This window comes from Streptomyces sp. NPDC057617, from assembly GCF_042800555.1.
Classification (GTDB): Bacteria; Actinomycetota; Actinomycetes; order Streptomycetales; family Streptomycetaceae; genus Streptomyces.
Genome location: NZ_JBHVGV010000012.1, coordinates 250,786 through 307,650 on the forward strand (window position 1 = coordinate 250,786; position 56,865 = coordinate 307,650).

Annotated in this window: 48 protein-coding genes and 1 pseudogene; 29 read left to right on the forward strand and 20 right to left on the reverse strand. The window is 71.0% G+C overall.

Annotation, left to right across the window (positions count from 1 at the left end; genetic code table 11):
* Window positions 1-5,237, reverse strand: a 5,237-nt coding sequence (locus tag ACFU9P_RS27510) for a beta-ketoacyl synthase N-terminal-like domain-containing protein (RefSeq protein WP_384085727.1), incomplete at its 3' end; no start/stop codon positions are given.
* 925 nt (window positions 5,238-6,162) lie between these two features.
* Here ACFU9P_RS27510 and ACFU9P_RS27515 point away from each other — a divergent pair.
* Window positions 6,163-7,998, forward strand: coding sequence for a glycoside hydrolase family 15 protein (locus tag ACFU9P_RS27515; RefSeq protein ID WP_384085848.1), 1,836 nt, complete (start codon window positions 6,163-6,165; stop codon window positions 7,996-7,998).
* Window positions 7,999-8,052: 54 nt separating this feature from the next.
* On the forward strand, window positions 8,053-8,787 hold the full coding sequence (locus tag ACFU9P_RS27520; RefSeq protein ID WP_376383642.1) for a VOC family protein: 735 nt from the start codon (window positions 8,053-8,055) through the stop codon (window positions 8,785-8,787).
* Between the two features lies 1 nt (window position 8,788).
* On the opposite strand, the gene ACFU9P_RS27525 is transcribed toward ACFU9P_RS27520, so the two are convergent.
* On the reverse strand, window positions 8,789-9,946 hold the full coding sequence (locus ACFU9P_RS27525; RefSeq protein WP_384085730.1) for a DUF475 domain-containing protein: 1,158 nt from the start codon (window positions 9,944-9,946) through the stop codon (window positions 8,789-8,791).
* A 160-nt stretch (window positions 9,947-10,106) separates the two neighbouring features.
* Between ACFU9P_RS27525 and sthA the strand changes: the two genes are divergently transcribed.
* The 6 genes from sthA (at window position 10,107) to ACFU9P_RS27555 (ending at window position 16,180) form a co-directional block, all read left to right on the forward strand.
* Window positions 10,107-11,510: a Si-specific NAD(P)(+) transhydrogenase gene (gene sthA / locus ACFU9P_RS27530; protein WP_384085733.1), complete on the forward strand. Its 1,404-nt coding sequence runs from the start codon at window positions 10,107-10,109 to the stop codon at window positions 11,508-11,510.
* A 323-nt stretch (window positions 11,511-11,833) separates the two neighbouring features.
* Entirely contained in the window at window positions 11,834-13,483 is a 1,650-nt protein-coding gene (locus ACFU9P_RS27535; protein ID WP_384085735.1) for an ATP-binding protein, read from the forward strand.
* A gap of 7 nt (window positions 13,484-13,490) precedes the next feature.
* Complete coding sequence (locus ACFU9P_RS27540; protein WP_376383580.1) at window positions 13,491-13,901, forward strand: roadblock/LC7 domain-containing protein; 411 nt, start codon at window positions 13,491-13,493, stop codon at window positions 13,899-13,901.
* On the forward strand, window positions 13,898-14,269 hold the full coding sequence (locus ACFU9P_RS27545) for a DUF742 domain-containing protein (protein WP_376383582.1): 372 nt from the start codon (window positions 13,898-13,900) through the stop codon (window positions 14,267-14,269). The genes ACFU9P_RS27540 and ACFU9P_RS27545 overlap by 4 nt, the downstream gene beginning before the upstream one ends.
* Window positions 14,247-14,855 (forward strand): ATP/GTP-binding protein, encoded by a 609-nt coding sequence (locus tag ACFU9P_RS27550; RefSeq protein ID WP_384085739.1) that lies wholly within the window; start codon window positions 14,247-14,249, stop codon window positions 14,853-14,855. Before ACFU9P_RS27545 ends, ACFU9P_RS27550 begins: the two co-directional genes overlap by 23 nt.
* Window positions 14,753-16,180: a cytochrome P450 gene (locus ACFU9P_RS27555; RefSeq protein ID WP_384085742.1), complete on the forward strand. Its 1,428-nt coding sequence runs from the start codon at window positions 14,753-14,755 to the stop codon at window positions 16,178-16,180. The genes ACFU9P_RS27550 and ACFU9P_RS27555 overlap by 103 nt, the downstream gene beginning before the upstream one ends.
* A gap of 28 nt (window positions 16,181-16,208) precedes the next feature.
* Here the strand turns inward: ACFU9P_RS27555 and ACFU9P_RS27560 are convergent, their stop codons facing one another.
* From ACFU9P_RS27560 to ACFU9P_RS27585, 6 genes are all read right to left on the reverse strand, one after another.
* Window positions 16,209-16,970 (reverse strand): amino acid ABC transporter ATP-binding protein, encoded by a 762-nt coding sequence (locus tag ACFU9P_RS27560; protein ID WP_384085745.1) that lies wholly within the window; start codon window positions 16,968-16,970, stop codon window positions 16,209-16,211.
* The gene (locus tag ACFU9P_RS27565) at window positions 16,967-17,863 is read right to left on the reverse strand and encodes an amino acid ABC transporter permease (RefSeq protein WP_376383636.1); all 897 of its coding nucleotides are present in this window, start codon (window positions 17,861-17,863) and stop codon (window positions 16,967-16,969) included. The genes ACFU9P_RS27560 and ACFU9P_RS27565 overlap by 4 nt, the downstream gene beginning before the upstream one ends.
* 17 nt (window positions 17,864-17,880) lie before the next feature.
* On the reverse strand, window positions 17,881-18,774 hold the full coding sequence (locus ACFU9P_RS27570; protein ID WP_384085748.1) for an ABC transporter substrate-binding protein: 894 nt from the start codon (window positions 18,772-18,774) through the stop codon (window positions 17,881-17,883).
* A gap of 352 nt (window positions 18,775-19,126) precedes the next feature.
* A complete protein-coding gene (locus ACFU9P_RS27575) occupies window positions 19,127-19,984 on the reverse strand; it encodes a hypothetical protein (protein WP_376383592.1) in 858 nt (285 codons plus the stop codon).
* Between the two features lie 92 nt (window positions 19,985-20,076).
* On the reverse strand, window positions 20,077-20,394 hold the full coding sequence (locus ACFU9P_RS27580; RefSeq protein ID WP_376383594.1) for a PadR family transcriptional regulator: 318 nt from the start codon (window positions 20,392-20,394) through the stop codon (window positions 20,077-20,079).
* Between the two features lie 116 nt (window positions 20,395-20,510).
* Window positions 20,511-21,206, reverse strand: coding sequence for an HAD family hydrolase (locus ACFU9P_RS27585; RefSeq protein ID WP_376383596.1), 696 nt, complete (start codon window positions 21,204-21,206; stop codon window positions 20,511-20,513).
* 98 nt (window positions 21,207-21,304) lie between these two features.
* On the opposite strand from ACFU9P_RS27585, the gene ACFU9P_RS27590 reads away from it, so the two are divergent.
* The 4 genes from ACFU9P_RS27590 (at window position 21,305) to ACFU9P_RS27605 (ending at window position 24,603) form a co-directional block, all read left to right on the forward strand.
* Entirely contained in the window at window positions 21,305-22,522 is a 1,218-nt protein-coding gene (locus tag ACFU9P_RS27590) for a helix-turn-helix domain-containing protein (protein ID WP_376383639.1), read from the forward strand.
* Between the two features lie 536 nt (window positions 22,523-23,058).
* A complete protein-coding gene (locus ACFU9P_RS27595) occupies window positions 23,059-23,469 on the forward strand; it encodes a DUF6415 family natural product biosynthesis protein (RefSeq protein ID WP_384085753.1) in 411 nt (136 codons plus the stop codon).
* Complete coding sequence (locus tag ACFU9P_RS27600; protein WP_376383600.1) at window positions 23,462-23,914, forward strand: ATP-binding protein; 453 nt, start codon at window positions 23,462-23,464, stop codon at window positions 23,912-23,914. The genes ACFU9P_RS27595 and ACFU9P_RS27600 overlap by 8 nt, the downstream gene beginning before the upstream one ends.
* The gene (locus ACFU9P_RS27605; protein WP_384085757.1) at window positions 23,911-24,603 is read left to right on the forward strand and encodes a hypothetical protein; all 693 of its coding nucleotides are present in this window, start codon (window positions 23,911-23,913) and stop codon (window positions 24,601-24,603) included. The genes ACFU9P_RS27600 and ACFU9P_RS27605 overlap by 4 nt, the downstream gene beginning before the upstream one ends.
* Before the next feature lie 128 nt (window positions 24,604-24,731).
* Here the strand turns inward: ACFU9P_RS27605 and ACFU9P_RS27610 are convergent.
* Window positions 24,732-24,893 (reverse strand): annotated as a pseudogene (locus tag ACFU9P_RS27610) (Si-specific NAD(P)(+) transhydrogenase); the annotation flags it as partial.
* A gap of 178 nt (window positions 24,894-25,071) precedes the next feature.
* Between ACFU9P_RS27610 and ACFU9P_RS27615 the strand changes: the two are divergent.
* The 3 genes from ACFU9P_RS27615 to ACFU9P_RS27625 all read left to right on the forward strand — a co-directional run bounded on the left by ACFU9P_RS27615 (window position 25,072) and on the right by ACFU9P_RS27625 (window position 27,982).
* On the forward strand, window positions 25,072-26,082 hold the full coding sequence (locus ACFU9P_RS27615) for an alpha/beta hydrolase (RefSeq protein WP_384085760.1): 1,011 nt from the start codon (window positions 25,072-25,074) through the stop codon (window positions 26,080-26,082).
* A gap of 67 nt (window positions 26,083-26,149) precedes the next feature.
* A complete protein-coding gene (locus tag ACFU9P_RS27620) occupies window positions 26,150-27,169 on the forward strand; it encodes a helix-turn-helix domain-containing protein (RefSeq protein ID WP_384085763.1) in 1,020 nt (339 codons plus the stop codon).
* 36 nt (window positions 27,170-27,205) lie between these two features.
* On the forward strand, window positions 27,206-27,982 hold the full coding sequence (locus tag ACFU9P_RS27625) for a class I SAM-dependent methyltransferase (protein ID WP_384085766.1): 777 nt from the start codon (window positions 27,206-27,208) through the stop codon (window positions 27,980-27,982).
* Between the two features lie 13 nt (window positions 27,983-27,995).
* On the opposite strand, the gene ACFU9P_RS27630 is transcribed toward ACFU9P_RS27625, so the two are convergent.
* Window positions 27,996-28,490 carry a DUF5954 family protein gene (locus tag ACFU9P_RS27630; RefSeq protein ID WP_384085770.1) on the reverse strand — a complete coding sequence of 165 codons (495 nt, stop codon included), beginning with the start codon at window positions 28,488-28,490 and terminating at the stop codon, window positions 27,996-27,998.
* Between the two features lie 210 nt (window positions 28,491-28,700).
* Between ACFU9P_RS27630 and ACFU9P_RS27635 the strand changes: the two genes are divergently transcribed.
* Window positions 28,701-29,585, forward strand: a complete 885-nt coding sequence (locus ACFU9P_RS27635; RefSeq protein ID WP_384085772.1) for a class I SAM-dependent methyltransferase — start codon at window positions 28,701-28,703, stop codon at window positions 29,583-29,585.
* A 25-nt stretch (window positions 29,586-29,610) separates the two neighbouring features.
* Here ACFU9P_RS27635 and ACFU9P_RS27640 read toward each other — a convergent pair whose 3' ends face one another.
* From ACFU9P_RS27640 to ACFU9P_RS27655, 4 genes are all read right to left on the reverse strand, one after another.
* Window positions 29,611-30,612 carry a hypothetical protein gene (locus ACFU9P_RS27640; protein ID WP_376383564.1) on the reverse strand — a complete coding sequence of 334 codons (1,002 nt, stop codon included), beginning with the start codon at window positions 30,610-30,612 and terminating at the stop codon, window positions 29,611-29,613.
* A 114-nt stretch (window positions 30,613-30,726) separates the two neighbouring features.
* Window positions 30,727-31,989, reverse strand: coding sequence for a D-arabinono-1,4-lactone oxidase (locus ACFU9P_RS27645; RefSeq protein WP_384085853.1), 1,263 nt, complete (start codon window positions 31,987-31,989; stop codon window positions 30,727-30,729).
* 213 nt (window positions 31,990-32,202) lie between these two features.
* A complete protein-coding gene (locus ACFU9P_RS27650; protein WP_384085775.1) occupies window positions 32,203-32,772 on the reverse strand; it encodes an NUDIX hydrolase in 570 nt (189 codons plus the stop codon).
* A gap of 140 nt (window positions 32,773-32,912) precedes the next feature.
* Entirely contained in the window at window positions 32,913-33,728 is an 816-nt protein-coding gene (locus ACFU9P_RS27655; RefSeq protein WP_384085778.1) for an SAM-dependent methyltransferase, read from the reverse strand.
* Window positions 33,729-33,842: 114 nt separating this feature from the next.
* On the opposite strand from ACFU9P_RS27655, the gene ACFU9P_RS27660 reads away from it, so the two are divergent.
* The 5 genes from ACFU9P_RS27660 to ACFU9P_RS27680 all read left to right on the forward strand — a co-directional run bounded on the left by ACFU9P_RS27660 (window position 33,843) and on the right by ACFU9P_RS27680 (window position 39,413).
* Window positions 33,843-34,655, forward strand: coding sequence for a sulfite exporter TauE/SafE family protein (locus ACFU9P_RS27660; protein WP_384085781.1), 813 nt, complete (start codon window positions 33,843-33,845; stop codon window positions 34,653-34,655).
* Between the two features lie 71 nt (window positions 34,656-34,726).
* Entirely contained in the window at window positions 34,727-35,833 is a 1,107-nt protein-coding gene (locus tag ACFU9P_RS27665; protein ID WP_384085784.1) for an ABC transporter permease, read from the forward strand.
* 33 nt (window positions 35,834-35,866) lie between these two features.
* Window positions 35,867-37,558: a protein kinase gene (locus ACFU9P_RS27670; protein WP_384085787.1), complete on the forward strand. Its 1,692-nt coding sequence runs from the start codon at window positions 35,867-35,869 to the stop codon at window positions 37,556-37,558.
* A 174-nt stretch (window positions 37,559-37,732) separates the two neighbouring features.
* A complete protein-coding gene (locus ACFU9P_RS27675; protein ID WP_376383551.1) occupies window positions 37,733-38,248 on the forward strand; it encodes a DUF4232 domain-containing protein in 516 nt (171 codons plus the stop codon).
* 337 nt (window positions 38,249-38,585) lie between these two features.
* The gene (locus tag ACFU9P_RS27680) at window positions 38,586-39,413 is read left to right on the forward strand and encodes a VOC family protein (protein ID WP_384085791.1); all 828 of its coding nucleotides are present in this window, start codon (window positions 38,586-38,588) and stop codon (window positions 39,411-39,413) included.
* 84 nt (window positions 39,414-39,497) lie between these two features.
* On the opposite strand, the gene ACFU9P_RS27685 is transcribed toward ACFU9P_RS27680, so the two are convergent.
* Window positions 39,498-39,815, reverse strand: a complete 318-nt coding sequence (locus ACFU9P_RS27685; protein WP_376383547.1) for a UBP-type zinc finger domain-containing protein — start codon at window positions 39,813-39,815, stop codon at window positions 39,498-39,500.
* A 291-nt stretch (window positions 39,816-40,106) separates the two neighbouring features.
* Between ACFU9P_RS27685 and ACFU9P_RS27690 the strand changes: the two genes are divergently transcribed.
* The 3 genes from ACFU9P_RS27690 (at window position 40,107) to ACFU9P_RS27700 (ending at window position 43,522) form a co-directional block, all read left to right on the forward strand.
* Window positions 40,107-41,015 carry a hypothetical protein gene (locus ACFU9P_RS27690; protein WP_384085794.1) on the forward strand — a complete coding sequence of 303 codons (909 nt, stop codon included), beginning with the start codon at window positions 40,107-40,109 and terminating at the stop codon, window positions 41,013-41,015.
* A gap of 170 nt (window positions 41,016-41,185) precedes the next feature.
* Window positions 41,186-42,904: a PHP domain-containing protein gene (locus tag ACFU9P_RS27695; protein WP_376383543.1), complete on the forward strand. Its 1,719-nt coding sequence runs from the start codon at window positions 41,186-41,188 to the stop codon at window positions 42,902-42,904.
* A 162-nt stretch (window positions 42,905-43,066) separates the two neighbouring features.
* Window positions 43,067-43,522 (forward strand): hypothetical protein, encoded by a 456-nt coding sequence (locus ACFU9P_RS27700; protein WP_384085799.1) that lies wholly within the window; start codon window positions 43,067-43,069, stop codon window positions 43,520-43,522.
* A gap of 6 nt (window positions 43,523-43,528) precedes the next feature.
* On the opposite strand, the gene ACFU9P_RS27705 is transcribed toward ACFU9P_RS27700, so the two are convergent.
* The 4 genes from ACFU9P_RS27705 to ACFU9P_RS27720 form a co-directional block, all read right to left on the reverse strand.
* Window positions 43,529-44,428 carry an NAD-dependent epimerase/dehydratase family protein gene (locus ACFU9P_RS27705; RefSeq protein ID WP_384085802.1) on the reverse strand — a complete coding sequence of 300 codons (900 nt, stop codon included), beginning with the start codon at window positions 44,426-44,428 and terminating at the stop codon, window positions 43,529-43,531.
* A gap of 145 nt (window positions 44,429-44,573) precedes the next feature.
* Window positions 44,574-46,850, reverse strand: coding sequence for an RICIN domain-containing protein (locus ACFU9P_RS27710; RefSeq protein WP_384085805.1), 2,277 nt, complete (start codon window positions 46,848-46,850; stop codon window positions 44,574-44,576).
* Between the two features lie 16 nt (window positions 46,851-46,866).
* Complete coding sequence (locus ACFU9P_RS27715; protein WP_384085856.1) at window positions 46,867-48,264, reverse strand: ricin-type beta-trefoil lectin domain protein; 1,398 nt, start codon at window positions 48,262-48,264, stop codon at window positions 46,867-46,869.
* A complete protein-coding gene (locus ACFU9P_RS27720; protein WP_384085859.1) occupies window positions 48,264-49,463 on the reverse strand; it encodes a family 16 glycosylhydrolase in 1,200 nt (399 codons plus the stop codon). Before ACFU9P_RS27720 ends, ACFU9P_RS27715 begins: the two co-directional genes overlap by 1 nt.
* A 391-nt stretch (window positions 49,464-49,854) precedes the next feature.
* Here ACFU9P_RS27720 and ACFU9P_RS27725 point away from each other — a divergent pair, with 391 nt between their 5' ends.
* The 4 genes from ACFU9P_RS27725 to ACFU9P_RS27740 all read left to right on the forward strand — a co-directional run bounded on the left by ACFU9P_RS27725 (window position 49,855) and on the right by ACFU9P_RS27740 (window position 53,510).
* Window positions 49,855-50,691: an endonuclease I family protein gene (locus ACFU9P_RS27725; protein WP_376386740.1), complete on the forward strand. Its 837-nt coding sequence runs from the start codon at window positions 49,855-49,857 to the stop codon at window positions 50,689-50,691.
* 246 nt (window positions 50,692-50,937) lie between these two features.
* The gene (locus ACFU9P_RS27730; protein WP_217310407.1) at window positions 50,938-51,300 is read left to right on the forward strand and encodes a DUF1304 domain-containing protein; all 363 of its coding nucleotides are present in this window, start codon (window positions 50,938-50,940) and stop codon (window positions 51,298-51,300) included.
* Complete coding sequence (locus tag ACFU9P_RS27735; protein WP_384085809.1) at window positions 51,297-51,872, forward strand: TetR/AcrR family transcriptional regulator; 576 nt, start codon at window positions 51,297-51,299, stop codon at window positions 51,870-51,872. The genes ACFU9P_RS27730 and ACFU9P_RS27735 overlap by 4 nt, the downstream gene beginning before the upstream one ends.
* 225 nt (window positions 51,873-52,097) lie before the next feature.
* Window positions 52,098-53,510 (forward strand): PP2C family protein-serine/threonine phosphatase, encoded by a 1,413-nt coding sequence (locus ACFU9P_RS27740; protein ID WP_384085812.1) that lies wholly within the window; start codon window positions 52,098-52,100, stop codon window positions 53,508-53,510.
* Window positions 53,511-53,634: 124 nt separating this feature from the next.
* Here ACFU9P_RS27740 and ACFU9P_RS27745 read toward each other — a convergent pair whose 3' ends face one another.
* The gene (locus ACFU9P_RS27745) at window positions 53,635-55,137 is read right to left on the reverse strand and encodes a hypothetical protein (protein ID WP_384085815.1); all 1,503 of its coding nucleotides are present in this window, start codon (window positions 55,135-55,137) and stop codon (window positions 53,635-53,637) included.
* A 231-nt stretch (window positions 55,138-55,368) separates the two neighbouring features.
* On the opposite strand from ACFU9P_RS27745, the gene ACFU9P_RS27750 reads away from it, so the two are divergent.
* A complete protein-coding gene (locus ACFU9P_RS27750; RefSeq protein WP_384085818.1) occupies window positions 55,369-56,547 on the forward strand; it encodes an aminoglycoside phosphotransferase family protein in 1,179 nt (392 codons plus the stop codon).
* Window positions 56,548-56,865 lie beyond the last annotated feature (318 nt).

Here is a 56,865-nt window from a genome sequence, read left to right on the forward strand (position 1 = left end):
ATCTCAGCCCGCTTGATCGAATCCACACTCAGATCCGCCTCAAGATCGAGTTCGGGCTCGATCATCTCCACGGGGTAGCCGGTACGCTCCGCCACCACGGCCAGCACCGAGCCGAGGACGGACTCCCGGTCCATGGCGGGCGGTGCGGCCACCGGGGCCGCCGCGATGGCCGCTTGCGGAAGGGGCGCGGGAGGCAGTGCGGCGGGGGCGGTGACCGCGGGGGCCGCCACCGCGTAGGCGAGCGGCCGGCCGACGGGTTCGGCGGCCGACAGAGCGGCCGGTCCGCCCAGATAGCTCAGCATCACATCACGCTGAGCCGCCACCAGGTCCCGGCTGGTGCGCAGGAACTCGGCGACAAGGGCGTCCGGTCCGGACGCGGCGGCGCCGTGGGGGGCGTGGTTCTCCGGCACGATCAGCTCCGTAACAGCTCTGGCGGGGTGGAGGGCGTTGGCGGGGATGGTGCCGTCGGCGCGGCGGACGAGCTGGCCGTCCACGGTCCAGCCCGCGGGCCGGTCCGCGGTGGCGGTCTCGGGGTCGACGGCGTCACGGCCCTGGAAGAGCCGGCCGGTACGGAGATCCGTGCCGCTGACGGCGAGCTGGGCCAGGGCGGTGAGGAAGCCGGTCAGCCCGGCTCCCGCTGCCCGGCCGCCGTCGAGCGGAACGGTGCGGTGCGGGCGGTCGCCCAGAACGGCGGAGACGAGCCGGCTCAGTACCCGGCCCGGGCCCACCTCCACGAAGACGCGGGCGCCCGCCGCGTACATGGCCTCGATCTGCTCGGTGAACCGGACGGGCGCGCCGATCTGCGCGGCGAGCCCGGCCCGTACCGCCTCCGGATCGGCCGGGTACGGATCGGCCGTACGGTTCGCCCAGACGTCGAAGCCCGGCGCGTACACGGTCATCGAGGCCAGGCGCTCGGCGAAGGCGTCGCCCGCGCCGGCCAGCAGCGGGCTGTGGAAGGCGCAGGCGACCTGGAGCGGCTTGGCGGAGTATCCGGCGTCCCGCAGCCGGGCGACGGCCTCGCCCATCGGCTCGGTCGGGCCCGAAATGACGGTCTGCTCGGGGGAGTTGTGGTTGGCGGCGACGACGGTCCCGGCGAGACCGGCCGTCCGCAGCACGTCCTCGACCTGTCCGGCCGTGGCGGTGACGGCCGCCATGGTGCCGGGGTCGCCCCCTTCGACCTGGGCCAGGATGGCTTCGGCGCGGGCCGCGCTGGCGGTGAGGACATCGTGCGGCGCGAGCGCGCCCGCCACACCGAGCGCGACCAGTTCGCCGTAGCTGTGGCCCGCGGCCATGGCCGGGCGTATTCCGAGGGAGGCCAGCAGATCGGCGGCGGCGAGTTCGACGATGCCGAGCGCGGGCTGGGCGACGGTGGTGTCGGTGATCCGGGCGAGCTGGGCGGCCCTGCCCTCCTCGTCGAAGGCGGCGGGCGGGTAGAGGGTGTCTGCCCAGCGGGCGCCGAGCTGGAGGTAGCGCTGCAACTCGGGGAAGGCGACGAAGAGTTCGGCGAGCATGCCGGGGCGCTGGCTGCCCTGCCCGGGGAAGAGGAAGGCCGGCTCACCGGTCGTGCCGACGGGGTCTCCGCTGCCGTCCGCCGTGTACAGCCCTGCCTTCGGGTCCTGCTCCCCCTCGGCCGCCCGGCGCAGCAGCTCCGCGAGCCCGTCGAGGCTGTCCGCGACCAGGGCGATCCACACCCCCTCGCCCCGCCCGGCCGCCTGGTCGCTGCGGTGCGCCGCATGGCGGGCGTAGTCGCGCAGCCGCCACTGACCGCCGCGCCGCACGAGGTCCAGCAGGGCGCGCGCGGACCGGCGGGCCGCCTCGGCGTCCCGGCCCCGGAAGGTGAGGAGTTCGGCCGGCCAGGTGTCCAGGGTGTGCGCGGCCGGCGGCTGATCGTACGCGCGTAGAACGACATGGAAGTTCGTACCGCCGAAACCGAAGGCGCTGACGCCCGCGATACGGTCCGCCGGTTCCGCGGCCCAGGGCCGGGCGGCGGTGTGGAAGACGAAGGGGCTGGTGTCGCCGTCCCAGGCCGTGTTGGGTTCCCGTACGTGCAGCGTCGGCGGCTTCACCCCGTGGTGGAGCGCCAGGGTGGTCTTGATAAGTCCGGCGAGTCCGGCGGCGCACTTGGTGTGCCCGATCTGGGACTTGACCGAGCCGATGGCACAACTGGCGGGCTCGGCACCGGCTTCGGTGAACACCTCGGTGAGCGTGGCGAGTTCGGTGCGGTCGCCGACGACCGTGCCGGTGCCGTGGGCCTCGATCAGGCCGACATCGGCGGGTGAGACCCCGGCGTTGCGGTAGGCGCGGGTGAGCGCGGCGCGCTGGCCGGCGGGGCGGGGCGCGGTCAGGCCGAGTGCGCGCCCGTCGCTCGCGCTGCCGACGCCGTCGATCACCGCGTAGACGCGGTCGCCGTCGCGTTCGGCGTCGGCGAGCCGCTTGAGCACCACACAGGCCACGCCCTCGCCGAGCGCGATGCCGTCGGCGGCGCCGTCGAAGGTGGCGGAGCGGCCGGTCGGGGAGAGCGCGTGCACGGAGGAGAAGAGCAGATAGTCGTTGATGCCGTTGTGCAGGTCGGCGCCGCCGCACAGGACCAGGTCGCTGGTGCCGGTGACGAGTTCCTTGCAGGCCACGTCGACGGCGGTGAGGGAGGAGGCGCAGGCGGCGTCGACGGTGTAGTTGGCGCCGCCGAGGTCGAGCCGGTTGGCGATCCGCCCGGCGATGACATTGGCGAGCATCCCGGGGAAGGAGTCCTCGGTGAGCCGGGGCAGCTGCTCGTCGAGCGCGGCGGGGATGGTGCCGACATAGCCGGGCAGCACCGTGCGCAGGGTGGTCGCGTTGGACAGGTCGCTGCCCGCCTCGGCGCCGAACACCACGGAGGTACGGGCGTGATCGGTGCCCGCGCCGTCGTATCCCGCGTCGGCCAGCGCCCGTCGCGCGGCTTCCAGCGCGAGGAGCTGTACGGGCTCGATGCTGGCCAGGGACGCGGGCGGGATGCCGTACCGCAGCGGGTCGAAGGGGATCTCGGGCAGGAAGCCGCCCCAGCGCGACGGGGTGCGCTCGCCGTCGCCGTCCGGCGCGTAGTACCGCTCGGCGTCCCAGCGGTGGGCCGGGACCTCGGTCACACAGTCCTTGCCCGCCAGGATGTTGGCCCAGAACTCGGCGGTGTCGGGGGCACCGGGGAACATGCCCGCCATGCCGACCACCGCGATCCGCAGCGGCGCGGGCGCGGGCTCCTCGGTGGCTCCTCCGGTGACGCCGAGTACGGGGCGCAGCGCGGCGGCGCGGGCGCGCAGCCACTCGGCGGCGCCGTCGGCGACGGAGTCGTGGAGCGCGGCGACGGTGGTGGTGGCGGAGCGCAGGACACAGACCTCGCCCGCCATGAACATGCCTTCGCTGTCCTGGCGTGCCTCGTCGACCGGGCGCAGTTCGTCGCCGACCCGCTCGATCCCCTTGCTGGCCAGCCGCAGCCTGCCGACGTTGAACCGCTCCAGGCGCTCCCAGATCTCCCGGTCGGGCACGCCCTGCTCGCGCAGTTCGTCCTTGAGGCCCGCGAAGTCCTCGGTGATGGCGCTGTGCGCACAGCGGGTGGCGTGTCCGGGCGCGGTCTCCAGCAGGTCGGTGCGGTCGGCGGCGACGATACGGCGCTGGAACAGCGGCTGGATGGCGCCGGCCGTGACGGCCTCTTCGGTGAAGAGGTACGCGGTGCCCATGAGCACCCCGAAGGCGACCCCGGCCCGGGTCAGCGGGGCGGCCAGGGCGGCGGCCATCGCGGCGGAGCGCTCGTCGTGGATACCGCCGGCGAACAGTACGGTCAGCTCACCGGCTGCCTCCGGTCCGGCCTCGGCGACGAAGTCGAGCAGGATGTCGGTCTGGGCCTCCCAGAGCGGGAAGCTGTTGCGGGGTCCGACATGCCCGCCGCACTCGGCGCCCTCGAAGATGAACCGGCGCGCCCCTGCGGCGAGGAACTGCCGCAGCAGCCCCGGCGAGGGGACATGCAGGAAGGTGGTGATGCCCTCCGCCTCCAGCGCCGCGGCCTGCGCGGGCCTGCCGCCGGCGATGATCGCGTGGGTGGGCTTCAGCTCCCGTACCACGTCGAGCTGCGCGGCCTTGATCTCCTCGTCGGCGAATCCGAGGACACCGACCCCCCAGGGCGCGTCGCCGAGGGCTTCGCGGGTGCGCTCCAGCATCGAGCGGGTACGTTCCGCGCTGGCGAGGGCCAGTGCGAGGAACGGCAGTCCGCCCCCGGCCGCGACGGCGGCGGCGAACGCGGGTTCGTCGCTGACGCGGGTCATCGGCCCCTGCGCGACGGGCAGTTGGGTGCCCAGGGTCCGGGCGCCCGCCGATCCGGCGGCGAGCGCTGCGGCGGGCTCGTCGTCCTCGACGGCGGCGGTCATCGCCGCCCGGACACCGCGGACCGCCTCGCCCACGCTCCCCCAGCGCCGGGCGAACACGGCCGCGAGGAAGGCGTCCTGGCCGACCGGAAGGAACTGGGTGCGCAGATCGTCGCTGCCGACCCGGGCCGCGAACTCGGCGGGATCCGCCGGGAGTTCGGGGGCTCCGGGGCCCCGGCGGCGCAGTACGCGTGTCCCGTGGTGGAGCACGGTCTCCGAGCCGTCGAGCCCGGTGAGCGCGGCGGCGATCTCGGTGGGCAGCCCCGCCTCGTCGAAGAGCGCGAGCTGGGTGTCGAGGACGACACCGGCCGCGCCTCCGGCGACCGCGGCGGCGGCCGTGTGGGGTCCGATGCCGCCGCAGGCCCAGACCGGCAGGGTGAGGGACGGGTCGGCCAGTATCCGCTGGAGCAGGACGAAGGTGCTCAACTCGCCCGCCCGGCCGCCGCTTTCGGCGCCGCGGACGATCAGCCCCGAGGCACCCGCCGCGGCGGCCCGGGCGGCACCCGCCGGATCGGTCACCTCCACCAGGACCCGGCGGCCGGCGAATTCGGCGGGCGACCGCGCGGGGTCCGCCAGCAGCACGGTGTCCACCAGTCCGGGCAGATCGCTGTCGGTGGCGGGGCAGCCGGGCCGGATCCGGACTCCGAAGGGCAGCGACGACCAGCGGCAGGTGCGGTCGAGCGTGTCGGCGATGTCCCGGGGATCATCGGACAGTTCCAGCACGCCGGTCGCGCCCGAGCGGGCGGCGACGGCCGTCAGCCGTGGCGACGGCCGGTGCAGCGGATTGACGACGATGACCGAGTGTGTCAGCGAGAAGTCAATGGACGCGCCGGGCTCCGGCATCCGCATGAAGTCTCCCGAATCAGTGGGGGGTTTACCGGCGGGTAGTTAACTGGCCCGGCTTCCCCGGGGTCAACCGGTCACACTCCGCAGCCACTCACCCTCGGTAGATGCTCAATCACTCCGAGTGATGGAAGATTTTCGATGAGCCGACAGCAAAGGGACGTTTTTCAAGGACGCCATCCTGGGCTCACGTGCGTGATATCACGCTGTCATGCCAATGAAATGCAGAGTCTTCATCCGGGCCGATGCCTGTGCCGAAGGTCACAGCATCTCGGGCCCCCATTCGCCCCCTCGACGGTAGCGCCTACGGGGCGTGACGTAACCCCCTCGGACGCGCAAAACTCTTTGGGCGGCGGGCATTTCACCACGACCGAAGCAGATCGATATCCATTGCCCTTACCGCATTTCCACGAGAGCGAAGTGACCGCACGGTTACGACTCGGCTACCGACGGGTAAGCCGCCCGCGTGGCCGTCCAAGTCGCCCTCAGAGCAGGGGGTTTGGGGCTTCCGGCGCAGACGGGTCCCGCGCGGTCGGGCGTGGCGGGAAATACCCCCGCAGCGGTCCGGCGTCCAAGGGAAATCCGCGCGTTCGGGATGGAAATTCCTGACGATGGCCCACTCGCCGCCGGCTCCCGGTCTTCTTGTCCCGGCTCCGGAACCCGACGGAACCTGGCGGAACTCAGCAGAACTCGGCAGAACTCGGCGGTTATGTCCGGCCCGGTGCCGAGGCGTGATGTTTTCCGCCCGCCGTGCGGGACAGTGGTATTTCCAGCCGGGCCGGGAAGAAGTATCCCTTCGGCCGACCGGACGTATACCGACATGCGGGTCCGTGCCCGCTCCGTGAGACTTGGCGGGGTGAAACGCGATCAGGACACGGATCAGGAAACCGATCAGGACACCCCTGCCCCCGGCCGGCCCGACGAGGGCTATCTGCCGATCGCCGAGCACGGTCTGATCGGGGATCTGAGGACCGCCGCGCTGGTCGGCACCGACGGGCGCATCGACTGGTTCTGCGCCCCCCGCTTCGACTCCCCCAGTGTCTTCGCGTCCCTGCTCGACACCGAGCGGGGCGGCTTCTGGGACATCGCACCGATGTGCGACGGCGCCACCCGCAACCAGTTCTACTTCCCCGACACCAATATCCTGATCACCCGTATCCTCACCGCCGACGGCATCGTCGAGGTCCAGGACTTCATGCCGGTCGTACGGGAACGGGACCCGAAGCACCGCCAGCGGCTGGTCCGGCGGGTGGTCAATGTCCGCGGCCGGATGCGGCTCGCCGTACGGATCGCGCCGCGGCTGAACTACGGCCGCGACACCCACCGGATGGAGCGGATGCCCGACGGCGTACGGTTCGTCGGCGAGTCCCTCACCCTCTGGCTGCGCTCCTCCGTACCCCTGGCCTTCGACGGCATGGACGCCCGCGCGGAGTTCGAACTCTTCGCGGGCGAGACCGCGCTGTTCGATCTGGAGACGGCCGGCGAGGCCGACGGCTCGGTGACGGAACCCGACCCGTGCGCGGTGGACGCGGTCGCCGCCGAGGCGCTCTTCGAGTCCACCGTGGCCTTCTGGCGCCGCTGGCTGAGCCAGTCCACGTACACCGGACGCTGGCGCGAGACCGTCCACCGCTCGGCGCTGACCCTCAAGCTGCTCACCCATGAGCCCACCGGCGCGATCATCGCCGCGCCCACCATGGGGCTGCCCGAACAGGTGGGCGGCACGCGGAACTGGGACTACCGGTACGTATGGATCCGGGACGCCGCGTTCTCCCTGTACGCCCTGCTGCGGCTGGGCTTCACCCAGGAGGCGCAGGGATTCATGGACTGGCTGACCGACCGGCTGCGCAGCGCGGAGCCCGACGGCGCCGAGGGCCCGCTGCGTGTCGTGTACTCGATCGACGGTCACGCCCATCTCCCCGAGGAGGAACTCGGGCACCTCGACGGCTACCGGGGCTCGCGCCCGGTGCGTACCGGCAACAACGCCAGCGGCCAGCGCCAGCTCGACATCTACGGCGAACTGATCGACTCGATCTATCTGTTCAACAAGTACGGCGTGGGCATCTCGCACGACAGCTGGATGGATCTGTGCGACATCCTGGAGTGGCTGATGGACCACTGGGACATCACCGACGAGTCCATCTGGGAGACCCGGGCCGGCCAGCAGCACCACACCTACTCACGGCTCATGTGCTGGGTCGCGGTCGAGCGCATGATCAGGATGGCACGCCAGCGCGGGCTGCCCGGGAACCTGGTCCACTGGACCGCCGTACGGGACGACATCTACCGGCAGATCATGGCGCGCGGCTGGAACCCCCGGGAGCGTGCCTTCGTCCAGCGGCTGGCCGCCGAGGACGGCCATGAGCCCGAGAACATCCTGGACGCCTCGCTGCTGCTGATGCCCATGGTCAAGTTCGTCTCGCCCATCGACCCGCGCTTCCTGTCGACCATCGACGCCATCGGCGAGCGGCTGGTGGCGGACAGCCTGGTCTTCCGTTACGACCCGCAGCAGTCACCCGACGGGCTGACCGGCACCGAGGGCACCTTCTCCATCTGCTCGTTCTGGTGGGTGGAGGCGCTGGCGCGGGCCGGCGAGGTGGAGCAGGCGCGCCTCGCGCTGGAGAAGATGTTCACGTACGCCAACCATGTGGGCCTGTACGCCGAGCAGATCGGGCTCACCGGTGAGCACCTGGGCAACTTCCCGCAGGCGTTCACCCATCTCGCCCTGATCAGCTCGGCGATCAATCTCGACCGTGCGATGGGGCGCTGAGCCGTGCCGACGACACGACACGCGGTGGTGGGAGCGCCCTGCTGGGTGAGTCTGATGGCCCGCGATCTCCGGTCCGCGCAGGACTTCTACGGTGCGGTCCTCGGCTGGACCTTCCGGACCACGGCCCTGGGCCCGGAGTTCCGCGTCGCACTCGCGGGACCGTCCGCCGGCGCGGGCCCGGTCGCGGGCATCGGGGCGCTCGCCCCGACCCTGGGGACCGCGGTGGCCTGGACCCCGTACTTCCTCGTGGACGACGCGGACACGGCCGCCGCCCGGGTCCGGGAGCGGAGCGCCACCGTCGCCGTGGGCCCGCTCGCGATGCCCACCGGCCGCGCGACCCTGGCCGCCGACCCGGACGGCGCGGTGTTCGGCCTCTGGGAGGGCAGGACCCTGCCGGGCTGGTCGGTGGGGTGCGGCAGCGGGCCCGCCCGGCTGGAGCTGCGGACGCGGGACGCGTTCGCAGCCGCGATCTTCTACGGGCAGGTCCTGGTCTGGGGCTCGGACGAGCGGGAGAGCTGCGAGGTGCAGTACGAGAACCACGAGGTCCTGGTGCGCGACGGCACGCATACGGTGGCGGCGCTGCGCGGCGGAGCCATCGGCAGCGCCCCCGATCCGCAGATCCGGCCGCGCTGGCATGTGTTCTTCCGGGTGGCCGACACGGACGCGGCGGCCCGGGCCGTACCCGGCGCGGGAGGCATCGTCGTCATCCCGCCGGCCCCGGCGGACTCCGGCCGGCAGGCCACCCTCCGCGACCCGGACGGCGGGCTCTTCAGCGTCGTCGACGGGTGAGTCACTCGGCGCGGGCCGGGTCGGTGTTCTCCGCTTCCCCGGCGGGACGGGCCGACCGCGCGAGCCGGGCGTTGCGGCGGACCGAGGACCAGAAGGACCAGGCGATCAGGACCACCCCGACCAGACCCGTGATTATCTCGCTGATCTGGTACTGGATGGTCACGAGAAGGATCACGGCGAGCGCGCCGATGGCGTAGTGCGCGCCGTGCTCCAGATAGACGTAGTCGTCGAGGGTGCCCTGCCGCACCAGATAGACGGTGAGCGACCGTACGTACATCGCGCCGATCCCGAGGCCGAGCGCCATCAGCACGATGTCGTTCGTGATGGCGAAGGCGCCGATGACCCCGTCGAAGGAGAACGAGGCGTCGATGACCTCCAGATAGAGGAAGGTGAAGAACGCGGCCCGGCCGGTGAGCGCGGCCACCGCCCCGTTCCCGAGGCCCCGTTTCACGCGTTCCTCGCGCGCCTCCTCGGCCTCCTCCTCCGCTTCCTCCTCTTCTTCGATGCGGTTTTCGAAGAAGGACGACAGCCCGGCGACCACCAGATACGTGATGAGTCCGGCGACCCCGGCGGTCAGCACCGTCGCCGCCTTGTCGGCGTGCCCGCCGCCGTGCTGATGGGCCTGCGTGGCGACGGTCATGGCGGCGACGACCAGAGCGATCAGCGCGATGCAGACCGAGAGCATCTCGATCTTCCCGAGCCGGGCGAGCGGCCGCTCAAGCCATGCCTGCCACTTGATGTCCCGCTCCTCGAAGATGAAGTTGAGGAAGATCATCAGCAGGAAGATCCCGCCGAAGGCGGCGATCGCCGGATGCGCGTCGGTCACGAGCTGCTGGTAGCGGTCCTTGTCGTTCAGCGCCAGGTTCACCGCCTCGACCGGCCCGATCTTCGCGGTGACCGCGACGATCACCACGGGGAAGACCAGCCGCATCCCGAAGACCGCGATCAGCACGCCCACCGTGAGGAAGACCGTCTGCCAGAAAGCGCTCATCCGCTTCAGGATCCCGGCGTTGATCACCGCGTTGTCGAACGACAGCGAGACCTCCAGGACGGCCAGGATCGCGACGATCCCCAGGGCGGCCCACCCGTCGTAGAGCGCCCCCGCGGCAAGGCCGGCGGCGGTGACGAGAAAGGCCCACCTGAACGTCTTCAGAACCACTGACTTGTCATCCTCCCTGGATACGGCGCGCCCTCGGCAGCGGACCGGACAGGTCTCACCGTAAAGCCCACACCGTAAGTGAACGCGGCAGGTCCCGGGCGGGCGAATCGCCTCCTGGTCCGCCCTTCCGGGAAACACCGGCGGCTGACAGACTCCTCCCGTGCCCGACTTCGACATGCTTGTCATCGGATCAGGACCGGGCGGCCAGAAGGCCGCCATAGCGGCGGCCAAGCTCGGCCGGCGGGTCGCCGTCGTCGACCGGCCCAATATGGTGGGCGGCGTCTCCATCCATACCGGAACCGTCCCTTCCAAGACACTGCGCGAGGCGGTGCTCTATCTCACAGGGCTCACCCAGCGGGATCTGTACGGCCAGAGCTACCGGCTCAAGGACGAGATCACCGTCGCGGATCTCACCGCCCGTACCCAGCATGTGATGGGCCTGGAGGTCGATGTCGTACGGAGCCAGCTCGCCAGGAACCAGGTGACGCTGCTCTCCGGCACCGGGCGGTTCATGGACGAGCACACCGTGGCCGTACGGGACGGATCGGGCCAGGAGCGGGTCCTCACCGCCGGGCACATCGTCATCGCCACCGGTACCCGCCCGGCCCGCCCGGCGAGCGTGGAGTTCGACGACCGTACGGTCCTGGACTCGGACAGCGTGCTGAGCATGGAGCGGGTCCCCCGGTCCATGGTCATCGTCGGCGCCGGTGTGATCGGCATGGAATACGCCAGCATGTTCGCCGCCCTCGGCAGCAAGATCACCGTGGTCGAGCAGCGTGAGGGAATGCTCGACTTCTGCGATGTCGAGGTCGTCGAGGCGCTCAAGTACCGGCTGCGCGATCTGGCGGTGACCTTCCGCTTCGGTGAGACGGTCGCGGCGGTCGAGCGGCACGAACAGGGCGCGCTCACCATCCTGGAGAGCGGCAAGAAGATCGCCGCCGACGCGGTCATGTACTCCGCCGGGCGGCAGGGGATGACCGAGGAACTCGACCTCGACAAGGCGGGGCTCTCCGCCGACCGGCGCGGCCGGATCACGGTGGACGAGCACTACCGCACCGAGGTTCCGCACATCTACGCGGTCGGCGATGTCATCGGCTTCCCGGCGCTGGCCGCGACCTCGATGGAACAGGGCCGGGTGGCGGCGTACCACGCGTGCGGCGAGCCGGTGAACGCGATGCACCACCTCCAGCCGATCGGTATCTACACCATTCCCGAGATCAGCTTCATCGGCCGGACCGAGGACCAGCTCACCGAGGAGCGGGTGCCGTTCGAGGTCGGGGTCGCGCGGTACCGGGAACTGGCCCGCGGCCAGATCGTCGGGGACGCGCACGGCATGCTGAAGCTGCTGGTGTCGCCCGAGGACCGCAAGCTGCTCGGCGTGCACTGCTTCGGCTCCGGGGCGACCGAGCTGATCCATATCGGACAGGCCGTGATGGGGTGCGGCGGTACGGTCGACTATCTCGTCGACGCGGTGTTCAACTACCCGACGCTGGCCGAGTCGTACAAGGTCGCCGCCCTGGACGTGACGAACAAGATCCGCCAGATCGACCGTATGAAGCGCTGAGCGCCGAGCGCCCGCCACCTGGCCGTCACCGTGAACGGCCAGGTCCGGGCTGCCCTCTTACCGTGACCCCATGTGGCCGGGATGTGACTTCGCGTGAGGGCGCGGGTTGTACGATCCCCCAACAGCGTCCGGTGAAGAGGTAGTTCTACCCATGATCAAGCCGTATGTCCGTGCCGAGGCCGCAGGGGCCCAGCTCCCCACGCCCGCCCGTCCGGCGCTCATACCGGCTTCCCGCCGCCTTCGCTGCCCGTGACGCCCGCCGGGTGAATTCAGCCGGACGGCTTCAGCCGGACCATGATTTTCAGCCAACTCGAAGGTTTTCCATGGCACGTTCCCCCGCGCCCTCACGTCTTTTCCGTACCTCGCCGTGGCCCTGGCCGGCGACTCTCGTCATGACCGCCACCGCGTTCGCCGCCGCGGTGGTGTCCCTCGCGCGTGTCCACGCCGGCGCGGCCGTGGCGTACGGCGTGGTCGCCCTGCTGGTGCTCGCCTCGCTGGTGAGTCTGCGCGGTCTGCACCGGCGCGCCGAGGAGGCCGCCGCCCGCCGCGAGGCCGACTGGCGCTCCCGGCTGGAGCAACAGGCCGAGCTGGTACGGAGAGAGGCCGAGCACCTCGTCAAGGAACGGCTGCCCGCCGCGCTCAGCAGGACGGAGATCCCGGTCCCGCCGCGTACCGGCGGCGGACGGCTGGGCGACACGGTGGCCACATGGTTCGACCGGCTGCTGACCGAGGTCGCCGACTCGGTCGAGCACCGCGAGGAGTCGCAGCGCCTCGCGCTGGTCGAGCTGGCGAGCCGGGTCCAGACCTCGGCGCACCGGATCCAGGCCGCGGTGACGGGGCTGGCCGACCGCTATCCCGGCGACGCCGATCTGCTGGAGACCACCATGCGGGTGGACCACGCGGCCACCCAGCAGGCCCGGCACGCCCAGAGCCTGAAGGTGCTGTGCGGCGAGTGGCCGGGACAGCAGTGGCAGAAGCCGCTCGCGCTGGTCGACGTGGTCAGGGCCGCGTCCGGCCGTATCGTCGCGTACCGCCGTATCGAGGTCACCGGCGACCCGGACATCGGGGTGCGGCCCGCGGTCGTCGAGCCGCTGGTGCATCTGCTGGCCGAGCTGCTCGCCAATGCCACGGAGTACTCGCCGCCGCGGACGAATGTGCCGGTGACGGTGCGTACGGTGCAGCGCGGCGCGGTCATCGAGGTGGACGACGGCGGGCTCGGCCTGGACGAGTACCGGCTCGCCGAGGCGCGCGAGATCGTCTCCGGGCGCAGGCTCCTCGGGGTCGGCGAGGTCGGCGAGATCCCGCAGACCGGTTTCGCGGTGGTGGGGCGGTTCGCCGACCGGCACGGCTTCCATGTCGACCTGGGGCCGTCCCCGTACGGCGGTGTCCGCGCGGTGGTGCTGGTGCCCTCGGAGGTGCTGGAGACCCTCGCCCCGGCCGGTACGACCCCGCCGCGCCGGTCCGTCAGGAACGTACCCCGGCCCGCGCTTCCGCCCGAGACGGCCGACACCCCGGTGCCCGGCACCCCGGTGCCCGGCACCCTGGCGGACTCTCCGGCCGTGCACACCCCCGCGGCGGACCGGACGTCCGTCTCCGTCTCCGCCGTCCCCCTCCCCAAGCGCTCCGCCCCCATGACCCCTGTCCCTGCGATTCCTGCCCCGGTGACTTCCAGCCCTGTGAACCCCGACCCGGTGAAACCCGGCCCCGCGGCCTCCGAAGCTCCCGGCCAGGGGGCGCCCGCCGCCCCCCGCCGGACCTCGGGGCGGCTTCCCCAGCGCCGCTCACGACGCGGCGAATACGCTCCGGCGGCCGAGGCGGCACCCTCCGCCACACCGCCGCCGGGCACACCGGAACAGGCCGGTAACTGGATGGAGCAGTTCTTCGAGGGCGGCCGGCCCGCACCGGCGTCCGGCTCCCTCCCGATCGAGGGCCATGACGGCCCGTCCTCCCCCACATCCGAACGGAAGGACTGAACTGAGCATGAGTTACGTGGAGAACCCGGAGCAACGCGGCTGGATGATCGCCGATGTCGCCGTGGTGCCCGGGGTCAGAGAAGTGATCGTCTTCAGCGCCGACGGATTGCTGCTGGCCAGTTCCGAGGGGATGAACCGGAACTCCGCCGACCGGCTGTCGGCGAACTGTTCCGGCCTCCAGTCCCTCGCCCGCAGCCTGGGCCGGGAGTTCGGCGAGGACGGCGGGGCCGTACATCAGCAGATGGTGGAGTTCAACGGAGGCTTTCTCTTCATGCGCAGCGCCAACGGAGCCCATCTCGCCGTGGTGACCGGGCCCGTGGTGGACCCGAAGCTGGTCGCCCGGCAGATGCAGGCGCAGGTGCTGAAGATCGGCGCCGGGAATCTGAGCAGTCCGCCGCGACAGGAATCGGGTCGGTGAGCGGTCCCGAGAGCGAGGGCGAGTACGGGTCCGGCGCGTTACGCCCGTACGTGATCACCAGGGGACGCTCCCGGCCCTCGCGCAACACCGTGGGGGTCGAGACCCTGCTCATCGCGGCCGATCCGCCCTGCGAGCTGCCGGTCTCCGCGACCCGGGAGGAGCGCGCCCTCGTCCGGATGTGCGAGCGGCTGCTCTCCCTGGTGGAGGCGTCCGCCCATCTCGCACTGCCGGTGAGTCTGGTGAAGGTGCTGGCCTCCGATCTCGTCGACAGCGGCCATCTGTCCGCGCGCTCCGGCGTCCCCCAGGCCGTGCAGCCCGACCCGCAACTGCTTCAGGAGGTACTGGATGGTCTCCGTCGGCTCCGCTGACCGCTATTTGCCCGACACTGTCCAGCAGGCTGTGAAGATCCTGGTCGTGGGCGCGTTCGGCGTCGGGAAGACCACACTGGTCGGCTCGGTCAGCGAGATCGAACCGCTGCGCACCGAGGAGGTGATGACCGAGGCCAGTGTGGGCGTGGACGATCTGGCCGGGATGTCCACCAAGACCACCACCACGGTCGCCATGGACTTCGGCAGGGTCACGCTCAACTCCCGGCTGGTGCTCTATCTGTTCGGCACTCCCGGGCAGCGGCGGTTCTGGGATCTGTGGGAGGGGCTCGCGGAGGGCGCCCTCGGGGTGCTCGTCCTCGTCGACACCCGCAGGCTGGAGGACAGCTTCGACGTCCTGGAGCAACTGGAGCTGCGCGGGCTGCCGTTCGCGGTCGCGGTCAACCAGTTCCCGGACAGCCACGAGTACGCCACCGGTGAACTGCGGCTCGCGCTCGACCTGTTGCCGGAGACACCGGTGGTGATGTGCGACGCGCGCGAGCGGGCTCCCTCGGTGGAGGCCCTGATCAGCCTCGTCGAGTATGTGTCCGCCGCCGGTACGGTGCCCGCCAAGGAGACCGTCTCATGACCCAGACCGCCCCTTCTGCTCCTTCCGCTCCTTCTCCTCTGGGCGCTCCCGTCGACTCACCTCCCGCTCCCGCGCCGCCGCCCGGCTGCCCCGCGCACACGGGCAACGGCGGCGGTACGGAACCGCTTCCGCTCACCACCGCGACCGGCGCCGCCGAACCCCGCGAGGTCTACCGCGGGCTGCGCGAGGAGTGGGGCACCGTCGCCCGGGTGGAGCTGGAACCGGGCGTCCCCGCCTGGCTGGTGATGGGCTACCGGGAGCTACTGGCCGTCACCCGCCAGGAGCAGGTCTTCTCCCGCGACGCCCGCAACTGGCGCGACCTCAACGAGGGCGTGGTCTCGGCCCGTTCGGGACTCCTGCCGATGATGGCGTGGCGCGCCAATGTCATCGGCGCGGACGGTCCCGAGCACCGCCGGCTGCGCCAGCCCCTGGACGACGGAGTCGCCCGTATCGACCAGCGCAAGGCGCGCCGCCAGGTCGAGAAGGTGTGCACGGAGCTGATCGCGGAGTTCTCCCCGCACGGCCGCGCCGATCTGGTGAGCGAGTACGCGGCGATCGTGCCGCTGCTCTCCATCGCCTCGCTGTTCGGTCTTGACCGGACCGAGGGGCAGGAGCTGCGGCGGGCGCTGGTCGCGCTGTTCGGCAGCGCCGACGACTCGCAGGACGGCAACCGCCACTTCCAGGAGATCCTTGTCGACACCCTGTGCGAGCGGCAGGTCAACCCGGCGGACGATCTGACGACCGCGATCATCCATCACCCGAATCTGCGCACCGACGCGGAGCGGCTCCAGTCGATGGTGGTGATGATCTCCTCGGGGACGGAGGGCGTCAACGCCTGGATCTCGCACGCGCTGCGGCTGATGCTCACCGACCCCCGGTTCGCCGCCCGGCTGCACGGCGGCCGGCTCGGGGTGGACGACGCCCTGGACGAGGCGCTGTGGCGCGATCCGCCGATGAACAACATGCCGGCCCGGTACGCGCTGCGCGACACCGAGCTGGGGGGCCGCCGTATCAAGCGCGGCGATGTGCTGATCCTGGGGATCGCCGCGGCCAACGACGATCCGGCGATCCGCCCCGACGAGGCGGGCGAGCCGGGCAACCGCGCGCATCTCGCGTTCTCGGCGGGTCCGCATGTGTGCCCGGCGCAGGTGCCCGCGCGGCTGATCACCCGTACCGCGGTGAACACCGCTCTGCATCTGCTGCCGGACATGCGGCTCACCATCCGGGCCGAGGAGGTGAGCTGGCAGCCCTCGCCCTGGACGCGGGTACCGGTCTCGCTGCCGGTGGAGTTCTCCGCGGCGCGGGGCCGGCCCGGGCAGGGGTGACGCGCCGTGCGGGCCGGGCCGGCGGGCGTCAGAGCCGGCCCGCCTCGACGATCCGCCGCAGGAACCGCTTCGTACGGTCCCGGCGCGGCGCCCCGAAGACCTCCGCCGGTGTGCCGCGCTCCAGGACCACCCCGCCGTCCAGGAAGCAGACCTGGTCGGCGACCTCCCGGGCGAAGCCCATCTCATGGGTGGCGAGCACCATCGTCATCCCCTCGTCCTTGAGGTCCCGTACGACCGAGAGCACCTCGCCGACCAGCTCCGGGTCGAGCGCGGCGGTGATCTCGTCGAGGAGCAGCAGCCGCGGGCGCACGGCCAGGGCGCGGACGATCGCGGCGCGCTGCTGCTGGCCGCCGCTGAGCCGGTCCGGGTACTCCCCGGCCTTGTCGCCGAGACCGAGCCGGGCCAGCAGCTCCCCGGCCCGCTGCTCCGCCTCCTCGCGCGGGACGCCGAGGACCCGGCGCGGTGCCAGGGTGATGTTCTGGAGGACCGTCATGTGCGGGAAGAGGTTGTACGACTGGAAGACGACGCCGATCCGGCGGCGCACCGCGTCCGGGTCGGCCCGGGGGTCGGTGATCTCGTCGCCGTCCAGGAAAATCGCGCCGTCGTCGATCTCCTCCAGCAGATTGGCGCAGCGCAGCAGGGTCGACTTGCCGGAGCCCGAGGCGCCGATCAGGGCGGTCACGGTGTGCGGCGCGACATCGAGGCTGACGTCCCGCAGTACGACCCTGTCCCGGCCGAAGGTCTTGCGTACGGACTCCAGGCGCAGCACGGGCGTGTCGCCGGCCGTCATACGGTTCCTCCCTGCGCGCGCCTGCGGTCCATCCGGGCGGTGACCCAGTCGGTGAAACGGGTCATGGGGATCGTCAGCGCGACGAAGACCAGGCCCGCGACCACGTACGGCGTGTAGTTGAAGTACTTTCCGGCGATGATCTGGGCCGCGTAGACGGCGTCGACCGCGCCGGCGATCGAGACGAGTCCGGTGTCCTTCTGGAGCGACACCAGATCGTTGAGGAGCGGCGGTACGACACGCCGTACGGCCTGCGGAAGCACCACGTACCGCAGGGTCTTGGCGTTGGACAGCCCCAGCGAGCGGGCCGCCGCGCGCTGCGAGGGATGGACGGACTCGATGCCCGCCCGGAAGACCTCGGCGACATACGCGGAGTAGGTCAGGACGAGCGCGGTCCCGCCGAGCAGGACGGGGTCGTTGGTGACGCCCTGGAGCCGCAGCGCGGGCACCCCGAAGACGACCATCAGCAGACAGATGATCAGCGGCAGTCCGCGGAAGAAGTCGGTGTACGCGGTGGCCAGCGCCCGGACGGGGAAGAAGACCGGCCCGCGCAGGGTACGGGCGACGGCCAGCAGCAGTCCCAGGACGAGGACGCAGGCTCCGCAGACCGCCAGCAGCCGCAGATTGAGCAGCAGTCCGTCGAGGACCTGGGGCAGTGCCATACGGGCGTACTCGGCGCTGAAGAAGGTCTCGCGGGTGCGCTGCCAGCCGGGCGAGCCGGTGATGACGAGGTAGAGCACGGCGCCGGTCACCAGGGTGGAGAGCGCGGCGACGGCGGTGGCGCGGCGGGCGCGGGCGCGTTTGTACCGCTCCCGTTCGAGCCGGCGCGCGGACGGTGTGTATCCGTCGTCGTCATCCTTGCGCGCGCGCCCGTCCTTCCCTCCGTCCTTCGCCAAGGGCGTGGTTCCGAAGGTCACTTGAGCACCGGCGCGTCCACGGCGTCGGACAGCCACTGCTTCTCCAGCGCGGCGAGCGTTCCGTCCTTGCGCAGTCCGTCGACGGCCCGGGTGACACAGGTGGTGAGTGCGCTGCCCTTGTCGAGGACGAGCCCGAACTGCTCCGCCGTACCCGCGGAGTCGGCGAACTGGCCGACCACCTCGGCGTCCGGCACCTCGGCCGAGGTGATGTAGAAGGCGGTGGGCAGATCGACGACGATGGCGTCGACCTGGCCGTTGCGCAGCGCGGACTTGGCGAAGTCGTTCTTCTGGAAGACGGCGGGCTGCTGCGACGGCTTGATGATCTCGTTGATGGTGTCCAGGCTGGTGGTGCCGACCTGGGCGCCGAGCTTGGCCCCCTTGAGGGCGGCGGCGCTGGTCGCTCCGGCGTACGGGGACTTCTTCAGCGCGACGACGGCCTGGCGCACGTCGTAGTAGCCGGAGGAGAAGTCGACGGCCTGCTTGCGCTCGTCGCTGATGGAGACCTGGTTGATGTCGAAGTCGAAGTTCTTCTCGCCCGGCGCGAAGGAGTTGTTGAACGGGACGGTCTGCCAGACGACCTGGTCCTTGGTGAAGCCGAGTGCCGTGGCGACGGAGTACGCGACGGCGGACTCGAAGCCCTTGCCGTTCGCCGGGTCGTCGTCCTGGAACCAGGGCGCGTACGCCGGCTTGTCCGTTCCGACGGTCAGCTTCCCCTTGGTCTCCGTGGCCAGCGCGCCCGCCTCGCAGGAGGAAGCGGACTGCGGGGCGCCGGCGGCGGACGCGTCCGACGACTCCGGCGACGAGGGCGAGTCCTGCGGGGCGCAGCCGGTGGCGGCGGTGACGGCGAGGACGAAGACGGCGGGGAGGAAGCTTCGGGCGGTGAGGTGCATGGCGGGAGAGTGACACCGTATGGGGGTGTCTGTCGAGATCACAGGATTGCGATCGCATGAAATCCGCCGGTGGGAGGGTTAGGGCCTGTCGTCAGACTGCCGTCGTCCGGCCGGAGGCCGGGCCGGGCGGCGTCTGGTGCGTGCGATCGCAAGGCGGAGGTATCGGCGGTGTTGATGGCCCGGCCGTACTCGGGCGACTCCGACAACGCCGCGAGCGTGCGTGCCAGGCGTCGAACGGCAGACGGCAGTCTGACGACAGGCCCTAGGGGAGGTTTGACCACCGGGCCGGGATTCCGGCACCGGGCCTGGCAGGGGGCACCTCGTCATGTTCGGGGGGAAGTTTCGGTCGTGGCTACTCAGCAGATGGAGGTGGAGAGGCCAACTCGATTCCCCGGATGCGTCGCAACCACCGCGTCAGGACGTACAAGCCAGCGCCGAGGATGCCACACGGCTCCCAGATCTCCGTGAGAAGAGCGGGGATGCCGCCATAGCCCACGATGTAGATGGCCTGCCCGCCGACGATTGTGGTGATTGAGCTATTCGTACGCGAGTCCTTGCGCAATATCCAGTCCAGCGGCTGCCACAGAGGTCGAGCGATGTCGTGCGCCCTGTACTTAATGGCGGCGATGACGAATCCGAATGCGTGCAGTACCTGGTCTCGGGAACTGAGCACGAGACCGTCTTCAGGTGCGCCCATGAGGTCTGCTAGCCATGCGTCGCGCATTCGGACTCCACGTCGTCCGGCAATCACGATAGCCAGTCTGGTTGTGCCACTGGCCAGTGAATCTCTGGTGCTTTGACGTAGCCGAACGAGGAATCGTTGGAGAGGGATCTCATCCATTCGCGCTTTTGCGATGCGCGTTGCATGCCTGACTTCCGCAATCTGTGGACTGACCACGAGTGCGAGAGCACGCGCTTCTTCTGTCACAGTCTTCGCCTCGGCCAGCAGTGCCCTGGCAGCCGTCTGATCGCCTGCAAGTGCTGCGGTATCCGCTTCCTCAATTCTCGTTTCTGCGAGCTTGACCAGTTCCAGCGCTCGCTTTCCGCCGCTCGAAATCACGAGGTTGTATTTTTCCCGAGCCTCGTTAACGGCGGCGTTTGCGATGAAGGCGGCCTTTTTATTGATGAGCAACACCGCGAGCGTAAGAAACTGGAAAAATAGGATAGGTGTGACGTCTGGAGTGATGCCTTCCAGCATCGTGCTGGTCACGTTCCAGACGGCACTCGACATGCCTATTCCGACAGCGAGCCAGTACCCGTTGGTGAATCGCGTTTTGCGGGAGAAGGCGCGTTGAAGCAGTCTCATGCTTGCCCGCCCGTCCAGCGCAGCGTCATCTGTCGTTGCGCTCTTCGAGCTTCAAGAGCTTGGCCTGCCTGTGAGCGTCCCGCTCCTGTCAGAGCATAGAACCGGCGTGGTGGGCGCCCAGGGTGTGGAGTGGCCTCGCTCCAACTGGTGGCCCAGCCTCGCTCTTCCAGACGATCAAGAATTGGGTAAACGGTGCCGGAGCCGAGGTCCGCATCGCGGCAGATGGACAGCCCCCAGGCGGGATTGTCATCGGTCGCGGCGAGTAGCACCTCCAGGACGGCGATGGTTGGCTTGGTCAGCCGGATAGTTGGCATGCCACCAGTAGAGCATATGTCGAGTACGACATACCAGGGGTTGCTGACTCTCCCGCCGAGGCCGAGCCGCGCCAGATGGGGTGCGGTAGCTCCCTTCGAATAAACAGGTGTTGTCGTTATATGTCTGTTTGTGTTCGACCGTGAACGTTAGCGGCGTGTACGAACGCAGCCGTGTCCCGCAGGTCAGCGAGAACAACCTCGGCTCCTGCCCCTCGCAGTTCCTCCTCGGTGCTCCGCCCGGTCGCTACGGCGATGACACGCACTCCGTTGGCCCGTCCGCCCTCTACGTCCGCAGGGGTATCGCCGATCAACACGGCGTCGCTCGGTGCACAGTTAGCCCGTGTCAGAGACAGCCGGACGAGGTCGGGACGTTCGTCGGCGTTTTCGCCGTAGGCCCCCAGTTCCCACGCGATGTGCCGGTCCAAGCCGAAGACGCCCAACTTGATTTCCGAGACGGGGCGGATGTTTCCGGACACTACTGTCTGGACGACGCCCGGGATCGAGGCCAGCCCGTCGAGTGCGGCAGCTGCCCCGGGGAGCGCGTGGCCGCGCTCACGCAGCTCGGCGGAGTGCTTCATGTGCTGCTCCGTCAGTGCTTCTGCGAATAGCTCGAAGTCTCCGCGGTCGGTGACCAGGCCGTGGAGTTTCGCTGTCTCCCGGAAGATCACAGGCTCCGTGATGCCGTCGATCTTCGCCTGCTCACGCATCACAACACCGGTCGCCTGCCGAAACGCAGCGGCCGACAGTTCCCGCCCCACACCCCGTGTCGAGATCAGCGTGTGGTCGATGTCCCACAGCACCAGCCTCACCATTCGCCTCCAACGACCCTCTAATAGTTACAAGTTGTCACACAACCGAGCACGGAACGCCCTACCCTGGCGGTACCCAGCCAGGGGAAGGCGACCGCGTGATGGGCTCACCAGGATTCCGTGTCGGTGATCGGGTCAAGTACTACCGCAAGACGAACGGCAACCGCAGCCAAGTCGTCGTCGCCGGTCTGTGCGGAATCACCGAGCGCTACCTCTCGATGATCGAGAACGGTCAGAAGACTCCCTCGGCGGACGTCCTGTCCCGGCTGGCTTCCGAACTTGGCGTTCCCATTGCCGCACTCCTCAGTGACAGCCCCGGCCGTGAGCCCGTACCAGCGGACCAGACTGCTCCCGATGTCGCCCGCGCCCTCATGGGATACAGCCGGCCACCTATCAGCACTCCAGTCGCGCCCCCGGCCTACCTGCGAGAGCGTGTGGAACAGGCATGGCGGATCTGGCAGACGAGCAAGGCACGGTTCACCCAGGCCGAGACGACCTTTCCCGCACTGATCGAGGATGTCGAACACGCGCTGCGTGCACACCGCCGGGGCACCGATCCCGACGCCCGGCGCGACATCCTCCGTACCGCCGCAGATCTGTACGGCCTGCTGCGGTCGTACTGCCGCCGCGCTGGACGCCTGGACCTGTCACTCATCGCCGCCGACCGAGCCATCCGCGCCGCTGAGGACGCCGACGATCCGGTGCGCATCGCCGCTGCACAGTGGAATCTCGGGCATGTCCTGTTGTCGGACGACCGGGATGGCGCCGCGGGGGAGGCGAAGGAAGTCGCGCTGGCAGCGGTGGATCAGACCAAGAGCGAAGCGAGCACATCCGAACTGACTGCGGTGCAGGGCGCCTTGGAGTTGGTGGCAGTGGTCTCCGACGCTCGGCAGCGCAATTGGTGGCAGGCCCGGGATCGGCTGGAGAAGAGGGCCGTCCCCCTCGCTAAGAGAGCCGGAGAGGGCAACGTACAGCGAACCGTTTTCGGACCGACCAACGTCGATCTCCACGCCATGAGTATCGAGATGCTGGCTGGTGAGGCGGCGGAGGCACTGAGGCTGGCCGATCACGTCGACACCGCTGGCTTGCCCTCCCGCGAGCGCCGCTTCACCTTCGGACTGGAGGTGGCCCGCTGCTACGACCTCCGCCGCGAGGACGCCGCCGTCTACGTCCATCTCCTGGGCCTGGAGGAGTTGGCGCCTGAAGATCTGGCACGCAGCCCTCAGTCGCGCAGTCTCGTATCCGGCCTGGTGAAGCGCGTTCGGCCCACGTACAAGCAGCAGGTCACTGAGCTTGCGGGTCGACTCGGAGTTGTCTGACCATCCCGAACTGACGGTTCACCCGAACTGAGAGTTCGGGTTGAGATGCTGCCGTCTCCATACGGTCGCTGTATCACTCAGCGACCGCCATGGAGACGAAGCGGATGAAAATCAGGCGCACGACGGGCTTTGACCTCGTGCGGGTGGCCCGGTTCTACGCGCTCCAGGCTCTGGAGCGGATTGCTGCTCCGGGAGCCATTGCGGTCGAGCCGATAGCCACCGCACCCGCAATGCTCTTCCTCGTTCCGCCGGGGAGCAGCAGTGAGTGGAGTGTGCCAAGGACGACCGTGCTGGTCGAGGGCTCGCTCGTGCTGCCCTCGGAGGAGCGTCGGTCACCTCCCGGCGCGTACTGGCTGATTCCGCCGAGTCACGGCCGACTGCACACCGACGTGCATCACCTGCGCTGTGCGCTGGAAGCGGTCCTCAGTCCTCCCACCCGACGTCCGCCCATCCCCGAGCTGATCGCATCACTTCTGCCCGGGGCACCCTTACGCATCCCCACGCCACCCCGGCGACCGCGGACACGGTCCCGGGGCATGGCCAACGCCAGATCAAGAGAGAGCGTCGACATGCCCGAATCCACCGCCAGACCCACGACACCGGAAGCTGACTCCCGGCCGCTCGACCCGCTCGACTTTGCGACGATGGTGGTTACGGCACGGAGCGTGGACAACTTGGATGACGGGGTGCCGGACGAGGACCTGGAGACGGTTACGCTTCGGCTCCGTGGCCACCTGGCCCTGCTGATTCCGGAATTGGAGCACCGTCTCGGCCGGCTCGGCGAAACCGACAGGGCTCGTGCTGAGGCGGGGATCGGGGAGGCCCGGCGACGTCTGGACGCGGGGCCCGGGCCGCTCGGTCCGGGGCGTCACGCGCAGATCCTGGGGCGGTCCGTGATCGCCCTGTGTGCGCACCTGGGCCACGGTCAGGAGATCGACGATGCCTGAGTTCCCGGAGCCGTGGCGGCCGTCGGGCTGCGGGAGTGTTGTGCTGCGGTGGAGCAGTCACCCGCGGTGTGTGGCGCTGGCGCGGATGGAGTTGCGGAAGGCGTTGGCCGATTGGGGGCTGTCCGCTCTGGAGGACTCGGCCGTCCTGATCCTTTCCGAGCTGTTCAGCAACGCGAGCTTGCACGCCAGGGTGACGCCGGAGCAGGTCATCGAGACGCACTACTTCCGCAGCTCGGGCGGGTTACGGATCGAGGTGCACGACGGTTCGCCGGACCGGCCGCAGCCGCGTACGCCTGACCCAGAGGCGTCGGACGGGCGGGGGCTCCTGCTCGTGGAGGCTCTGGCGGACGAGTGGGGCGTGGCCGACCGCGCCGGGCCGGGGAAGATGGTCTGGGCGTCACTCTCTGTGCCGGTCGTACGGCCCAGTGAGCGGGACTGCTCGTGACCGCGCCGGTGGGGAAGCCTCCGGTCGTGCCGTACATCGCGTGCTGGTCCTCGGAGCACCGGCCTCAGGGCACGTTGGTTGTCCGCGGCGGCGGCATCGCGTACGTCGACGAGGGACCGTACGAACGTGACGACCTGGGCGTCCTGTGGAAACGGGTCGGGATCAGCCCCGGTAAGGGGCGTCCGGAGTTCGGGAATGTGCACTTCCTGCGCCAGCGGCGGGCCATGCGGAAGCTGCTGTGCCAGATCTGCGGCGGGCCCTCCGACCGTACCGACGACGGCACGCTCTGGGTGGTCGGCGAGGACGCGGACTACCCGGAGCTGCACAAGCCCGGCTACGTCACCACCCATCCGCCGCTGTGCGTACCGTGTGCGGTCGCGTCGGTCGGAGCATGCCCCCACTTACGCAAACGTTACGTCGCCCTGCGCGTGAAGACTTTCGTGGTGGCGGGAGTGCACGGAGTCCTCTACCAGCCGGGCGGACTGTTCCCGGTCATGTACGACGCGGGCGGAGTCACGTTCGAAAGCCGGCGGCTCCCCTGGGTCCTCGCGGGCCAACTGATCATGGAATTTCAAGAGTTCACGATCGTGGACCTGGAGGCGGAGCACGCCGCGCACCTGAAGCGGACAGAGGCACGGGCCACGCTCCTCGGCGCTCGGCTCGGCGGCGGCTGTCCCCATCCCTCGTAGGCCCAGTACGAGACCCATGGCGACCAATTCGGGTTAAGAGTCGCACCGTGAACACCTTCCCGAGCCAGTGGCCTGGAAGCCCCTGGCTCGGGCAGGTCTACGGCCTCGCCGCTTGGGATCTGGAAGCCCCGGGCGGCGAGATCCGCGACGGTGATCTCTTCCTTGAGCCGGTAGCTCTGGCCGTACAGATCCCGCTGGGTGAGCCCTGTGAGATAGAGCACCGCTTCGCGCAGTGTCTTGGAAGGGGTGGTTCCGGTATGGATGGAGATACCGCCGACCATATTGGCCCGCCCGGGACCTGCCGCGTTCACTTACGGTGTGGCGTTTTCGGGGGTGGGGCCGCGAGGGGCGGCACCCGCCGGACGGCGGGTGATCTCCGCCACCTGGCGCTGCCCGGGCGCACCGGACCGGAGGCAGGATGGCTGGACCGGCCACAGAGAGGTGACCGCGCGCAGAGGGAGAGAGCCGATGACCGCCACGTCGTCCTCGTACGTTCCGTCCGCCGAGGGCCGGACCGGGCCCCCGCCGCCCTTCGATCCCGAGCTGGCGGCGGCGCTCGATGTGATCAGGGAGCAGCTCGGGGACACCCTGAAGCTGGACGATCTCCCGTCCATACGGCAGGCCGGGAATCTGGGCCGGCTGTCGGACGAGGACCTGCGACGGGACGGCGCCTTCGAGGTCGAGGAGCGTACGGTGCCGGGGCCGGCCGGTGAGCCGGACATCTCCCTCCTCATCTGCCGCCCGGCCGGAGCGGGTACGGGGCTGGCCGCCGTCTACAACATCCACGGCGGCGGCATGGTCATCGGGGACAACCGGACCGGCGTCGACCGGCTGCTCGACTGGGCACAGGAGCTGAGCCTGGTCATCGTGTCCGTGGAGTACCGGCTGGCCCCCGAGCACCCGCATCCCGCCCCGGTGGAGGACTCCTACGCCGGGCTGGTCTGGACTGCGGAGCACGCCGCCGAGCTGGGGATCGACCCCGCGAGGATCGTGGTCGGCGGCGGCAGCGCCGGGGGCGGTCTCTCGGCGGCGGTCGCCCTGCTGGCGCGGGACCGCGGCGGCCCGGCCCTGGCCGGGCAGATGCTGCTGTGCCCGATGCTCGACGACCGTAACGACACGCCCTCCAGCCTTCAGATGGCCGGCCTGGGGGTGTGGGACCACGCGGCGAACCACACCGGGTGGACCGCCCTGCTGGGCGAGCGTCGCGGTGGCGCGGAGGTCTCCCCGTACGCGGCTCCGGCCAGGGCCGAGGATCTGTCGGGGCTGCCTCCGGCGTTCATCGATGTCGGTTCGGCGGAGACCTTCCGGGACGAGGACGTGACCTACGCCACTCGGCTCTGGCAGTCGGGCGGCCAGGCCGAACTGCATGTGTGGCCCGGCGGTTTCCACGGTTTCGACGGGCTGGCGCCCCAGGCCGCGGTGTCCCAGGCGGCCAGGGCCGCCCAGCTCTCCTGGCTGCGCCGGCTGCTCGCCGACTGACCCGCGTCCGGTTGACCGGCGGGAACCGACCGTTGGCACCGGCCGTCGGACGGCGCAGGATGAAACGGTGAAAGAGCTGGCGGGCAGGCTCGCGGCACTCGACCCCGACGCGGGCGCGGCGCTCCAGGTGATCGCGTACTTCGACCGGCTGGTCGAGGGTCGCGCGGGCCTGGAGTCCCTGGTGCGCGGCGCGGCCGTGCTGTCGGGCTGCGCGGCCCGACTGGTGGACGAGGCGCGCGGGGTACGGATCCGGGTGGGCGCCGACGGGGTACGGCAGGACGGCGGCGGCCCCGCCGATCCCGGCTGGATGTCGGCCGCGCTGGTGCCGGGCGGCGGCGCGGCGGTGTGGCTGGAGCGGACCGGGCCGCCGGACGGGGTGCACGCGATGGTGCTGGAGCGGGCCGCGGCGGCCGCCCGCGATGTCCTCGACCGGACCCGGGGCCGGGCGCCCGTGGAGGGCCCGGCGGCCGATCCGGCCTCGGTGGAGGTGCTGCTGGACGCCTCGGCACCGGAGCAGGCCCGGCGGCAGGCCGCCGTACGCCTCGGTCTGCGGGACGCGGCGCTCGCCCGCGCGGTGGCGCCCGCGGGAGGTCCTGTGGTGGTCGAGGCGATGCCCTCCTCCGGCGCGCGTACGCCGTCCGTCGGCGGCCGGCGCGCCGGGATCGGCCCGGCCGTGCCCGTACCGGAGCTGCCCGCTTCGGCGGCAGCCGCGCGGACCGCGCTGCGGTTCACGGCGGAGGGCAGCGAGCAGGATCCCGGGCCGAGGATCGTGTACGCGGACGGCTTGGGCGGTCTTGCGCTGCTGGCTGACGCGGTCGGCCCGGGCACGGAACCGGTGCCCGACGTCCGCGCGCTCGACCGCGCGATCGCCGCCGCCCCCTGGGCCGCCGTCACACTCCAGACGGTCGCCTTCGCGACGAGCCTGCGGGCCGCGGCGGCGGAGCTGACCCTGCATCACTCGACGCTCCAGGACCGGCTGGCGCAGGCCGAGCACTGGCTCGGCTGGCCGGTGCAGGAGCCGCACGGCCGGCTGCGTCTCCAGCTCGCACTGACGGTATGGCGGCTGCACCGCAACCAGCACCTCTGAGCGCCGGGGCCGGGGATCTCGTTAAGCTGGCCGACGATGTTCACCCCTGAGGGTCCGACCCTGCGCGAACTCGCCGTCCAGGCAATGTCGTCCGTCGAGCGTGGCTACGACCTGCTCGCCCCGAAGTTCGACCGGACGCCGTTCCGTACCCCCGACGATCTGCTGGACGCGGTCGTACGGGCCGCCCGGCCGCTCGGGCCGTTCCGGAGCGGGCTCGACATCTGCTGCGGGACCGGGGCCGGGGTGGGGGTGCTGCGGCGGCTCTGCGAGGAGCGGGTCGTCGGGGTCGACTTCAGCGCGGGCATGCTCGCCGCCGCCAAGGACGCTGCCGGGTCCGCCGCACCGGATGACATGCCGGACGCTCCGGATACTCCAGCTCCGGGTGCTCCGGGTGCTCCGGCCACGCACTGGGTACGGGCCGATGCCCGCGCGCTCCCACTGGCGCCCGTCTTCGATCTGGCCGTGAGTTTCGGCGCGTTCGGGCATTTCCTGCCGGCCGAGCGGCCTGCCCTGTTCGCGCAGGCGCGGGCCGCGCTCCGGCCGGGCGGCCTGTTCGTCTTCCCCGTCCCCGCGCCGCCCCGGGTGGGCTCGAAGCTCTACTGGGCGCTCTGGGGGTTCGACACGGCGATGCGCCTGCGCAATCTGGTGTGGCGCCCGCCGTTCGTCATGTACTACCGCACGTTCCGGCTTCCGGACGTGCTGGACGAGCTGGCCGGGGCGGGCTTCACCATCACTGTGCGCCCCCTCTCCGGCCTCGGTCTCCGGCCCGACGGCAGCCCCCGGTGCGCGCTGGTGGTGGCGCGCAACGCGTGAGCCGGGAGCCCGGTCAGTCGTCCAGGGGCCGGCCGGGACCGCGCGGTCCTGGCCGCTCGTCGAACACCTCGGGGAACTCCCGGTCGTGGCGCCGCGGCGTCTGCGGGCCGTGCGCGGTCATGATGACGGTCTGCTCGATCCGCACCACACGGTAGACGTCCTCGCCGATGATCACCTGGTCCTCGCCCCGGGCGACGGCCTCCGCGGCCCGGGTGAAACGCGGAGCCAGTTCGCCCGCGCTCGCGGCCCGCAGCCGCAGCACATCGCGGAGATCCGCCCGCGCCTCCTCCTCGGCCGGAACGGCGGGGAAGAGCTGCCGCCACCCCCGGTCCTCGTGGAGCATCGCGGAGTAGCCCGTGTAGTGCGCGACGGACATCCGGTCCGTGTCGGGGCCGTCCACCGGGAACGCCCGTCTCAGTGCCTCCTCACGCTGCCCCAGCTCCAGCAGCCGCCGGGCGGCCGCATCGTCGAATACACCGTCCGCCGTGTCGTCCGAGTTCGCGCTCATACGAGCAGAGTGCCGTATGAACGCGGTCCGTGCTGCACAGATACAAGGATCATCCGGTGTAAATCCGGCCATCTTTCCGTCATGCGAATTCGCCACCGCTGGGCGTGATAACCGCAGGCAGGAGGCGTTGAATGGGGAGTGCGGAGGGCATAGGCAGCAGGCACAGGCGCGAGGCGCAGGGCAGTCGAGCGGTACGGGAAGCGATCCGCCATGGACCAGGACCAGCGGCCCCAGGGTGAGGACCACGGCAGGCAGCGCAGCGGGACGGAGACGGTCGCGCTGACGGGCGTCCCCGAGACCCTGCTGTGGAATCTGTATCTGCGGGCGTGCGCCGCGCGGCAGCCGTCCTGGAAGTTCCACGATCCCAGGGCGGTCGAGTTGGTCGACGCCATCGACTACCCCTTCGCCGAGACCTTCGGCCCGCCGAGCCCGTTCCTGGCGCAGGGCCACGCCCTGCGGGTCCGTAGCTTCGACACCGTCGTACGGCACTTCCTCACCGAGCGCCCCTACGGCACGGTCGTCGCGCTGGGCGAAGGGCTGGAGACCCAGTTCTGGCGGGTGGACAACGGCCGGATGAGCTGGCTGACCGTGGAGCTGCCCGAGACCGCGGCCGTCCGGCGACGGCTGCTCCCCGACGGCGACCGGCGCCGTACCTACCCGTGTTCCGTGCTGGATCCGGCCTGGCCGGACCAGGTCGGCACGGCCCATGGGGTGCTCGTCACGGCGCAGGGGCTGCTCATGTATCTGCGGCCGCCGGAGGTACGCGAGGTGATCGCGACCTGTGCCGGGCGCTTCGCGGGCGGGGCGCTGGTCTTCGACGCCGTCCCGAGGTGGTTCAGCGCCTGTACGAGGCGTGGCGCGATGCGGACCCGCCGGGGCTATGCCGTACCGCCGATGCCCTGGGGCATGGACGCGGGTGAGCTGCGGAAGGTGTTCGGGGCGCATCCCTGCATCACGGCCGTACGCGAAGTGCCGCCGCCGCGGGGGCTCGGTCCGTACTACGGCGTGGTCCAGCCGGTACTGCGGCGGGTGCCCGTCGTACGGAACCTCCGGCCCACCATGACCGTACTGACCCGGTTCGCGGCCCGGCCGTGATCGGGCAGCCCGTGGGCCGGCTCTGTTACGCCTGCCCGCTCAGGGCACGCACCGCCGCCTTCGAAGCCCTCTCGACCATGGCGACGCCCGCCTCCTTGCTGGCGCTGCCCCGCGAGAGCACTGTCAGCAGATAGCCGTGCCCGTCCACCGTCACGCGCCCGATGCTGTTGATGTCCCACAGGCCGGTCGCGGTCCGCGGCAGCCAGCCGTTCTTCAGCCCGGTGAGCGTCCCCGCCGCGGACACGCCCCAGTCCTGGTCCGTCGACACCGTGCCCATCAGCCCCCTTATAAAGGTCTGTGAGGCCTCACTGAGGTCGGACTCGGAGTCGTCACCGAACACGGCGGAGAGCAGGACCAGTTGATCGGCGGCCGTGGTCTGGGTCAGCCCCCAGTGGCCGTTCACTCCGGCGGTCGTCGCCTTCAGCCCGAGTCTTCGGTTCGCCTTGTCCAGGCCGGACGACCCGCCGATCGCAATCCACAGCGCGTCCGCCGAGGCGTTGTCGCTGAGGCGGATCATGGAGGTCGCGTACTCCTTCTCCTCCGCCGTCAGATGGCGGTCCTGGTCCTGTGCCTGCAGCAGCAGGGCCACCAGGATGTCGACCTTGACGATGCTCGCCGTGTCATAGGTCTTCCCGGACCCGTACGACGCCGTGTCCCCGTCCTCCGTGTCCAGCACCGCCACCGAGAGGGAGGCCGAGGTGGACTTCACGACCGGTCCGAGCGAGGTGGCCAGCGCCTCGTCCGGATCCACCGCGGGCTTGTCCGGCTCTGCCGAGGGCTTGTCCGGCTTCGGCGAGGGCTTGCCATCGGCCCCGGAGCCCCGGCCGGCCTCCCCGGCCCGTACCGCGCCCACCGCCCGGAGCCCCGGCAGCGGGGCCGCACCGGATCCCGGCGGAACCGGCGCGACGGCAGCCCGAGCCGGCACCGGAGCGTCGCCGCCGGTGGTCAGCAGGAGACCGCCGGCCGCGACCCATCCGGTGACCAGGAGGGCGGTGACGGGGTTCGGAGCGATTCTGTGCCGGGCCATGGCGTGAGGTTAGAAACAGATTCTGTGATGTGGATATGTTCCAGGTAATAGGTTGGTGACAATAATCCCGGCACCCATATTGGCGGACGATCCGCCCGGTAGTGCGGACGCGGCCTATCTTCCGGGGAAATACCGGCCGATCAGCTCATTGCGGAACACCCCACGCGGGTCGAGCTTCGCGATGAGCGCCTCGAAGTCCGCGTACCGCTCGTACAGCTCCCGGACCCGCTCCGGGCTCATCGTGAAGACCTTCCCCCAGTGCGGCCGGGCGGCGAACGGTGCCAGTGCCTCCTCGATGGCGTCCAGTACCGGTGTCACCGCTGCCATGTCCGGGTGCCAGGTGAAGTGGAAGGCGACCGAGTCGCGGCCGTACGCCGGGCTCAGCCACAGATCGTCCGCCGCGACCGTCCTGATCTCACCGATCTGGAGGGCCGGCGCGATCCGCCCGCCGATCGCCGTCAGCGCGTCGAAGGCCGCGGGGCCGTCCTCGCGCGCGACGAAGTACTCGCTCTGGAGTTCGTCACCGTTGCTGGGGGTGAACTCGGGCCGGAAGTGCGGCAGCCGCTCGTGCCAGGGCCCGGGCACACCGCCCTGTACGGTGCACGTCCCGGCGTCCATACCGGGCACCGGATGGCGGGGGCCGTCGGCGAGCGCCGCGCCCAGCCAGGTGTCCGGCGCGGGGTCCTGACGGCCGTCGCCGGTGCGCTCCTTCAGCCAGACCTGGTCGATCCGGCCGGTCCGCCAAGTGGTGAAGAGGCTCACGCTGTAGGCGGCGGAGAGCACCTCGTCGAACCGCTCGCGCAGCCGCTCGTACGGGAGGCCCTCGTACACCCACTGCCGGATGTCGTACGCCGGTACGAGGTCCAGTGTCATCCGGGTGATGACACCGGCCGCGCCCAGGGCGACGACGGCGCCCGCGAAGTCCTCGTCGTCCCTGGTCAGGGTGAGAGTCCCGCCGTCGGCGGTGACGAGTTCCAGGGCGCGGACCGCGGAGGCCAGATTGCCGTTGCCGGAACCGGAGCCATGCGTTCCGGTGGCGCAGGCGCCCGCGACGGAGATGTGCGGGAGCGAGCCGAGATTGTGCAGCGCCAGGCCCGCGCGGTGCACGGCGCCGGTGAACTCGGCGAACCGCAGGCCCGCGCCGACCGTGACCGTACGGGCCTGCTCGTCGACCTCCACGGTCTTCGGCAGCCCGGCCACGGAGACCAGATCGCCGTGGGTGTCCGCGAGGGTGTTGAACGAATGACCGCTGCCCAGCACCCGCACCGAACCGCTCCCGGCGACGATCTCCCGCAGCCGCTCCTCGGACGAAGGGGTGTGCAGGCGGGCCGCGTTGAAGGTGATGTTCCCCGCCCAGTTCGTCACCACAGGCGGTATGGCGGACCCGCCGGACTCGCCGGGCCCACTCGGCTCACCGGACTCGCCGGGGGCGGTGGGGCTTTCTGGCGCGTGGGGCACGGCGTTCTCCCTTGTCCGTTTCTTCCTGCCGAAATCTTCCTTCCAGGACTCTGACATGCGTGTCCTCGGGACGGACAACCGCCCGGGCCGGGACCCCCGGCCCAGGGACCCGCAGCCCGGCTTCGGCTTCGGTCAGCCGAGCAGTGCCCCCACCCGCCGCAGTGCCTCGCGGACATTGGCCTCGGCGGCGGCCTCCATCGCCTCGGGCACGGACATCCAGCGCAGCGGCGCGTCGGGCCGCTCCGGGCGCGCCGCCTCCGGCCGGTCCGTGGACAGGACGAAGCGCAGGTCGGCGTGGTCGTGGGCCGGCTCACCACCGCCCGCGGGCACCCCGACGATCACCACCTGGACGAGTGAAGGACCGGCGCCGTCGGGATACGGATACGGGACCAGATCGTCGAGCCCGGTCTCCTCGGCCGCCTCCCGCAGCGCGATATCGAGCGGCTCGGTCTCGCCGGGGTCGCCATGGCCGCCCACCTGGAGCCAGGACCCCAGCCGTCCGTGCCAGCGCAGCAGCACCCGCGCGCTCGCGGGGTGGACGATCAGCGCGGACGCCGTGACATGCAGCGGAGTCGAACGCAGCCAGGGATCGGCGGCACTCTCCGCCAGCGCGCGGACGCGCCCGACATCGGCGGCCTCGGCCGGGTCCTCCGTCCGGTATCGCGACAGCGCCTCGATGATCGGCCGGCCCACAGCCTCCATGACGTACCCCCTGCATATGCCTGGTCGGTGCCGCGCGGTCCTCGCGGGGCACGGAGGAGGCTACGGAATTCCCGGCGCCGGTGTCCTCCGGGTTTTCGGGGCGCCCTGCCCGTACGCCGGGTCCGGGACGGGCCGTGTCCTCACGGTTTGCGGCCCACTCCGCTCCACATCGGGATGTCGGCGGCGGGCGCGTCGTCCGGTCCGGGCCGCCACCGCGGCAGCGACACCACTCCGGGCGCGAGCACCTCCGTACCGTCGAAGAACCGTGCCACCTGGTCATGGGTACGAGGTGTGGCCGCGGCGTGCGCGGCGGCGCGCTCGTTGTAGACGCGCATCGACTCGGCGACCTCGGCGGCGGTGATGTCGGACGCCGGGTGGGAGATCACCAGATGGCTGCCGGAGGGCAGCGCGCCGAGCAGACGGCGGACGACGCCGTACGGATCGTCGGCGTCCGGGATGTACTGGAGGACCGCCACCAGCATCAGCCCGACCGGCTCGCGGAAGTCCAGGGTGTGGCGGGCCTCGGCGAGGATCGTCTCCACATCGCGGGCGTCCGCCTCGATGTAGTCGGTCCGGCCCTCGGGCGAACCGGCGAGCAGGGCGCGGGAGTGGGCCAGCACGATCCGGTCGTTGTCGACATAGACGACCCGGGAGTCCGGGGCTGTGGACTGGGCGACCTCATGGGTGTTGTCGGCGGCGGGGATGCCGGTGCCGATGTCCAGGAACTGGCGGATGCCGGCCTCGGCCGCGAGGAAGCGGACGGTCCTGCCGAGGAAGGCGCGGTTGGCGCGGACGGCGGGGACGATTCCGGGATTGGCCTCGGCCGCGCGCTCGGCGGCCTCCGCGTCGGCGGGGAAGTGGTCCTTGCCGCCCAGCCACGCGTTGTAGACCCGCGCCGGATGGGCCGCGTCCGAGTCGAACTCGGCGGGCCGCTCCGGTGGCCGCTGCGCACTCATCGCACTCACCTCTCGGGCCTTCCGCCTGCCGTCGGCTCTGGGGTGTGATCTTCGCTGCACTCCCAGCCTACGCAGCGGGCACCCGGACCATCGGGCATACCATCAGACGTTGGCATGGACATCACTTGGTGGGGATTCACCGCGCTCGCCGCGGCCGCGGCGCTCGTCGGCTTCTCGAAGACCGCGGTGAGCGGTGCGAATACGGTCAGTCTGGCCGTGTTCGCCGCCGTACTGCCCGCCCGGGGTTCGACGGGTGTGCTGCTGCCCCTGCTGATCATGGGCGATGTGCTCGCGGTGCTGACGTACCGGCGGCATGCGCACTGGCCGACCCTGTGGCGGCTGTTTCCGGCGGTCGCGGCGGGCGTCGTGGTCGGGACGGTCTTTCTGCTCTGGGCCGACGACGAGGCCGTCCGTACGTCGATCGGGGCGATCCTGCTGCTGATGGCCGGGGTTACGGTCTGGCGGCGGCGCGCGGGAGCGGACGCCACGAAGGAGCCGGGCGAGTCCGGCCCGCAGGCTGGCGACGACACCGGCCGGGGCTCGGGTGCCACGGACCGCCCCGGGCCTTCGGGCGGTCGCCTCAAGGCCCGTTCGTACGGAGTGCTCAGCGGGTTCACGACGATGGTCGCCAACGCGGGCGGCCCGGTCATGTCGATGTATCTGCTCTCCGCGGGGTTCCGGAAGCTCGGCTTCCTGGGCACCTCGGCGTGGTTCTTCCTGATCGTCAATCTCACCAAGGTGCCGTTCAGCGTGGGGCTCGGTCTGATCGACGCCCGCTCGCTCCTGCTGGACGCGGCGCTGGTCCTCTTCGTGTTCCCCGGCGCCTATATCGGCAAGGTCTGCGCGGACCGGATCGACCAGCGGCTCTTCGAGCGGCTGGTGATCGCGGCGACCGTGCTCGGCGGGCTTCAGCTGCTGCTCCGCTGACCACGCCTCGACCGCCTCCGGGGGCTCCGGCTCGCACCGGGATTCCGATTTGGTTGGTTTACGGTGCTTTCATGCCTGAGGATCATGAAGGCCGCGCCCGCTCCGGCCGTACGCGCGGCGTGCTCCGGACCATCGCCGGCTGGTGGGCCGCCTTCGTCTCCTCGCCCTTTCTGCCCGCTTTCGTCATCATGGTCATCGCCGCCACGGCCGCCGGGCTCTTCGCGGGTTCGTACACGTACAACATGGCTAACCCGACGCCGCACCGGATCCCCGCCGCCGTGGTCGGCCCCACGCACACCGCGACCGCCACCGCCTTCGTGGAGGGCATGGAGAAGCGGCTCAACGCCGGGCTCGAACTGCATCCCTACGCCACCGACGCCGCCGCGCGCCATGGAGTCGAGGAGCAGCAGGTGTTCGCGATCCTGACCTTTCTGCCGCACCGCGTCGATTTCGCCGTGGCGAGCGCCGCCGGGGCTTCCGTGGCCGAGGTGCTCACGGAGGCGGCTCCCGTGGTGGGCAGGTCCCTCGGTGTCCCGGTGCGGATCAGCGATGTCAAGCCTCTCCAGAAGGGCGATCCACGCGGACTCGCGCTCTTCTACATCTCGATCGCGGCCGTCATCATCGGCTTCGTCGGCGCCACTCAGCTCAATATCCACGCGAGCGCGCTCAACGCCGGGGAGCGCATCGCCTGCACCGCCGCGCAGTCGCTGCTCGGCGGCTTCGCCATCGCGGCGGTGGTGGACTGGTGGCTGGGCGCGATCCGGTTCCCGTTCGTCGAGTCCTGGCTGATCCTGGGGTTCACGATGTTCACCACCGGCATGGTCTTCACCATGTTCAACACCCTTTTCGGACGGTGGGCGTTGATCCCCACCTGGGGGCTGATGGTTGTGCTCGGCAATCCGTCCTCAGGCGGAGCCGTCTCCTGGCCCCTGCTGCCCTCGCTGCTGGGGCACATCGGACGCTGGCTGCCGCCGGGCGCCTCAATCAACGCCCAGCACACCGCGGTCTACTTCGGCAACGCGCAGCACGCCTTCCCCTTTGTCGTCCTGGCGTGCTGGGCGCTGGTGTCCACGACGGTCTTCCTGATCCGGCGCGAACGCCACCCCGGCGGCCGGGGACCCGAGCCCGTCCCGCCGAGGGGAGGCACCGGCCGGGATCAGGATGCGGGCGCGGTATGACCGGTCCGTACGCATGGCTCTACCCTGAGCGCCATGAACGCAGGGGGCCAGGAAAGACGCGTGATCGACGGCCGGTTCGAGCTGCTGGGCCGGCTCGGCGCGGGCGGTATGGGAATGGTGTGGCGCGCCCGTGATCTGGCGCTCCACCGCGAGGTGGCGCTCAAGGAGGTACGGCCGCCCGACCCCGCTCTGCTCGCCGCGGATCCGGCGGCGGCCAGGACGCTCCGCGAGCGGGTGCTGCGGGAGGCCAGGGCGCTGGCCAGGATCGATCACCCGGGTGTGGTGACGATCCATCACATCGTGGACGCGGCGGAGATCCCGCATCCCTGGATCGTCATGGAGCTGGTGCAGGGGCAGTCGCTCCAGGAGCGGCTCGCCCAGGGCCTGCTGACACCCGGCGAGGCCGCCGCGATCGGGCGCGGGGTGCTGGCGGCGCTGCGCGCGGCGCACGCGGCCGGGATCCACCACCGGGATGTGAAGCCCGCCAATGTGCTGCTGCGCCCGGACGGCAGACCGGTGCTCACGGACTTCGGTATCGCGGCGCTCCAGGGGACGACCGGGCTGACGGCCACCGGTGAACTCATCGGCTCCCCCGAGTACATCGCCCCCGAGCGGATCCGCGGCGACGAGGGCCGTACCGCCTCGGACCTGTGGTCGCTGGGCATGCTGCTGTACGTGTCGGTCGAGGGCGCGCATCCGCTGCGCCGGACCACTCCGCTCGCCACGCTGGCCGCCGTGCTCGACGAGGGGATACCGCAGCCCGTGCGGTCCGGGCCGCTCGGGCCCGTGGTGATGGCGCTGCTGGACCGGAACCCGGACGCCCGGCCCGGGGCGGCCGAGCTGGACCGGCTGCTCGCCGCGATCCCCGAGAAGCCCGGTTTCGGGCCGGCCGCGCCGGACACCGTACCGGCGCACCTGCCGCCGACCGTGGTGACACCCGCGCCGACCGTCCACGGGCAGCGCCCCACCCCGCCGCCGCCCGCCTTCCGGTCGCCGACGGCGCCCTTCTCGGCGCCCGCGTCACCCGCACCGCGCGGGCCCGCGCCGCTCACCACCACCCGGACGCGTCCGGGCCGCGCCCGCGGGAACCCGGTCGTCCCGATCGCCGCGGCCGTCGTCGGGGTCGGTCTCACCGGCGTACTGGTCTGGACGCTCCTCCCGGGCAACGTCACCACCGAGGACAACTCCTCCGGCCCGGACCGGACCGTGAGCGGCGCCCCCGTCGACCCCGGCGCCCAGACCTCCGATCCGGCCGCCCCGTACCAGCGGTCCGCGAAGTCGCTGCTCACACCCTCGGCCGCCAGGGAGGTGATCCAGAAGCTCAAGCCGGTCATGGGCGGTACGGAGGTCACCAACTTCAAGCTGTACGGCGAGTACGCGTCGGCCGACGCGCCGGTCGCGGGGAACAAGGAGCTGTACGACACCTACGACTACCGGGGCGGCCGGACGACCAAGAGGGCGGGCGGCACACTCTCCGCCGACGACGGCACGGTCGATCTGACGTCGATCAACTGGGACGCCCTGCCCGCCCTGCTCAGCAGGGCCGACAAGGATCTCGGTGTCGACAAGCCGACCTACACCTATGTCATCGTCGAAGGGGCCTGGACCTTCGCCGATGGCAAGCCCACCCTGCTCGTCTATGTGGCGGACGACTACGGCGGTGCCTTTCTGGCCGCCGACATCTCGGGCAAGGTGCTGGAGACCCATCCCCGGAAGGGAAACTGACCGGCCGTCACCCGGGCGGTGGCGAACACTCGCCGAACAGGGCGGTAGGCACAACCACCCGGTCCGTTCGCGTGTCATCTCGGGTGGGCGGCACAGCACATGACCCAGGCCGGACGTCAACGCGCCCGGCGCCGTGCCGTCCTCCGACCGATCGACCGAAACGGGGAAACCTCCATGCGTATCCGTCCTGTCCTCGCCGTACCGGCCGCCGCCCTTCTTCTGGTGGCCGGCACCGGTGCCTCGGCCGCCGTCGCCGCCCCGGCGGCCCTCCCCACCTGCCGCGAGGCCGCGGTCTCGGTGAGCGCCGCGCCCGGTGCCACGGCCCATGCCGTCCGGATCAGCGTCACCAACGAGAGCCGGCGCGCCTGTGCCGTCGACCGCATCCCCACCGTCACCTTCGGGGACCTGGACGGCGCGGCCCTGCCCGTGCCCCCGGTGGAGAGCGCCCCGTACCGGCTCGCCGCCGGAGGCTCCGCGTACGCCGCCGTGCGCACCCTCGACCCGAACGCCACGGAAACCCGTACGGTCGCGTATCTGACGGTGGCGGCCGACCCGTCGCACTACGGCGAGTCGTTCGACGCGGCGTCGGTGGGATCGCCCGGGGGCATCGTGGTCTGGGAGCCGGTCACCACGCTGTGGCAGCCCACCCGCGCCGCGGCGGACGCGGCCCTCGCCGCCGCGGTCCGCTGACATCCCGCCGGGGTCCGCATGCCCGGCGGACCCCGGCCCGGCGTCGGCCTGGCAGAGTAGAAGGGCCGGACGAAACATGCCGGCCGAAACGTACGGACAGCGGTAACACGCAGGGGCGGCTAGGGTCTTTCGTTTGGGTCTGGCTGGATCAGGGAGCGGGGTCTGGTGCCGTGGATCGCAAGGCGGAGGAGGGAGCCCACGCGGAGGGGGTCCCTCCCACGCCCTTAAGGCTGTGGGGGAGTAGGCGACCACGACAACGCGGCGAGGCGCGGTGCCAGGGCACGCGAGCCCAGCCAGACCCAAACGAGAGGCCCTGGGGTAGTGGGGTGCGGCGGGCGTGACGGACGAGGGTGGAGTGAGCGGTGTGGAGCAGGACAACCGGGACAAGACGGAGTCGCAGACGGTCGCGGGGGCACCCTGCTGGGTGACGCTCCTCTCGCGTGAACTGCCCGCGGCCCAGGCCTTCTACGGTGATGTGCTGGGCTGGTCGTACCGTCCCGCGGGGCTCGGCGAGGACTTCTGTGTCGCCCTCTCCGACGGGATGCCGGTCGCGGGCATCGGCGCGCTGGCCTCCTCCCTCCAGGTCGCCGTCTCCTGGACGCCGTACTTCGCGGTGGCAGATGTGGACGCGGCGGCGGCCCGGATCAGGGAGCGCGGCGCGACCGTGGCGGTGGGACCGCTGGCCTTCCACTCGGGCCGGGCGGCCCTCGCCACCGACCCCGACGGCGCGGCCTTCGGGATCTGGGAGGGCGCGGTGCGCTCGGACTGGACGGTGGGGCGCGGGAGCGCGCCGGCCTGGCTGGAGCTGCGTACCCGCGACACCACGGACGCGGCCCGCTTCTACAGCCAGGTCCTCGGCTGGGCGCCGGAGACCGAGGGCGGTTTCACGCTCGTACGGGAGGACGATCACGCCGTGCTGCGGCAGGACGAGCATGTGGTGGCCAAGATCCGGGACGGCGGTGTGCAGGCCGTGCCGGACCCGCGGATCAGGCCGCGGTGGCATGTCTACTTCCGGGTAGGGGAGGTGCCGGGCGCGGTCGACGCGGCGCTGAAGAGCGGAGGCGCGCTGCTGTCACCGGAGGCGGCCTCGCCGGAGCTGCGGGAGGCGACGCTGCGGGATCCGGACGGCGCGCTGTTCACGGTGACGTCGGAGGCGACGGGCTGACGGGTCGGCCGTCGACGAGCCGGCGCGCCCGCCGGGCGTCCCGTGGGGGGCAGCCGCCGCCCGGGGCGCCCGGTTCCTTCCCGGTCAGGCGGGCCGTTCCGGGGGAACGCCCTCGACCTCGAAGACGACCTCGTCCTCGTAGCACCACCACCAGCCCTCGCCGGGCTCGAAGGACCGGATGAGCGGGTGCCCGGTGGCCTCGTAGTGCGCGGTCGCGTGCTTGTTCTTGGAGGAGTCGCAGCAGCCGATGTGCCCGCACGTCTGGCACTCCCGCAGATGCACCCAGGTGTCGCCGAGCGCGACACACTCCGGGCAGGTGTCCAGGCTGTCCGGGTCCACCGGCCCGACATCCGCGAGATGACTACAGATCATCCCGCCGATCCGCTCTTCTTCGTCGTCCATCACGCCGCCGCCCGTCCGACCGCACCGGTCCCGTCGAGTCAGTCGCCTCTTCACCGTACGGCCGGTCCCCCGCGACCGCCAGCAGAGCGCGACCACCCGGGTACCGGGAGGGCTCGGCCGGGGCCGGGAGCGGAACCCCGGCGACGGCCCCGGAGCGACTTGACACGCCTCTGACATCGGAGAACTCTTGTCACCCGGCGCCCGGCCGGGGGCGAACGGGGCACGGGGGGTAGTGCAGTGACACAGACGCGCGCGCGTATACGTATGGGGCTCTCGGGGAAGGCCACGGCGGTGAGCGCGGTACTGGCGCTCACGCTCCCGCTGGCCGGCTGCGACTCGGCCGGTGACAGCGGCGGCGCCACGTCGGCCCCACCGGTCACCACACCCGCGCCGAGTCCCACGCCCACCGTCGACCCCGCCGCGTACCGCCGGGAGCTCACCACCACCCTCGGCCCGCTCGACAAAGCCCTGCGCGCGGTGGACAAGGCGCGGGAGGACGCCGCGCTGAGCAAGGCGTTCGGCACGGCCGCCGCGGCGGCGAACACCGCCGCCGCCTCGCTGGACATCGCCAAGACCCCTGAGGACGCCGTCAGCGGCAATGCCGCGCTCGCCGCCTCGCTGCGCGGGCTGAGCCAGGACCTGGAGGACGCGCGGGGCGACCAGGGGCGCTGCGCCACCTCGCCACGCGTCGAGCTGAACGCGGCCGGCGGTCTCCAGCCCGTACGGGACGCCGGCGCCGCCCTCTCCGAGCTGGGCTACCCCGTCCATCTGAAGCTGCCGAGGACCGAGAAGCCGAAACACCGGCGGCTCGGCAACGGCTCCTTTGTGAAGGACAGCGGACGCGGCGGCCTCGGGCAGCTCACCATCAGGAACGGCACCAGCTCCGACGCGGTGATCTCGCTGACCCGCGGCAAGCGGACCGTCTTCACGGTGTACGTGCGCAAGGACTCCAAGACGACCGTACGCCGCGTCAAGGACGGTTCGTACACGGTGTACTTCACCTCGGGCACGGACTGGAACTCGTCGAAGAAGTCCTTCACCCGCGACTGCTCCTTCGAGAAGTTCGACGACAAGGCGGACTTCCGTACGGTCGATGTGTCCGGGGGCACCCAGTACACGGTGCTGACCTTCTCGCTCGCGAAGACGATCGGCGGCAACGCCACTACCACCGAGGTCCCCGCGGACGAGTTCCCGTCCTGACCCGGGCCGTCAGGAGGCGGGTGATACCCGCCTCCCGGCCCCCCGGAAACGGGATGACAGGTTCCGTACGGCTTTCAACATATGGCGTACGAGCTGCCGTCACCGGATCTTCACGTGGCCGATCGAACATCTGACTCGCTGAGCATCACAGGTATCGGCGAGGAGCAGAAATGGGCCACGGGCATCACCACCCGCATGACCACGGGCACGACCACACGCACGACAACCCGGCCGAGAACGGCCCCCTGCCCGCGGCGCTCGACGCCGGCGTGCCGGACAGCGAGCTGTCCCCGAGCCAGCTCTCCCGCCGCTCGATGCTGCGCCGCGCGGGCCTCCTCGGCGCCGGTCTGGCCGGAGCGGGCGTCCTCGGCGGTGCCACGACCGCCGCCGCCGACTCCAGCGGCTCCCCCCTGGGCGACCGCTCCAAGAGCAACGGTTTCCTGTGGCTGGCGGGCGACCACCACATCCACACGCAGTACAGCGACGACGGCAAGTACCGCGTCATCGACCAGGTCCGCCAGGGCACGGCGCACGGCCTGGACTGGATGGTCATCACCGACCACGGCAGCCAGACACACGCCAAGATCGGCGTGGACAAGGTCAACCCGGACATCCAGGAAGCCCGCGAGAAGTTCAAGGACCAGCTCGTCTTCCAGGGCCTGGAGTGGAACATCCCGGGCGCCGAGCACGCCACGGTCTTCGTGCACCCGGGCCGCAACGAGGTGGAGGTGCTGAAGAAGTTCGAGAACGACTACGACGGCAGCCTCCACCCGAGCAGCGACAACGGCGTCAACGAGGCCCTGGCCATCTCCGGCCTGCAGTTCCTCGCCGACCAGGTGCGCCGCCGCAAGGTCGACGACGCCGTGATGCTGGCCAACCACCCGGCCCGCAACGGCATCGACTCGCCGCACGAGATCCGCGGCTGGCGCGACGCCACCTCGTCCGACCACCCGATCGCCATCGGCATGGAGGGTGCCCCCGGCCACCAGGCCGCCGGTCTGCCCAAGCCCAAGGGCGGCGGCCAGGCCCGTGGCTTCTACGGCAACAACCCCAATGCCAACTCCTTCCCGGCCTACCCGGCGGACAGCTACCGCACCTGGGGCGGCTTCGACTGGATGACCTCGACGGTCGGCGGTCTCTGGGACAGCCTCCTGGCCGAGGGCAAGCCGTGGTGGATCACCGCCAACTCCGACTCGCACCGGGTCTACGCCGAGCCCTCCGTCTACGGCCCCGACGACAACTTCTCGGTCAACGGCAGGCACTCCGACCCCGTCTACGGCAACGACGGCCTCAACCTCACCGAGGGCGACTACTGGCCGGGCCACTACAGCCGTACGCACGTCGGCGCGGACCGGTTCTCGTACGCGGCGGTCATGGACGGCATGCGCGCGGGCCGGATCTGGGTCGACCACGGCGCGCTGATCAGCGGCCTCGACGTCCGGATCAAGGGCAGCAGCCGCTGGACCACGCTCGGTGGCGCGCTGCACACCAAGCGCGGTGACAATGTCGAGCTGACCATCGACATCGCGCTGGCCAACGGCGCCAACTGGGCGCAGTTCGTGCCGAAGCTGGCCCGTGTCGACATCATCCAGGGCGATGTCACGGGCCCGGTGCGCGACAAGGACACCTTCACCGCGCCGACCGCGAAGGTCGTCAAGTCCTTCGAGGTCAACAAGTCGACGGGCACCGTCCGCCTCACGTACAAGCTGGGCCGGGTCTCCACCCCGCTGTACGTCCGGCTGCGCGGCACCGACGGCAACCGCAGCGCGGTGGGCGTCCACGGCGCGGCGGTCGACCCGTTCGGTCCGGCGATCGATGTCGTCGGTGACGCCGACCCGTGGAAGGACCTGTGGTTCTACTCCAACCCCATCTGGGTCCTGCCTTCCTGAAACGGATCCTGAGAGCGGGGAACTTTCCGAGACGGTCCGCCGTTGAGGAGAAGTGAGAGGGTGCGGGCCGGAGTCCCCGGTTCCACACTCTCCCCTGTACGGCCCCGACTGGAATCCCCCGTCCGGTCGGGGCCTTTCTCATCCCGCGCAGAGGGGGGAACGGTGGCGGGCGGTTTCGAGGCGGCCACGGGCGACGGACCGGCGCCCGGCACGGAGCCGCGGGCGCGGGCGGCCGAGGTCCGTGTCGCCTTCGAGGGGCTGCTGCAGATCCGGCGGCTGACACATACGGGCGGCGGTGATCCGGCGGCCGTACCGGCGCCCTGGGAGCGGCAGCGGCCGGTGCGGGCGGTGGCACTGGCACTGGAGGCGGCCGGGCTGGCGCCGTCGGCGGTGGACGAGGCGGGGCTGCGGACCGCGACCGGGTTCCGTGTGCTCGCCGGCGAGCGGCCCGCGAGCGTACGGGTGGAGTGGCTGGGCCCGCCCGGGGGCGGGGCCGCGCAGGACGAGGAGCGCGCGCTGACGGAGTGCGCGGCGGTGCTGGAACGGCTGGGCTGGGAGGCGCTGCTCTACCGGGGCCCGCGCCGCCGTCGCTTCCTGGAGGTGGAGCCGCTGCCCTAGCGGTCCTCAATCACCGGACGGGTCGGATCGGCCAGGCTCACTCAGCTCGCCCAGCGCGTCCGTGTGGCGGGGTTCCCAGCCCAGTACGGACCGGGCCCGCGCCCCCGTGAGCCGCTGGTCGAGCGCGAACGCCTCGGCGACCGGCCCCATCCGGTCGACCGCCTGAGCGAGCGTCAGCCGTTCCGTACGGCCGGGGCAGCCCGCCGCGCGCCCGACCGCACCGGCGATCCCGGCCAGCGTGGGGTGTTCCTCGGTCACTCCGGCGAAGACCGATCCGGCGGGCGCGTCCAGCGCCAGGACGAAAAGCTCCGCGATGTCCTCGACATGGACCACCGTCCAGTGGTTGGAGCCGTCGCCGATCAGGGGCACCGCCCCGGACTCCCGCGCCGGACCGGCGAGGAACGCCTCGATGAGCCCGCCGCCCCCGCCGTAGACGACGCCCGGCATGACGACGACCGGGTGTCCCCCGGTGGCCGCGCGGGCGAGGACGCGCTCCTCGTTGGCGAGCCGCCACGCGGTGATCGCCGGCGGATTCCTCGGCGCGTCCTCGTCGACGACGACGCCGGTGTTCCCGTACACCCAGACCCCGCCGGTGTGGACATACGGTCCGGAGCCCACGCCGTCCTGCAAGGCGTCGGCGGCCCCGCGGTCCACGGTGGCCGCGTCCGCCGTGGCCTCGGCGCCGAGATGGATCACCCCGTCCGCGCGGGACGCGGCCTCGCGCAGCACATCGGTATCGGTGAGGCTGCCCCGTACGGGCTCGGCGCCCAGCCGGGACACGGTCTCGGCGGACCGGTCGCTGCGGACCAGCGCGGTCACGCCGATCCCGTGGTCGCGCAGGGCGGCGATGGTGCGGCGGCCGATATAGCCGGAGCCGCCCGTGAGGAAAACCGTGCTGACCGGCATGTCCCGCCTCCACTGCTCCCGGGCCGCTGTCCGTCCCCCGTCATCCTGCTCGACGGGCGGCCGCATCGCACGCCGGAGCGGCCGAAGCGGCCCGCGGACGGGAGGATCTCCGTCCGCGGGCCGCCAGGTCTCAGGAAAAGACCTGTCAGGGGTAGGCGACGAGATTCGCCACGTTCGTGGCCGAGTTCGACGGGCCTCCCCGGTCGTTGATCACATGCCGGATGGTCCCGGTGCCGCCCAGCGACACCGTCACCATGTTGCGGAACCGCACATTGACGTTGTTGGGCACCTCGAAGGCGTGCTCCGCCGTCACACCGCTGTTGACGTTGAAGAAGCAGTAGCTGCCCAGCCCGTACGCCTGATGGCTGGTCACGGAGTCGGCCACCTTGTACGCGGCGTATCCCTGGGTCCCGCCGTTCATCCAGGCCGCCTGGTTGGGCGGGTCGTACGGCATCTCGTTCTGGTAGAAGTACGTCTTCCCGCCGTTGCCGTTCCAGATCGTCTGATGCTTCTGGTAGTGCTCGACGAACAGGCCGTACATGGTGACATCGGCACCGTTGACGACCAGGCCGGTGTCCGCGGTGTTGGTGTTCCAGCCCACCCCGCTGCCGTGGTCGGCGCGCCAGATCCACATGTGGTCGCCGATCACATTGCGGCTGTTGACGACCAGACTGGTGGTCGCCTTGCCGACGCCCGCACCGCCGACGCGGAAGAACACGTCGTGCAGCGAGGTCGGGTTGGCCGCATGGCTCGCGGCGGAGCCGTCGGCACCGACCTCCATCAGGCGCGGGGAGTTGACGGGTCCCGCGTCGATGAGCAGACCCGCGACCTTCACTCCGTCCACATCGGCGACCGACACCGCGGTGATGCCGTTGTCCGGGATGAAGGTGGCGAGGCCGAGCCCGAGGACGACGGTGTCCGGCCGGGTGATCCTCAGGGTCTGGTTGAGGTGGTAGACCCCGGGGGTGACCAGCAGGTTCTTGCCCTGCGCCAGCGCGGCGTTGAGATCCGCCGCGGTCGCTCCGGGCTTCGCGATGTAGAACTGGTCCAGCGGGATCGACGTACCCGCCGGAGCCCCGGCCGACCAGGTCGTACCCCTGGAGTTGTTCCGCAGCGCCGGGACGAACACCTTGTAGGCGCCGGCCGCGTCGACGTACAGGAACGGCTTCTCACGGACCTGCGGGGTCTGGTCGACCGTGGTGTACGGCGGGCTGGGGAAACTGTTCGCGGGCGCGTTCTGGGCGCCGACGAACACCATGTTCCAGTTGGAGCCCGTCCAGCTCCCCCATTCGGTGTTGCGGGAGAGCCACTGCTGCTGCGAGCCGGACCTGACCTGCCCGTCGACCTTGGAGTCGGCCATGAAGCCGCCGCTCGACCAGCCGCCGTCGTCCAGGGCCAGATTGCCGCGGACATGCATACGGCGGTACGGAGCGGCCTGCGAGACGGCCCAGCGGTCGGTGCCCGAAGTGGGGGTGACGGACAGGTTCTCGGCGCTGCGCCAGAAGTTCTGGGTGGCGTTCTGCGGCGGGAACCAGTCGGCCTCGACATGGACCGAGCCCCGGATGTTCACATCGTCGGGCGAGAGACCGAGACCGGCGACCTGGGTGTAGAAGCCGACGTTCACATTGGCGTCGTAGGTGCCGGGCTTGAACAGGAAGGCGGCCCGCTGGGTGCCGAACTGATTGGTCTCCTGCTGGCGGAAGGTCGCGTCCACCCGGCTCTGGATGGTGCCGGCCGGCATCGACGGATCGAAGACGACCACATTGGGCCCGAGGTCGGGCGTGCCCGGGGGCACCGGCGGATCGGCCGCCTCCACCCGGAAGGACTGTGCGCTCGATCCGTTGCAGGTGTACTGCTGGAGCTGGACGCTGTCGGCGGTCGAGGCGCCGGGCACGTCGAGGCACTTGCCGCTGCTGCGGTTCACGAAGTGGTACGCGCCGTCGGCCTCGGCCACCGGCTGCCACTGCTGGTTGACACCGTCGCTGTACGTCCAGAGCTGGATCGGCGCGCCGTCGGCGGCCGAGACGTCGGTGACGTCCCAGACCTGGTTCCCGTCGTTGCGGTTGCCCGCCCTGACGAATCCGCCGCTGGTGGCGGTGAGACTCCAGTGCTGGGCGAGGCTGCCGTTGCAGGTGTATTGCTGTACGGCGGTGCCGTTGCCGGTGGCGGCGGCGCGGGCGTCCACACACTTGCCGCTCGCCTTGTTGACGACGGTGGTCCACCCGGTGGGCAGTGCCGCCGCAGCGGCACCGCCCACCGTGACACCGCCCTCCACGGCGGTCCCCGCCGCGGCCTCCTGCTGGGGCAGGGCGGCCGGCGACAAACAGAGAGCCACTACGGTCAGCAGCAGCGTGAGCGGGGACAGCCGGTGGTGCCGGCGGCGGCCCGGCGTGGCGCCGCCGCCGTACGAGAGCGTGTTCATGTGTTCTCCCCGCCGGTCAGCCGGCGTACTGCGCGAAGACGCGGGTGAAGTCCCACGCCTGCTGGCCGATGCCCGAGCAGGTGTCGGCTCCGCCACCGGTGCAGGGCCGGTCGCGGTTGACCGACCAGAAGGTCAGCCGGGCGAGATGGTGCTGCTGCGCGTAGGCGAGGATGGTGCGGAAGTCCGCGACGGTCACCGTCTCACCGTTGTCGGTGATGCCGTTCATCGACGAGATGCCGATGCTGCGGTACGTCTGGTCGTCGCTGTACCCGTACGCGTTCTTGACGGCGTTCTTCAGGCCCTCGGCCGCCCGGGTGGTGAGCGTGCCCATGTTCTGGCCCGCGCCGCCGAAGTTGAACGGCATGATCGTCCAGCTGTCGACGGTCAGTCCGGCGGCGGCAGCCCGGTTGATCAGGCTGGTGTCGGGGCCGTTCTGGCCGGTGCCGAAGGTGACGTACACCTTGATACCGGGGTTGTTGGCCTTGATGGTCTTGAGCGCGTCCACGGTCCGCTGCTGGACGGTGGGGCTGTCGTACGCCGCGGCCTCGATGTCGATGTCGATCGCCTTGAGGCCGTACGCGTTGATGACCTTCTGGTACGCGGCGGCCAGCTCACCGGCGCTGGAGCAGGAGCTCTCCAGCTTGTTGCCGCTCCATCCGCCGAAGGACGGGATGACATCGCCGCCCGCGCCGCGCACGGTGTTGATGGTCTGCTGGTCCACTCCGCCGGTCAGCGGGCGGCCGCCGTCCCACTGCGGGTTGCAGTAGCCGTTGCTGAGCACGAAGGCCAGGGTGAACCACTTCACACCGGTCGCGTTCATGACGGTGACCGGGTTCGGCGGGCTGCCCCAGCCGTTGTAGATGTACGGGGCGACCGCCATGGGTCCGCTGGGCGCGGGCGGGTTGCCGCCGCCCGAGGGCGCGGTCCACTTCTGGTTGGCGGTTCCGGTGCAGGTCCAGATCTGCAGCCGGGTGCCGTTCGCCGAGCTGTTGCCCGTGGCGTCCATGCACTTGTCGGCCTGGGTGTTGACGATGTCCCGCGCGGCGGAGACGGACCACTTCTGGTTGGGCGTGCCGGCGCAGTCCCAGAGCTGGAGCTGGGCACCGCTGGCGGTGCTGTTGTCCTTGACGTCGAGGCACTTGCCGAGGGCGCGGATCGAGCCGTCGGACGCGACGTCCCACTGCTGGGCGGCGGAGCCGTTGCAGTCGTAGAGCTGTACGGCCGTACCGTTGGCGGAGCTGCTGGCCGCGACATCGACGCACTTGCCGCCGAGGCCGGTGATCGTACCGACCGCGGCGACGGCCGCGGTGGCCGGGGCGGGCGCGGTGACCAGTGCGGCGCCGGCCGCGAGCGGCAGGGCGACGAGCAGGGCCAGGGATCTGAGGGTCTTGCGGATACTGCCCGCGGCGGACATCAGCGGTTCACCGTCCACTTCTGGTTGGCGGTTCCGGTGCACGTCCAGATCTGGAGGCGGGTGCCGTTCGCCGAGCTGTTGCCCGTGACGTCCATGCACTTGTTGGCCTGGATGTTCACCACATCGCGGGCGGCGGGCAGGGCCCACTGCTGATTGCCGGTGCCCGCGCAGTCCCAGAGCTGGAGCTGGGCGCCGTCCGCCACGCTGTTGTCCTTGACGTCCAGGCACTTGCCGAGGGCACGGAGCGAACCGTCGGAGCCGACCGTCCACTGCTGGGCCGCCGAGCCGTTGCAGTCGTAGAGCTGTACGGGGGTGCCATTGGCCGGGTTGGCCCCGGCCACGTCCACGCACTTGCCGCCGAGGCCGGTGATCGTACCGGCGCCGCCGCCCGAGCCGCCGTCGTTCGTGGTGACGCGCACATAGTCCACGACGAGCTGGGAGGGGAAGGGGGTGCTGCCGTTGGGGTCGCCGGGCCAGTAGCCGCCGACCGCCAGGTTGAGGATCATGAAGAACGGCTTGTTGAACACCCAGGCCCGGCCACCGAGATCGGCGGGGGTGCGGCGCTGGTAGACATTGCCGTCGACGCTCCAGGTGATGGAGTCGGGCGCCCAGTCGATCGCGAAGGTGTGGAAGGCGTCGGCGAACGCCTGGCCGCCCGGCAGGGTGTATCCGGCGCCGATACCGCCCGAGCCGGAGTAGCCGGGGCCGTGCAGCGTGCCGTGGACGGTGCCCGGCTCGAAGCCGACGTTCTCCATGATGTCGATCTCACCCTGGTCGGGCCAGCCGCCGCCCGTGCTGCCGAGCATCCAGAAGGCGGGCCACATGCCCTGGCCGCGCGGGACCTTCATCCGGGTCTCGACGCGTCCGTACTGCGCGGTGAACTTGCCGGCGGTGTTCAGCCGGGCCGAGGTGTACTCGCACCGGCCGTACCAGCACTGGTAGTTGCCGGGGTTGTCCTTGCGCGCGGTGATGACCAGGTTGCCCTGGCCGTCGAGGGCGGCGTTGTTGTTGCCGGCGGTGTAGTACTGCCGCTCGTGGTTGTTGACGTTGTCGCCGGTCTCTATCTGCCACTTGCTGCCGTCGACGGCGGATCCCGCGGCTCCGTTGAAGTCGTCGGAGAAGGTCACCGCGGCGATCGAGGCGGCCGCCTCGGTGCGTGGCTCGGGCGCGGAGGCCGCGCCGGCGGGGACCGCGGCCAGCACGCTGGTACAGCAGAGCAGGGCGAGCGCGGAAAGCGCGATTCGGCGTCCCAGGGGGATTCGCACAGGTCATCACTTCACTTCAAGTGGGGGGTCATGCGCATGACATTGCACCGAGGGGGGACTGTCCGGAGGAACACCTCGGGCGCTTATTTCAATAGTTGATTTAAGGGAGGGCGCGAGGGGCCGTCAAGGAGCTGGTATGGACCAAAGTTGGCCAGCTCCTTGGCCATTGCTCATCCATATGAACGCAGACCCTCCGGAACCGGGCGGTCCGGGGGCCGGTCCACGATTGACTTGACCTGCACATGACCGGCACTGTGTGTTTTCGCACAGCCCCACGGGCCCACAGGCCCCGTGGAAGGCCCCCCGCCGGAGAGGACAGCCACCCATGTCCCGTCGCCAACTCCCCACTCTACGCGCGTTGTTGGTCCTCGGTGCCGCCACCGCGGTGCTCGCGACCACCGCTGCCGCCGCCCCGGCCGCCACGCCGCCCGCGGCTTCGGCCCCCGCCCCGGGCACGGCACGTACCCTCGCCGCACTCGACGACACGTACTACCAGGGCGCGCTCGGCAAGACCGGACCCGCGCTGAAGTCGGCCCTGCACACGATCATCAGGAACCAGACGAAGATCTCGTACGCACAGGTCTGGGACGCGCTCAAGAACACCGACCAGGACCCCGCGAACAGCTCGAACGTGATCCTGCTGTACTCCGGCCGGTCACAGTCGAAGTCGAGCAACGGCGGCAACTCCGGCCAGTGGAACCGCGAGCACGTCTGGGCCCAGTCCCACGGCGGCTTCGGCACCTCCGCCGGGCCCGGCACCGACCTGCACCATCTGCGCCCCGAGGACGTCGGCGTCAACGGCGTGCGCGGCAACAAGGACTTCGACACCGGCGGCAGCACGGTCTCCGGTGCCCCGGGCAACTACACCGACTCCGACTCCTTCGAGCCGCGCAACGCGGTCAAGGGCGATGTCGCCCGGATGATCCTCTACATGGCCGTACGGTACGAGGGCGGCGACTCCTGGCCGGACCTCGAACCCAACGAGCGGGTCAACAACGGCTCCACGCCCGCGATGGGCAAGCTGTCCGTACTGAAGCGGTGGAGCGACCAGGACCCGCCGGACGCCTTCGAGAAGCGCCGCAACGAGGTCATCTACAGCCAGTACCAGCAGAACCGGAACCCGTTCATCGACCACCCCGAATGGGTCGAGGCCATCTGGTGAGCGCGGCGCGGCATGCCCGCGCCTGACCGGGCCCGGTGCCAGACTGTGCCGCGTTAACTCCAAGCGCCCCCACCGGGGAATGCTGGCCGGAGCCCCCGGGGACGCGCTTCCCCCGGGGGCTCCGGCTTGCCCGGCCACCCGGCTCGCGCGGGAGCCGAGGCGGCCGGCACCGAGCACTCCTGGACACATGTCTATACTTCCTGGGCACATGTCCAGTTGCTTCTTCTGAGTCCGGGGGACCTCGTCATGGGGACAGCCGCGCACATACTCGTCGGCCTGGTGGCCGCCTTCCACGTCTACATCATGGTTCTGGAGATGTTCCTGTGGGAGCGCGCACCGGGCCGGGGGCTCTCCGGGTTCGACGCCGAGATGGCGCGCGCGACCGCGCCGCTCGCCGCCAACCAGGGGCTCTACAACGGGTTTCTGGCCGCCGGGCTGTTCTGGGGGCTGATCGCCGGCGACCCGACCGGGTACCGCGCGCAGATCTTCTTCCTGATCTGTGTGGTCGTCGCCGGGGTGTACGGCGGGATCACCGCGAACCGGCGGATCCTGCTCGTCCAGGCCCTGCCGGGCGCGGTCACCCTGGCCGCCGTCCTCGCGGCGGGATGAGCGCGGGCGGTCCGGCCGGCGATCCGCGTACGGCGAGGACCCGGGCCAGACTGCGGCAGGCGCTGCTCGACGAGTGCGCCGAGCGGCCGTTCGAAGAGGTCGGGGTCGCGGCCCTGGTGCGCCGGGCAGGGACCGGCCGGGCGACCTTCTATCTCCACTACCCGGACCTCCAGGCGCTGGCCGTGGACGCCTGCGCGGAGGTGGTACGGGATGCCGTGGACGCCCTGCACGCCTGGCGGGGGGTCCCGGATCCACGCGTCCCGCCGCCGCCCCTGACCGCGTTCTTCACCGGCCTCGTCCCGCACGCGGCGCTCCACCGGGCCCTGCTGCGCCCGGGCGGCGGCGGCCCGCTGGGCGAGCTGCTCCACCGGGAACTGCGCGAACGCAGCCGCGCCGAACGGGTCCTGGCCGAGGCGCCCGCCCCCGAGCTGATCGCCTCCGCGGTCGCCGCGGCCTTCACCGGGGTGCTGGCGGACTGGCTGCACGGTCTGATCGAGGACACCCCGGAGGGCATCGCGGCCCGGGTCTGGCGGCTGCTGGTGGCACTGCACCGCCATCAGGACAGGCCCTGAGACCGGGACTTCGGCCGTGAGCCGCGAAGGCCTCCCGGGGCCGCCACCGGGACTGCCGCCGGAGGCCCGCCCGTACACCCTGCTCCCCGCGGCCCGTGACATATGCCACGAGCATCGCCGGATCGAGTGTTGCCAAACGCCTTACGGCCCCAGGGTGCCTGTGCGAGAGTTCATAACAGTCCATCAGTCGGACGTGACAGCGCCGCGCGCGTATCGGAGTACGAGATGCCGTCCCCCCTCTTCGCGGACCGTCCTGCTCAACAGCCTCCCGAGCGGGGGACCGTGGATGCGCTCATCACCCAGACCCGCCGGCTGCGCGGCGAGGTGGACGCCGTACGCCGGGACACCTCCGCGGTCGACGACGGCGACACCCGGATGCGCTGGCAGCGGGCGCTCTGCGATCTGGCGGTCCATCAACTGGACGATCTCGGCGCGCACTTGGACCAGCTCAGGGCCGGACGGCCGGAGGGCCCCGCCGCCCCGGAGGATCCCGGCGAGACCGCGGGCCCGGTGCCCGGCCGGGTCGGCAGTGCCGAGTGGGACCTCCTCACCGACGAGGTGAGCTGGTCGGACGAGCTGTACGAGATCCTCGGACGGCCGCCGGAGAGCGGCCCGATGACTCTGGACGAGCTGCCCTCGCTGGTGTTCTACGACGATCAGGCGCTGCTCACCGCGCTGGTGACGGGCTGTCTGATCGACGGGCGCCCCATCGACGGCGAGTTCCGTGTCGTCAGGCCCGACGGGCGGGTCCGTACGCTGCACATGAGGGGCGAACCGGTCCTCGACCCCGACGGCTGCACCGCCTCCATGTGGGCGGTCCTCCGCGACATCAGCGAACTGCGGCGCAGCGAGCGGACGGTGCGCGACACTCGTGCGTCGCTCCGGCGCGAACAGCGGGTCACGCAGACCGAGCGGCGGCTCGTGGCCGAGTTGCAGGAGGCCGTACTGCCGTCCTGGCGCGGTGCGTTACGGACGTCCACGAGCGGCCCCGCCGCGCTCGAACTGGCCGCCCGCCATCTGCCGTCCGCGGCGGACCCGCCGAGCGGCCGTGACTGGTACGACGCGCTCGAACTGCCGGACGGCGACACCCTGTTGACCGTGGGCGATCTCAGCGGCCAGGGCATGGCAGGCGCCTCGTCCATGGCGATGACCCTGGGGGCGCTGCGCGGTATGGCCGTGGCGGGCATCGAGCCCGGGGCCCTGCTGGGCCATCTCAATCAGCTTGTCGACGCCTCGGAGCAGCCCTCGCTCGGCAGTGTGCTGTGCTCCCGCTACCGCCCGGCGACCCGGACCTTCTCCTGGGCACAGGCGGGACACCCCGCCCCGCTGCTCTTCCGCGGCGGGACGGGGCGTGCGCTGACTCCGCCGGACGGCGTCCTGCTCGGGGCGACCCCGGGGGCCGCGTACGAACAGGCGGAGGTCCGGCTGCTGCCCGGAGATCTGCTCGTACTGCACACCGACGGGCTGACGCGCGCCGATGACAGCACCGGGACCGAGCGGGACCGGCTCCTGGCGCTGGCGCCCCGGCTCGCCGGGACCCGCAGCGCGCAGGAGTGCGCCGGGGCGGTCGTCGAGGAGTTCGGCGGGACCGAACGCGCGGACGACGCCTGTGTGATGGTGGCCAGGGTCAGCGGCTGACCCCGAAGGGACCGGACCCGCGAGCCCCTCGCCGTACCCACAAGCCCCGCCGTACCCAATGGGCCGTACCCGCGAGCCCGGCCGTACCCAAACGGCGCAGTACCCGAAGCTCCTGGCAAGGGCCTCAGATGTCCGCGCTCCCCGTCCTCTTGGCCGCTTTCTTGGGCAGCGCGAGCTGGATCTCGTGGCGCAGGTCCTCGATCTTCCCGTATCCCGCGTACTCCCCGGTGAGCCGGTACATCTCCCGCAGCCGGTCCCAGGTCCGGTGCGAGGAGGTCTCCCCCATCGACACCAGCGCCAGGCGCGCGTAGCGGTCCGCCTGCTCCGGGTCGTCCGCGATGAAGCAGGCGGACGCCATCGAGATGTAGTCGAAGATCTTGGACCGCTGCCGGCCGCCGCCCCGCAGCTCCAGTGCCTTCTTGGCATGGCGCTGCGCCACGGTCGCCGCGGCCGGATCGTGGTCGGCGAGGGTACGGAACGCAAGGGCCTGCATCCCGTGCAGATCGGCCTCGTCGAACATCTGCATCCAGCAGGGCGGCGGCACGTCGCCCTTGTCCGACACGAACAGTTCCTCCGCCTCGCCCAGCGTGCGGCGCATGGCCTGGCCACGGCCCATGGACGCCTGTGCCCAGGCCTCGATGGTGCGCAGCATGGCGCGGGTACGGGGCAGATTCTCGTCGCCGGAGCCGGACTTGGCGAGCTTCATCAGATCGAGCGCCTCGTCGGGCCGGCCGAGGTGGACCATCTGCCGGGCCGCTCTGGACAGGGCCTCGCCCGCGCGGGGACGGTCGCCGCCCTCGCGCGCGGCATGGGTGGCGATGACGAAGTACTTCTGGGCGGTGGGTTCGAGGCCGACGTCGTGGGACATCCATCCGGCGAGTACGGCGAGGTTGGCGGCGACGCCCCAGAGGCGCCGCTGCAGATGGTCGGGGTGCCGGTAGGCGAGCATGCCGCCCACCTCGTTGAGCTGCCCCACCACCGCCTTGCGCTGGAGGCCGCCGCCACGGGCGGCGTCCCAGGCGCGGAACACCCCGACGGAATGCTCCAGCGCGTCGATCTCCTGCGACCCGATGGGGGCGGCCTCGTAACGGTCGAACCCAGCGGGGTCGGCGTGCAGGGGATCGTCGATCCGGGGAGCGTCCTGCGACAGAGCGGGGTCGGAGTGCAGCCAGTCGTGCATGGCACTGGTGAGTGCGGAGCCTGCGGTGAGCGCGGCACCCGCGCCCACCAAACCGCGACGGTTGAGCATGAGGTCCATTCCCGTGAATTCGGTGAGGACCGCAGCCGTGCGGTCGGGCGCCCACGGGAGACCGTCGGGGTCGCCGCTCTTCCCGGCGCTCCCGGCGTCTCGTCGTTTCCCCGCGCGCCCGCTCCGTACGAACCCGAGGTCCTCAATGGTCACGACACGACCGAGCCGCTCGGTGAACAGAGCCGCCAGCACTCTCGGCACGGGATCGCGCGGGGTCTCCCCCATGTCGATCCAGCGCCTCACCCGCGAGGTGTCGGTGGCCAGTTGGGGGTGGCCCATGGCCGCCGCCTGCCGGTTCACCAGCCGTGCGAGTTCGCCCTTGGACCAGCCGGCCAGGCCGAACAGATCCGACAGACGGGTGTTGGGTTCTCCGCTCACGTCAAGCCCCCAGGTTCTCGGCTGACTTGACACTACCCCCCGGGGGCCGCCTGGCGACTATTCGCCAGGGTTCGCCAGGGTGCGCCAGATGGTGTGCCACCCGCGGCCGGGTGTCGGGTAGGAAAGCGCCACCCCGCCCCGGCGGCAGGACGTACTCCCCAGGGTGCCGAACGGCCGGCGGGCGGGGTGGCGCACGCAACTCGCCGGCACACGAAGGGATCTGTATCGCCCATGTACACAGCATCGTCCTCCGTGTCCGCCCCGCCCCGGTCGCAGCGTACGGTCGTGCCCGGAAGCGGACCGTATCTCGACCCCACCCATGTCGGGCGGACTCGGATCAGGACGGGGGCCGTCACCCAACCGCTCAGCGGGAGACTCGACTTGTCCGGCCCTCAGGGCGCGCAGTTGCGGATGGCCATCGCGTCGGTGCACCGGATCTGCCCGGAGTTCAATCCGGTGCAGGTGCTGCGCCGCAGCGGCCGTTCCGTACTGCTCGTCGGAACCACCGGGCGTACCACCGCGGTCGCCAAGTGTTTACTGGACCACTCGCCGGTGTGGACCGAGAGGTTCAGGCACGAAATAGCGGCTTATCGTTCGTTCGTCCGGCACCGGCCACCGGTGCGGGTGCCGCGGCTGGTGGCGGCGGACCCGGACAACTGCGCGCTGGTGATCGAGCGGATGCCGGGCCGGGCGGCGGCGCTGGCCCGTCATCCCGTGGAGGCCCCGCCGAGGAACGATGTACGGGCGGCGCTCGGCGCGATCGCCCGGCTCAACACGTGGCGGCCCCCGGCCGGGCTGTTCGACGCGCCGCTCGACTACGCGGCACGGATCGCCCGCTACCACGAACTGGGCCTGTTCACGGACCGTGATCTGGGCGATCTCCAGAAGCTGCTGCACGGACTGGCGGCCGGCCGGCAGGGCATGGGGGGCATGGGCCAGTTCTGTCATGGCGACGCGCTGCTCTCCAACATCCTGCTGTCGCCGGCCGGTCCTGTGCTCGTCGATTGGGAGCACGCGGGCTGGTATCTGCCGGGGTACGACCTGGCGACGCTGTGGGCGGTGCTCGGCGACGCCCCGGCGGCGCGGCGGCACATCAGCCAGCTCGCGCAGGTCAGGGGGCCGGCGGACCGGGACGCGTTCCTGGTCAATCTGATGCTCGTACTGACCCGGGAGATCCGGATGTACGAGACGGCGGTGCAGCGCGCGATGCGTGAGGCGCCGGAGCCGGGCGCCGGTCCGTCGCCGTCGTCCGCCTCGTCGTCCTCGTCCTCGGGCGGCTCCGTGCCGGCGTCGGGGTCCGCGCCGGGCGGGCCGGCCACGGGCGAGGAGCAGCGGCTGCTGCTGCGGCGGCTGCACGACGACTGCGCGATGGCGCGGCGGGCCGTACGCGCCGCGGTCGGCACCCGCTGAGTCACGCGTCGCTCGCCCACTGCGTCACCGGCCGCGGAACTTGCCGCGGCGGTGCCGACAGGCCCCGGCCGTGAGCCCACCGCACCGTCCGCCGACCCGGGCCGGTATCGCCGACCCGTCCGGCCGTCCCTGGGGCGGAGAGAGAACCGCGCCGCGCGCCCTGTGCCCACACACCGGGGGAGGGGCGCGTTTTGGGTTTCTTTGTCTCCCCGCCCTCAGGGGGGGTTTGGTCCCCCCCCCCCCCCCCGTTCCCCCCCCCACCCTACCCACCTCTCTTTCCGGGGGCAGAAAAAACACTCCCCTCCCTTCCTTCCCCCC

Excerpts from the sequence above, each read along its gene's own strand:
- ACFU9P_RS27520 (WP_376383642.1), top strand. The coding sequence starts at position 8,053 with ATGGCCCGCGATCTCCGGTCCGCGCAGGACTTCTACGGTGCGGTCCTC.
- ACFU9P_RS27535 (WP_384085735.1), top strand. The coding sequence starts at position 11,834 with ATGGCACGTTCCCCCGCGCCCTCACGTCTTTTCCGTACCTCGCCGTGG.
- ACFU9P_RS27540 (WP_376383580.1), top strand. The coding sequence starts at position 13,491 with ATGAGTTACGTGGAGAACCCGGAGCAACGCGGCTGGATGATCGCCGAT.
- ACFU9P_RS27550 (WP_384085739.1), top strand. The coding sequence starts at position 14,247 with ATGGTCTCCGTCGGCTCCGCTGACCGCTATTTGCCCGACACTGTCCAG.
- ACFU9P_RS27560 (WP_384085745.1), bottom strand. The coding sequence starts at position 16,970 with ATGACGGCCGGCGACACGCCCGTGCTGCGCCTGGAGTCCGTACGCAAG.
- ACFU9P_RS27570 (WP_384085748.1), bottom strand. The coding sequence starts at position 18,774 with ATGCACCTCACCGCCCGAAGCTTCCTCCCCGCCGTCTTCGTCCTCGCC.
- ACFU9P_RS27580 (WP_376383594.1), bottom strand. The coding sequence starts at position 20,394 with ATGCCAACTATCCGGCTGACCAAGCCAACCATCGCCGTCCTGGAGGTG.
- ACFU9P_RS27585 (WP_376383596.1), bottom strand. The coding sequence starts at position 21,206 with ATGGTGAGGCTGGTGCTGTGGGACATCGACCACACGCTGATCTCGACA.
- ACFU9P_RS27590 (WP_376383639.1), top strand. The coding sequence starts at position 21,305 with ATGGGCTCACCAGGATTCCGTGTCGGTGATCGGGTCAAGTACTACCGC.
- ACFU9P_RS27595 (WP_384085753.1), top strand. The coding sequence starts at position 23,059 with ATGGCCAACGCCAGATCAAGAGAGAGCGTCGACATGCCCGAATCCACC.
- ACFU9P_RS27600 (WP_376383600.1), top strand. The coding sequence starts at position 23,462 with ATGCCTGAGTTCCCGGAGCCGTGGCGGCCGTCGGGCTGCGGGAGTGTT.
- ACFU9P_RS27615 (WP_384085760.1), top strand. The coding sequence starts at position 25,072 with ATGACCGCCACGTCGTCCTCGTACGTTCCGTCCGCCGAGGGCCGGACC.
- ACFU9P_RS27625 (WP_384085766.1), top strand. The coding sequence starts at position 27,206 with ATGTTCACCCCTGAGGGTCCGACCCTGCGCGAACTCGCCGTCCAGGCA.
- ACFU9P_RS27630 (WP_384085770.1), bottom strand. The coding sequence starts at position 28,490 with ATGAGCGCGAACTCGGACGACACGGCGGACGGTGTATTCGACGATGCG.
- ACFU9P_RS27635 (WP_384085772.1), top strand. The coding sequence starts at position 28,701 with ATGGACCAGGACCAGCGGCCCCAGGGTGAGGACCACGGCAGGCAGCGC.
- ACFU9P_RS27640 (WP_376383564.1), bottom strand. The coding sequence starts at position 30,612 with ATGGCCCGGCACAGAATCGCTCCGAACCCCGTCACCGCCCTCCTGGTC.
- ACFU9P_RS27650 (WP_384085775.1), bottom strand. The coding sequence starts at position 32,772 with ATGGAGGCTGTGGGCCGGCCGATCATCGAGGCGCTGTCGCGATACCGG.
- ACFU9P_RS27655 (WP_384085778.1), bottom strand. The coding sequence starts at position 33,728 with ATGAGTGCGCAGCGGCCACCGGAGCGGCCCGCCGAGTTCGACTCGGAC.
- ACFU9P_RS27660 (WP_384085781.1), top strand. The coding sequence starts at position 33,843 with ATGGACATCACTTGGTGGGGATTCACCGCGCTCGCCGCGGCCGCGGCG.
- ACFU9P_RS27665 (WP_384085784.1), top strand. The coding sequence starts at position 34,727 with ATGCCTGAGGATCATGAAGGCCGCGCCCGCTCCGGCCGTACGCGCGGC.
- ACFU9P_RS27670 (WP_384085787.1), top strand. The coding sequence starts at position 35,867 with ATGAACGCAGGGGGCCAGGAAAGACGCGTGATCGACGGCCGGTTCGAG.
- ACFU9P_RS27675 (WP_376383551.1), top strand. The coding sequence starts at position 37,733 with ATGCGTATCCGTCCTGTCCTCGCCGTACCGGCCGCCGCCCTTCTTCTG.
- ACFU9P_RS27685 (WP_376383547.1), bottom strand. The coding sequence starts at position 39,815 with ATGGACGACGAAGAAGAGCGGATCGGCGGGATGATCTGTAGTCATCTC.
- ACFU9P_RS27695 (WP_376383543.1), top strand. The coding sequence starts at position 41,186 with ATGGGCCACGGGCATCACCACCCGCATGACCACGGGCACGACCACACG.
- ACFU9P_RS27705 (WP_384085802.1), bottom strand. The coding sequence starts at position 44,428 with ATGCCGGTCAGCACGGTTTTCCTCACGGGCGGCTCCGGCTATATCGGC.
- ACFU9P_RS27710 (WP_384085805.1), bottom strand. The coding sequence starts at position 46,850 with ATGAACACGCTCTCGTACGGCGGCGGCGCCACGCCGGGCCGCCGCCGG.
- ACFU9P_RS27715 (WP_384085856.1), bottom strand. The coding sequence starts at position 48,264 with ATGTCCGCCGCGGGCAGTATCCGCAAGACCCTCAGATCCCTGGCCCTG.
- ACFU9P_RS27725 (WP_376386740.1), top strand. The coding sequence starts at position 49,855 with ATGTCCCGTCGCCAACTCCCCACTCTACGCGCGTTGTTGGTCCTCGGT.
- ACFU9P_RS27730 (WP_217310407.1), top strand. The coding sequence starts at position 50,938 with ATGGGGACAGCCGCGCACATACTCGTCGGCCTGGTGGCCGCCTTCCAC.
- ACFU9P_RS27735 (WP_384085809.1), top strand. The coding sequence starts at position 51,297 with ATGAGCGCGGGCGGTCCGGCCGGCGATCCGCGTACGGCGAGGACCCGG.
- ACFU9P_RS27740 (WP_384085812.1), top strand. The coding sequence starts at position 52,098 with ATGCCGTCCCCCCTCTTCGCGGACCGTCCTGCTCAACAGCCTCCCGAG.
- ACFU9P_RS27750 (WP_384085818.1), top strand. The coding sequence starts at position 55,369 with ATGTACACAGCATCGTCCTCCGTGTCCGCCCCGCCCCGGTCGCAGCGT.